The organism is Okeania sp. KiyG1 (assembly GCF_014132355.1).
In the GTDB taxonomy this organism is placed as follows: domain Bacteria; phylum Cyanobacteriota; class Cyanobacteriia; order Cyanobacteriales; family Microcoleaceae; genus Okeania.
On the sequence record NZ_BLZO01000104.1, the window covers coordinates 1 to 42,687 of the forward strand.

The following is a 42,687-nucleotide window of genomic DNA, read 5'->3' on the forward strand; positions in this document are numbered from 1 at the left end:
TTAATGGTATGTATAAATTGTAAGTATTAAACATGAAAATGTTGAGAGATATAATACCAATTCCCAAAAATAATGCTATACTTCCAATCAGTAAATCAATTAACGATGCTGGATGGGGTAAATTTCTAACTATTTTGACTATCAAAGCTGTTAGCGCAGCTCCGACCCAGGAGGCAAATGCTGGACAAAAGACTACAACAGTAAACCCCAAAAATACTAGCCAAGATTGCTCAAACTGCGGGGAAAAAGTCCCTAAAAAATTATCACAAAGAACTCATTCTTGCCCACATTGCGGAATTGTAATAGAGCGCGACTTGAATGCAGCGATAAATATCAAAAACAGGGCGGCATGGCATTCCGTCCTTAAAGCTCGTGGAGCCAGACGGAATACCGGGGCTGCGAAACGAGAAGCCCACACTATAGCGCCAGCTTAGTGTGGGAGTATGTCACAAATCCTGACATCGGCAGAGATAATGTCGCGACTTTTGTCAGTCTTTCTGCTGATTACTATTAATGCCTTTTTTGTAGTAGCAGAATTTTCTATAGTTTCTGTGCGTAGATCCCGCATTAATCAATTAGTAGATGCAGGTGATGTTCAAGCCAAAATTGTTCAAAAACTTCAAAAAAATATAGACAGACTACTCTCAACAACTCAGTTAGGCATTACTTTGTCTAGTTTAGCTTTGGGTTGGATAGGTGAAGGAACTATAGCCATGATTGTTAAAGCTGCAATAGTTGAACTACCGCTTTCTATTCATGTTAGTCAAGCGATCGCTCACTCCCTAGCTATCCCAATTGTCACCTTTTTTATTTTGGCTTACCTGCAAATTGTACTAGGAGAATTATGCCCAAAGTCAGTAGCAATATTGTATTCAGAAAAGTTATCTAGATTATTCGGTCCTTTGAGTCTAGCTATATCTCGCTTCTTTAATCCATTTATTTGGGTCTTAAATCAATCTACTCGTTGGTTATTACGACTGATAGGAATTAAATACACTGATAATGTCTGGAAAACACCAGTTACCCCTGAAGAATTACAGTTAATTATCTCTACTTCTACTGAATCAACTGGTTTAGAAGCGGAAGAACGACAGTTACTTAGTAATGTCTTTGAATTTGGGGAGGTATCAGCTTTAGAAGTCATGGTTCCACGCACTAATATAGATGCTATTTCTAGTACGGCTACTTTTAAAAATTTGTTGGATGAAATTAAGGTATCTGGTCATTCTCGTTACCCTGTAGTTGGTGAGTCCATAGATGATATTCAGGGTATTATAGATTTTAAAGAATTGGCCCAACCTTTAGCCAAAGGTTTATTATCCCCACAAACCTTAATTAGTTCTTGGGTTCGCCCTGTAAGGTTTGTATCTGAACAAATGTATTTGAGCGAGTTATTATCATTGATGCAAAGAATGCGTCAAATCCCAAATAGTCGTCAGCACCCAGAAATGGTAATAGTAGTAGATGAATTTGGTGGTACTGCTGGATTAATTACGCGAGAGGATTTGATTGCTGAAATTATCGGTGGTAATAGTTATGAAGTAACTGGTACTGAAGAGTTTACTCTGCAAATGTTGGACGATCAAACTTTCATTGTGCAGGCCCAGTTAAGTGTAGAAGAAGTTAATGAATTATTGAATTTGGATTTACCTCTAACTGAGGATTATCAAACTTTGGGAGGATTTTTGATTTATCAGTTACAAAAAATACCTACTACTGGAGAAAAGTTATGGTATGACCATCTTGAATTTACTGTTATTTCTGCTGAAGGCCCACGTCTAGATCAAATTAAGATTACTCAATTGGAAGAGTTAGAAAATGAGCAAATTGTTAATGCATTTTTAGAGTATGAAGAAGAAGAAAAAGTTAATCAAACTGCATCAGATGAACTAATTGATAGTTCAGTTACTCAGGCGGAAATTGACCCTCAAGATATTAACTAAAAGCGCTATTAAAGTAACTTTTATTGTTCTAAAAGTAAGCATTTCCTGCGGAATGCTGCGCAAACAGCCATCAGCTATTGCTTTTAGTTTTAGATAAAAGCTTTACTAATTGAGTCAGAATTTATACTTAGGGCTTGCTGAATAAAGCTAAAAGTATTGACATATAAAGGCTTTAGCGTTTTAGAATTGAAAAAAGTACCAGCTTTTCGGTGGCAAGAGCTGCAAAAAGCTAGTATATTGGGACGATTATGGCAGAAAAATTGAGAGACAATTCTTACTCCTACCTCCTCGCCCATTCCCCGTTCCTCCTGTCTTCCCCTCCCCTCCACGGTCGGGGCGAGGGGTGGGTTGTCTCCTGTCTCCTACAAAGAGCAAAAAGACTTTCCATAAGCAAACCCTACTTACGCCTAAAAGCTGATTTTAAAGTCTATATTCATTAAAGCCCCGTCATTATTATGGGTGAAAAATGTAGTATAAGTTATATCATGTCCGTTGGGGCGCGTTTGTGTATAGGGGCAAGGCAACAGCTCCGGAAAACAATAGGCAACAGGGAAATACATTTGGGTTTGCTGCTTCTATTCATGTCAAACACCTTAATGCCTAGGGCTATAAAAGCTAGGGAAATATCTACGATATTTAAGGTTTTTCCTTCTTATTTCTTCCTTATTCCTTCTTCCTTAATTTAGTTATACAATACCGATACTACCTGACATGATATTAAACAAATTTTTACTTCATTCATTAAAAAGCTGTTTGCGCAGCATGACCTAGGAATAGCTCACCGCTAATAGCTGAATGCTTAATAATATGATTACTTCTCTAAATTTTCTTTATGATGTTCCACTTCAATAGTAGTATGAACATTTCCTCGTGGATAAAAATTAGCTTTTATTTTTACTTCTAAAGGGTCACAAGCTGCTACAAAATCATCTAAGATTTTATTCGCTGATTCTTCATGAGAAATATAGCGATCGCGATAACTGTTAATATACAATTTCAGCGCTTTTAATTCTACTACTCGTTCATTTGGAACATATTTTACGTCAATTGTGGCAAAATCTGGATAACCAGAAAAGGGGCATTTACAAGTAAATTCTGGTAAAGTAATATTAATCTCATAACGTCGTCCAATACGAGGATTAGGAAAAGTAATTAACTCTCCTTCTAATATATTTCGTTCTCCATATTTAGGTTCTTTTGTACTAAAATCTTGAGAAAGTTCATGGTTAGTTTCAGAATAATTCATAGATATTAATTAAATAATCAATAATATAAAGATGTCTATTTGTATAAGTAAATATTTTTCTTTGATAGTGACTTGACGAATTATTATATTATAGGTCTAATTTCACTAATTATCCGCCATAATGATTGAAAAATATCATAATAGTAAAATAATGCAAAATATTAGCGCATCTAATCAGATGGGACATAAACCCGAAAATAACTACTCTCCATCTGTACCTATTTCTGTATATAGAGAAGCTACTGCGGAGCTACAAGCAACTCAAATCAAGTTAGAATCACTCAAAGTTCATAATGAGCAGTTAATCCAGCAAAATCAAAAACTCAGAAGAGAATTTGAAAAAGTTATTCAGTCTGCGACACAGTTACAAGAAACTCTGAATTCTTCCATGCTAGTAACTCAAGTAACTCAACCTCAAGTGTCTTCTTTTCCCCACTCTGAACTTAAGGTAGATACTTTTAGGGATAACTCCTTTAATTCTGATTTTGAGGTAGATTCTCCTGAAACATCATCTGCCTCACCTTCTCTACCATTTACCGAGTCTAAAAAAATAGACGATCCAGATTCTCCAGAGTATCTATTTACAGAAGAACCAGATAGAAGTCGCTACAGTAGAACTTTTAATTCCAGGCAAGTATCTGAACTGAATGGAATTTGGTTAATAGTTGCTATTTGTTTGATTGTAATTGCTGCATTTGGTGCTGGATACTGGGTTGTACGCCCTATTTTAAATCAACGATAACGCTTCGCTGTGCCACTGCAATAATAAATTCTCATATCTAAGAATTTACAAAAAAAACGTGCAGTTGAAAGCCAAGTGGCTTTAGCCCTTGGATGAAAACAAGTTGTGGCAATTTATTCCCAAGTATCCCACATTTTGGGATATAGCGCTACGCGCTAGGCAATAGGCAACAGGCAACAGGCAACAGTAAACTGTGAGTGGGTTTGGTGGGTTTAGGAATGTCCTAACCTAAACTTGTAGCGCTATAATACTAATGAATACGAGTAGGAACAAGGTTTGTCCCATAGACTCAATGCTTGTAGGGGTGAAACTCCCGCCAGTAAGAAACTAGTAGCACTGTTCTATCAAGACAGTTGGCACAGGCAAATAGGAAGCAGACATAGGGATTTATGGCTCTGACTTGAGTAAAACCACTCTGAAAATAAAATTAAAAAAGTAAAGGCAATGTATGTGGCATTTTTGTCAGCAGATCTGAGTCTGTAGGTGGTTTTTGACTACCACCACTGGGATTAAGTCCAGTGACAGCTAGTAGGTGTGACGAATCGTGTTTTTAAACCGATTTGGAACAACTCCTTAGAATCACCCGTACTTCAGTCGGGTGAGAAGTCAAAGACTCAAAATACATTATGATAATTTATAACCCCACGGCTTGGGTCGTGGGATTATTAACTCAAACCAAACATATTATGTACTTTAATTGCAATTAATTTAGATTGGTTGTTAATCCTCTAGCTAAACTTGTTTGCGCCAAATTGTTAACATTACAATCTTTTGTAGAAGTATCTTGGACTCCCATCCCAGGGTCAAAACCGCGCTCGATCTCAGTCAATTTTATTTGTTTAGCTTGGAGAGCGGTTTCTATAATCTCTACAGCTTTATGGGGATTTCCACGACCACAAAAGAATAAGTCAGCAGCAAAATAACCTAACTCAGGCCATGTATGGATGGCAATATGAGACTCTGCCAGTGTTGCTGTCGCAGTTACTCCATGAGGACTAAACTGATGAACACATAAGTCTATGAGAGTTGCTCCCCCTGCTGTAATTGCATCAATTAAACAGCGACGGATACGTTCAGGGTCGTTGAGCAGCTCCGCAGGGGACTGCCAGGCATCAACGACTAGATGGGTTCCCAATTGTTTCATTCTGCGCGGTTATACCTCCACCCGATTAAGGTCTCCAATTTTTTAGTTTATCACAAAATTTTGGAATTTTTGAATTATGAGTGATTAATGTAACCATTTTTGGAGAATTTAGCTCTTTAGCCAGACTTACTCCATATATCTATTTTAACTATATTTTAACTCTATCTGTGAGTTGAACCATTCGGCATAATTGCTTCTTTTAAGCAAACATCCTGAAGAGCAGAAATATTTAAACTAGACCCAATCAAGTTAGCACGACACAAACAAGCTTCTTTCAAGTCAGCACCTTTAAGAGATACTAGCAATAAACCAGCACCACAAAGATTAGCTTTCTGTAAGTTAGCACCTCGCAGATCGGCTTCTAATAAATTTGCTCCTGAGAGATTAGCAGCTTTCAAGTTAGCACCTCTTAAGTTAGCTTTACTCAAGTCAACGGCTCGCAGGTCTGCTTGTTGAAGATTAACACTATTGAGATTAGTATTGCTAAGATTTGCTCCTTGTAAATTAACTCCACTCAAATTTGCTCCACTTAGATTAGCATTGCTGAGGTTTGCCCCTTGTAAGTCTGCCTCAGTTAAGTCAACAGCACAAAGGTTTGCCTCTGTCAAGGTTGCTTCTGTTAAATCTGCCTTAATTAATTTTGCACCACTGAGATTTCCTCGTTGTAGATAAGCTCGAATTAGACTTGCCTCATTTAATAAAGTGCCACTTAGGTCTACCTCACTCATAATTGCCCGATTTAAAGTGGCCTTAGTTAAGTCTGCGCCACTGAGAATAGCACGGCTGAGGGTAGCTCCTGTTAGGTTAGCTTGAGTCAGTTTTGAGCCATTCAGCAAACAAGTTCCGACCATGCTAGTGCCAATCAGAATAGCTTCTGTTAAATCTGCTTCTGAAAAAATAGCCCCACTCAAAATTACTCCAGTTAAGTCGGCTTCAATAAGAGTAGTTTTAGTAAAGCTCGTAGCGCTCAAATTAGCTTCAATTAATTTAGCTTCAGAGAGATTAGCATTACTAAAATCTGCACCAACTAGATTCGCTCCAATTAGTTTAGTTTTAGATAGGTAAGAATCTTTGAAACTAGCATTACTTAAATTACTGCGATTAAGGTTAGCTGCACCTAAATTCACTGCAACTAGGTTAGCTCCTTGAAAATTTCTTTCTCCTTTGGAGTGTCTAATTAATAGTTCATTTGCGCTTAAAAGCTCGCTGACATTCATAAAATAAATCTGTTAATTTATCTAGATTTGTGTTGATTTGCTGAATTTCATCTGAATTGCTAATTAATTGCCAAATACTAAGTTTAAAGGATTCTATATTTGGTTAAAATTTCAACAGAAGTTATTTTTTGTTAATGCTAAACAAAGTTAGTCGGCGCAGCCCTCATCTGGGATGTCCTAGTTTAAATAGATTCATAAGTGTTGGAGAATAGAACTTTACTCCATTACTAATTACTATTTGTTGTATCGATCTAATTACAGGAGTTAATTACTGACATCCTTAGCAGTCTAGAGACCCTTGTGTGGCTGCGGGCCTGTTCAGCTAGTGTCACCCCCCTGATAGTTCGTGGGACAACTAGATTGCAGGTTGTGATTAAGCTGCACAATAATTAAGCTACCAGGTTCGTCTGAAGCTGAACCTTGAGTATCTGATGTTCTTACACTGCATTTATTGCTTATATCTATTTGATCCATCAGTGCCTAATTTTTGGGAAATTGGCTGCGTAAAAATGATAGCTGACAGTTAATTATTAGACAAATTTTTGTTAAATAAGCCTGAATCTTTAACTTCAATTATTTTAATCGATCAAAATACTTTTTTATGATGTGCGCCATACTTTTTCATACTTGCTTGAAAGTGTAGCTCATATAATAGAGTTGTTGGGAAATCAAAATAGACGAGGAAGTTTGTTAAAAAGCAACAAAAAGTGTTATTATAAAGGTTTTTCAGAAGAACGTAGACGTAACTGCAAAAGTTGAGTTAGGGTTTTAATTAACTATGACAACACAAGTATTGCCGAAAGTAAATAGTCTTGGAGACTGGGCATCCTTAGCTTTTGAAAAGCATTTTCAGAAAACCCTCAGACATGAACCAGAGGTACTCAAAGATCGAGACCCAGAGGAACTACATCAAATGCGTGTGGGTATGCGACGCTTGCGCTCTGCTGCTCAAGGTTTCAGGCCAGTTGTCACTTTGCCGAAAGCAGCTCAAGATCGAAAGATTGGTAAAATTGCTCGTTGTTTAGGGGGTTTAAGAGATTTAGATGTTCTTTTAGAGGCGCTTCAAAATCGCTATCAACCAAATTTACCTCCTCAAGAACAAGCAGAGTTAGAAAAGGTTATGCAGCGGTTACGAAAACAACGTCGTCAAGCTTTTAAAAAAGTACGAGGAATACTTGGAAATAAGAGTTATTTAATGTTGAAGCAGAAATTGCAGGAATGGTTGGATAACCCAATTTATACAAGTATTTCTCGCCTGCCCATTCAAGAGGTATTACCAGATTTATTATTACCTGAAGTTAGTCAATTACTGCTTCATCCTGGTTGGTTGGTTGGTGTTGAAGCAGAGGATTTAGAAACAAGTGATAATCATGATTTTTTACTACAAAAACTAATTCCAAGCATCAAGTTGTCAAAATAAATAATGATGTTTCTTTTATAAGTATTAGCGATCTAGATGAGGAAAATCTACATAGTCTGCGTAAGGAAGTAAAACGGGTTCGTTACCAGATGAGTTTATTTACAGAATTTTATGGTCCGACTTATGAAGCTTATTTAAAAGATATGAAAGAAATTCAGGAATATCTCGGCGATATTCAAGATGGTGTTGTTTTAAGAGGATTTTTGGAAAATGTTTTGCAATCTAAAATTGACAAAGTTCTTCCTACTTTAGAGAAGCAACTACAACAAAGTTGGCATCAAGCATGGCGAAAATGGCAGGTGTTGCAAAGGCGATATCTTAATATTCAAGTTAGACAAAATTTCCGTTCTGAATTATTACGACCTACGGTCTGAATCTTGGTATATTATACTTCTTTGTAGAGGTCATTTCAGTTATCAGTTATCAGTTATCAGTTATCAGTTATCAGTACCTCTCTCTGCCTGTTTGCGTAGCATTCCGCAGGAAAGTCAGAGGCTTGAAATATTGAACTTGATTTTCTCTTGGTCGATTAGATATGGCGAGGTTTCCTCGCCATCTCTCGACCGCTTTTTTATCCCCTTGTAGAGCGGTAGCTCGCGGCGCAGCCAAGGGGAGGCTTCAGACCTTATTTTTTGGTAACAGAAAAAACAAAAAAATAAGTGAATATTTAATTTTTACTTTTGCAAGAGGTTTATTTCTCCAGAATTTGGTAGTAGGCAAAAATTTAGTAAAAAACAGAAAATATATATAGCAGTTGAAGCAAAGTTTAGGACGTATATAAATATTAAAGCTCAGACGATGTAAGATTTTTCGGTTGTGCAGAGCGTAAAGTGTGGGATAAGTAAGTAGGGCAGACCTATATAATCTAAAAGAACTGAGATTATATTGCCTTAGCGCATTTTTGTCGCGAAGGGGGTGCAAATTTTTCAGCCTTTAAGACTAAAAAGTTAGGACGGGTCAGAGACACTTCCCAAAAAGATACAGGTACAATTATTCCTCCTACTTTCGAGCGTCTTCTCACAGGAACCAACTTCCCACCCTCCCCACACTTCCTTGACGCACTACCAATTATTCCTCCTACTTTCTCAGCTCTCCCCACCCTCCCCACACGAACCACCCTCCCCACACGAACCACACTTTCTTGACGCACAACCGATTTTTCTCTGCTTAGGTCCTTCCTGCTTCCTTCTGGGATAAAATTTATCTCATCTAAAAAAATTATGCTTGTGTCTACTGTCTTCCTGAGTGGCGTAGAATAATGATTAAAAAGCGTTTCCGTTCCGGAATGCTACGCAAACAGATACCATTATCTATCTTTATTAGGCTGATAGCTGAAGCGCTAGTTAAAAAAGTTTAACCTATTACTAATCTTTTAATTACCTAATCTTTACTTTATGAGGATATTCTGAATACTATGTATTTAAAACCAGTATAGTAAGCTGGAATGTATAAATATGGCTCAAACTTCTAGAGCAACTATAGAAACTAATAATTATAATAAGAGTTCTGAACGTCATCTACACTTTTTTAATAAAGGAGAAACAATACCTTTAATGTCGCAAGGTATTTGGCAAATTTGTCAGGGTTTAGTGCGACTAAGTACTCTTTATCCAGTAGGCGAAGAAGGTCTACTCGGATGGTGTGGACCTTCTATGTGCTTTGGTAGTTGTTTTTCCCACTTGCAGACTTATCGGGCAAATGCTTTGTCAGATGTTTGTCTCATGTGGTACACAATGATCGAGATAGAGGCTTCTCCAAAATTAGCTCAAGAATTGTTACCTCAATTAGGAAGACGGTTTCGGCAAACAGAGGCTTTATTAGCGATCGCCGGACAACGACGAGTAGAGGACCGTCTCCATCAACTGTTACTATTATTGAAGCAAGAATTTGGCCAGCCTGTGAATGATGGTACTCGGTTAAATATTCGCTTGACTCATCAAGATATTGCTGGTGCAATTTGTACAACGCGAGTGACTGTCACGAGAATTCTGGGGAAATTACAACAGCAAGGATGGATCGATAGAGATAAAGACCGTCATCTGATATTAAAAAATGAAGCTTTTGCATACTCATCAGATTTGTTTGGATTTGTCAGTAACAATAATCACTAAACTTACTCAAATAAATTTTTGGTATGAATTTGAAGAAGGCAGAAGGAAAAATTGCTTATGGATAGTCAACGACCTGCCACTTCGTGTCTACAAACTCCAAACAATTTTAAGCACCCCCGTTGACGGTGGGGTATTAAACCTGCAAAAGAAAAGATAAGAAAAATTATTAAACATCTCCACAAACCAAAAAATTCAATCTATTCCTATCCATACATTATCAATTATTTTTCTATTTCTCCTTGTTTCCTAAATCTGGTTTTCCCTCTCTTCTGGAGATGTCTATTAGAAATCACCAATAATAAAAAATAAAATCAATTATCCCACTCTTATTTATCAATTTTTTCCCACTACTCTCTACTCCCTACTCCCTACTCCCTCTTTTCCGGAGATGTCTATTGCACATAGCGTTGCCTTCTCAAGCGACGTTCTTTAAAGATTAAAACATCTGCCTGATTTTCTTCTCTGGCTACTCTAACTAACAACCCAGCTAGCAACAAACTACCAATCATTGAACTACCGCCATAACTAAACATTGGTAATGGTAAACCTGTAGTTGGCAGTATCCCAGTCGCAACACCTATATTCAAGAAAGACTGACCGACTAAAGCTATCATTACTCCAATAGCTACAAGTTGATTTTCCATTCTAGTAGCTTTTAAAGCCACTCTCAAAGCAATAATACTGTATGTAGCTAATAAAAGTAACAGTAATAAGGCTCCCACAAAACCAAACTCTTCAGCATAAACAGAAAATATAAAGTCACTATATGGAATAGGAAGAAAATGTAGCTTTTGCTGAGATAACCCGAAACCACTACCCCAAATATCTCCAGAAGCGACTGCTAGTAAACTTTGAATTAACTGATAACCGTCCCCCATTGAATCTGCCCAAGGATTTGTAAAAGAAAGAACTCGCCTCCTCTGATAATCATTAATGCTGACGCTAATGGTAGCTAAAAGAAATCCAGCTAAAGCAATACCTCCCAGATAAAAGTAAGGTAGTCCTGCAGCAAAGGCAATAAACCATAGAATCATGCCACATAAGGCGGTGGTACTTAAGTTTGGTTGTAGTAAGATGGATGCTAGGATTAGAGAAAAAGTACATAACCAAATTATTCTCACTAACCAAGTCAAGCGACTCCATCTGCTATACAAATGAGCTGCTTGTAGCACCAAAAAAGGTTTCATTAGTTCAGATGGTTGAATAACTACTGGACCTAATGATATCCAGCGAGTTGCACCATTAATTGTGGTTCCTATTCCTGGTATCAGGGTGAGAAGTAGTAGAGTGAGTATCAGAATTAAACCTATTTTGGCAGTTTGCAGCATAGTGGATAAGCGGGTATAAACAATTATATTAAATCCCACCATTCCTGCTAAGGCCCATATTAATTGTCGTTTAAAAAAGTATAGACCGTCTCCATATTCTGTTGCACCACTGGGATAGGAGGCGGAAAATAATACTACTAAACCAATAAATAACCAGAGGAATGTTAACCATCGCAATAGTCTAGCTTCTATAGCCCATGTTTGGACTTTGGGGTCGAAAAAGGGAATGAGATAACGTAAATCCATATTATTAGGTAGTAGGTTATAGGTGTTAGGTGTTATAGCTGATTTATAAAGTAAATATTAAGAGGCTGAATTTCTCGCTATACTTAGGCTTGGCGAGTTATCATCCTGTATACCCCAAATTCCTGAAAGCTAGGTGATGTAATACTTTTAACTAAGTTTATAAATCAGCTCTTAGGTGGTAGGTGGTAGGTGTTAGGTGGTAGGTAAACTTTTCTCAACTACGACTACTAGCGTGTCTAGCTTTAGAATGTGGGTAAAGCAATTGCGGCAGAAGGCAGTAAATTCAATATTATCAGCCTGTATTTACCCACAATTTTAGTCTGGACGAGCTACTACAACCTTCTTCAATATTAACAGGAGTTACCCAGGGACTCTACATATAGCAAGGGCGAATGCCATTTGCGCTCCGCAAAGCTCCGAATGGCGCCCCTACAGATGGTGCTTCAAAGGTCAATTTGTCTAAGTCCCGATTAATTTACTGTTTCTTTTGTGTCTAGAATTTTTTGATAAATGCGATCGCAACGCTTGGTTTCTACACCAGTTGTTAATTGATAACCGTTATTTTCATATAATTTAACAGCTTCTTGTAATACTGTTGCTGTTTCTATCCAAATTTCTTGAAATTTACATTCTATAATTCTGTTTTCTAATTCTTTTAATAAAAATTTTCCTAAACCTTGGTTTCTGACTTCTGGCAATAAGTACATTTTTCTAATTTCGACTGCTTTATTACCTCGTGAAATTGGATAATATGCGGCAGTGCCTAATATTTTTTCTTGTTTTTCTACTACCCAAAATTCTCCTCCTACATTTTGATAAAATTTTTCTACTTGCAAGACATCTCGATCTGCATCTTCGGGTTCCCAGTTTAAATTATATTCTGCCAGAACAGAACCGATAATATTTGCTACTATTTGACGGTCATCTGGTTGCCAGTTTCTAATTACAAAATCACGATAATATTTTTCATAATTTAAGCAGGTTTTAGGTAGTAGATTAAAGCTTTTATCTTTATCAGAAAAAGGTTATGTAGCAATCTTATTTGAGTTGTGAGATATTGTAGATTTTAAGGAAAAGGGAACACCGAAGCAAATTATCACAAATGATTTAGAATTGCTATATATAAATCCCAAATAATTTGTAAAAAATCAAAGGATATATATAGACTCTGAAACTTTTACCTCCTCAACAATTTTGTTTACCGAAAAATTCTGGGTATGCGCCTCCCCTTTTAAGGGGATAAAAAGCGGTCGAGAGATGGCGTTTGCTACCGCAAAGCTTTCCGTTCCGGAATGCTACCGCAAACGCTAACAGCGGAGCGGCTCTGATAAGAGCGGGTTTCCTCGCCATATCTAATTGACCAAAAGAAAAGAGCATATTCCTTATGTCAAGCCTCCTTATTGCAGAGGTACTGTTAGCGTAGCTCCTCCGGAGGAGGCTAACTGATAACTGATAACTGAAATGACCCAGAGCTATAAAATCTGATAACTTATAGCTGATATAGAATCCGGTTATATATATGTTCATAATTCTATACTAGACTTCAAGCCTCAAATCTCCCCATCTCCCTATCTTCCCATCCTCCTCAAATATACAATTAAGTGTTTAGCCTGATTTTATATGAGGGTTTGGAGACCAAATGAAGGGTCAGACCCTAAACTGCAACGTTGTAGTTATTATCAGGGGTCAGACCCTGAACTGCAACGTTATAGTTCTGGAAATTTTTGGATGATATAGAATCTGGCGATCGGGACTAAATGAGGGGTCAGACCCTGAACTGCAACGTTGTAGTTATTATCAGGGGTCAGACCCTGAACTGCAACGTTATAGTTCTGGAAATTTTTGGATGATATAGAATCTGGTGATAGAGACTAAATGAGGGGTCAGACCCTAAACTGCAACGTTGTAGTTATTATCAGGGGTCAGACCCTGAACTGCAACGTTATAGTTCTGGAAATTTTTGGATGATATAGAATCTGGCGATCGGGACTAAATGAGGGGTCAGACCCTGAACTGCAACGTTGTAGTTATTATCAGGGGTCAGACCCTGAACTGCAACGTTATAGTTCTGGAAATTTTTGGATGATATAGAATCTGGTGATAGAGACTAAATGAGGGGTCAGACCCTAAACTGCAACGTTGTAGTTATTATCAGGGGTCAGACCCTGAACTGCAACGTTATAGTTCTGGAAATTTTTGGATGATATAGAATCTGGTGATAGAGACCAAATGAGGGGTCAGACCCTGAACTGCAACGTTGTAGTTATTATCAGGGTCAGACCCTGAACTGCAACGTTATAGTTCTGGAAATTTTTGGATGATATAGAATCTGGCGATCGGGACTAAATGAGGGGTCAGACCCTAAACTGCAACGTTGTAGTTATTATCAGGGGTCAGACCCTGAACTGCAACGTTATAGTTATGGAAATTTTTGGATGATATAGAATCTGGTGATAGAGACCAAATGAGGGGTCAGACCCTGAACTGCAACGTTGTAGTTATTATCAGGGGTCAGACCCTGAACTGCAACGTTATAGTTCTGGAAATTTTTGGATGATATAGAATCTGGCGATCGGGACTAAATGAGGGGTCAGACCCTGAACTGCAACGTTGTAGTTATTATCAGGGGTCAGACCCTGAACTGCAACGTTATAGTTCTGGAAATTTTTGGATGATATAGAATCTGGCGATCGGGACTAAATGAGGGGTCAGACCCTAAACTGCAACGTTGTAGTTATTATCAGGGGTCAGACCCTGAACTGCAACGTTATAGTTATGGAAATTTTTGGATGATATAGAATCTGGTGATAGAGACCAAATGAGGGGTCAGACCCTAAACTGCAACGTTGTAGTTATTATCAGGGGTTAGACCTTGAACTGCAACGTTATAGTTATGGAAATTTTTGGATGATATAGAATCTGGTGATCGGGACTAAATGAGGGGTCAGACCCTAAACTGCAACGTTGTAGTTATTATCATATCAAATCCGGTGGGGTTGCACATAGAATCCGGTTATATAATATCTATTTATAATTTCTTACAGCAGTTTTCATATGAATAAACCAGAATGTTCAAACCAACCCATGGCATCATCTTCAGTAATTTGAGCGATACGGCTGACGCCACGCTCCGCGAACGCGCTTACTAATAACTCGATCCAATTGTTCTGAAGTTCGAGGCTGATAAGAACGGAGGAAATTTTTAAATTTTGACTCTTCAAATTCGGGCTTGTGACAAATCTGGAGAGTAGGCTGGTAAGAATATTAATTCGGCTCCTGCCCTTGTTAATTAATTCTTCAATTATTAGCCCTCCCGTGAATACTTAAATTATCCATCAATACAATTGCTTAAGCGCCATAATTGAGGTACTAAAATTTGCTCTACATATGTTTCAAATACATTTTTATTTGTACTACCAATTACCGTCATTGATGCTATTAAACCATCCAAGCTTAAGGCTCCTAAGACACTTGTGTTTCTACCTTTATTTCTAGGAGCATTGCTGACTACTCTCTCTCCTACTTTTCAAAAGGCCATAAAGACGAGTCATTCCTAAATTTACTCCTGATTCATCCACAAAAACCAAATTATTTATGTCTACGCGCATCCAGCCATTTTCGATACTCATAACGTTTTTGCTTAATATCTTCTCTCTCTTGTTCGGAAGCGCAAATACTTTTTTTTCTACTTATATTGATTTTTTTAAAATTCTATACATTGTTGATAGACTGACTTTGACTCCTGTTCTAATTTCGCTCATATTCCCATAGCTCACAAAGCATGCATATCTGGTTGTTGTTGAATTTTCTGCGCTCATTAAAGAATCAAAATTAGCCTCACATTTAGGTAATGGTCCTCCTCCACGTTGCTTTGGATTCACAGTTCCTGTGGTTCGATAATGCCGCTCTGAAATTACGGACAAAAGTTAAACGTTCCTTGAAACCTTTGTGCTATTTGACGTTGAGAACCTTCTTGGTTTTGATAGGCCCTAAGCACAGGTCGGCCTAAATTTTGTGAATATGGTCTGGCCATTTTTGTGGTTTGGCGTTCGCGGAGCGTGGCGTCAGCCGTATCGCTCTAGATCACTATTTTGGTCTTTAGTCACATTTTACACTTTTGTGGTTCATTCATATGAAAAGCGCTGTAAATTACTTCAATATTAGACATCTCCTTCATGCATAGTAGGGACGCCCTTATGCAACGTCCCTACAGGGAAATAATTGATAATTTCTGTACGATAATACGATCATAGATTTTTTATTATTGAAGATGTCTATTTTATCTCCCCTACTCCCCCACTCCCCTGCTCTCAACTATATAATAAGTATTCAGTTACAGTCGATGGGGGTATCGCTACCCCTCACCTCTGTTTCAAAACCGTGCATGAGAGTTTCCAGCTCACACGGCTCCTAACATTGCAGGATTCTTCAAGGTTGGTTACACCTATTCTCGCACCTATATTTCAAGGTTTGTCAACCCTTGGAGCGCTTCGGTTTTCGCTACTCTTCGGCTTGGATACCTGGAGATTTTTCACGGGCATGAGTCTCCTACTCTCGATTTGAGCCTACTTACCCCGGCAGCGTGCGTTTTGGCTTAATACAATTTCGGTTTCACGCCTAAGAGCAATGCCTCCCCACGTCTGCTCATCCTAGAAATTACTCCAGGCTTGCTTCTTGGGGAATCCTTATCCCTAATAGCCATTGGTTAAGTTTTTCCTACTCTTTGAGAGAGGCTAAAAGGGGTTACTTCGTTTCCTAGTTACATTTGATGTTCCACAAAGAATTCCAGGTTTTAGTCCGACTCCTGTTAGGTTCAGCATTGAGAATCCGGTCATCTCAAGCAACATTGGAGTGTGCCTTTTGGCCAAGGTGTATCAGCCTAATTTCACCTTTCTATCATAACGAACCGATAACCTGATTCACTGTAGGTTAATCATATGGAACTTCTCTAGCATGAGAACGGATTTTTGGCTATCTGTCCTCATTACATTAGACCCATGCACCGGGAGACATATTTGTTAAATATGAAACCTGAGTCTTGAAGTCAGCCCGAACCCTGGACGAGAGGAATTTAACCTCTATGTTAACTAGAATTATCTCGATCTGAGACTAACCTGCCTTAATAACCATTAAGATTATTTCAGAGGTTAAACGAATCGCACACCGGATTTGATATCAGGGGTCAGACCCTGAACTGCAACGTTATAGTTATGGAAATTTTTGGATGATATAGAATCTGGTGATGTAATATCTGTTCATAATTCTATCTAGACTTCAAGCCTTCAATCTACCCTACTCTCCCACTTCCCTACTGCCCAAACTATATAATAAGTAGTATTCAACCGGATTTAATATGATAGCTAGTTATTGCTCTACCGATCTAATCTCAAAGCATTGACTGATATTAGCCAAAGCCTTTTTTTGGTTGAAAAAAGTGCTAGATTTTCAGCCCAAAATCCTCAAAAAGTTAGCATCAAAGGCAGAATAATTGCAGAAAAATCACTCTGACAAATATATCCGACTAGCTCCTAATTAAATTCTATTCTCTCTTCCTCCTAACTACTCTCCACTCCCCCACTCCCCTACTCGTTAAAAAAGACTTTTTCAGCAAACCCTAGTTAACTATGGATGCGTGGTTCTGGATGTAAATTGCTCAGAATTTCACTTTCAAATATTGCTAATTCCTCTAATCTTTCTTCTACTTTTTCTTGTTCAAAATAAGTTGTAGCTAAAACCCAATATATTCCATAATGTCTGGCTTCAGACGCCATTAAACTACGATAAAATTTTGCTAGCTCTGGTTCTGGGCAGTAATCTGCAAGTAAGCCTAAACGTTCGTGACTTCGAGCTTCAATTAAACAGTAAACTAATAATAAATCTAACATTCTTTCCGGTTCATTCCGCCGCACTTTACTATTTAAAGCTGCTCCATAAGGAGGAGAATTTAGAGGAGCTAATGGAATATTACGGCGTTCTAACCATTGGTTTACTTGGTCAAAATGTTCTAATTCTTCCCTAGCAATAGCTGTTAATTTTTTGATAAGTTTCGTGCTTGAAGGATAGCGAAACATTAAATTTAAAGCTACTCCTGCTGCTTTTCGTTCACAGTGGGAATGGTCTAATAATATCGTGTCTAGATTAGCGATCGCTTGTTCTATCCAAGCTTGGGAAGTTGGTTGTTTAATATATTTAATAGTTGGTGTTTTTGATAGTTGCATATTTATTTTTTGTGTTCATTTTCATAACGTTCTTTTGCTGTTTTTTTAACATTAGCTGCAAAGTCTGGATAATTTTCTAACACTTTTTAAAGTCATCTTTTTCTAAAATAAATAATTCACAGTAAGTCAATGTGATGATTGATGCAGTACGTCGTTGTTCATATATTAGAGCAATTTCTCCAAAAAATGTACCTGCACCCATATTCCTGTATATATTACCAGTTTTTTCTGAGAAGGCTTGTACTAAACCACGTTTAATAAAGTACATTTCATGACCCCAATGTCCTTCTCGAATTATATATTCATTAGGTGGTAATATTTCAGGCTTTAAAGCCATTACTATTTCTTCAAAAAAATGTGTAGTTGCTCCTTGAAGAATAGGGACTTTTTCAATTACTTCTTTGTGCAGTTCTAATGCTAATTTCATTCTTAAAGGCTCTGGCAATTCATCTAGTATGTGGTAATCTCTAATATCCTGATTTTCAATCCATCTATATTGATAGTAATCTCTAATTTTTTGTTGTAACTCAGGGGAAATTTTGTTGTCCCGCATATATGTTTGAATTTCTCCTAACTTTCCTCTATATCTGGCTTTTGTAGCATCTAGGTTAGAAATTAATGAAGATGCATTGGCAATAATATAGGCATACATAGATATTCCTAAGAACATGACTACCAAAGTAAACATTATTTCAATTTCAGTAGTGGGAGTAATATCTCCATATCCGACAGTAGTAAGAGTTGTAATTGCCCAATAAAGGGAATTAATATATTGAGTTGTTATAGTTGCTGATTGTAGGGAATTGCTAATCAACCAAGAATTTTCAGCATTAGATTCCCAACTGCCGATCATAAACCAGATACAAGCTACCCAATGAGTAATTAAAATAATTACTATGACTAATTTACCCATTCTAATTAAGGTAGGGTTAAAATTTATGTTAGTTTCCCACCTGTTAAAAATTCGATAAAATTGAGGTAGTCTGAATAAACGAGGGAATCTTAATAAGGCAATAGTAAATAGTGAGTTTGGTGTAATTATTCTGACAATTATATCTCCAGGAAAACTAGCTAATAAATGCCTTAAAAATAGTCGATTTCGATAATGTTGAGCGATCTTTTTTTTGTCTTGAATATATTCTCCGTACTCAAAGTAGCCAAGATGAAATCGAATAAATATGTCAATAATTAAAATTACATCTCCTATAATATCTAATACAATCCAGATACCATCAAATTTATTTTTAAAAGCAATTCTAAAGGGGATTATGAAAGCATTATAAATAGTAATGGATACAATTAATACTTGCCATAATCTAATAGGTTTACTATCGGGATGAAGTGTGGGAATTTTCACTTTATTCTTATTGAGTAATTATAGGAGGGAACAAGGAACAGGAAACAGGCAACAGGCAACAGTGGGAAAAATATTTCCCTGTCTAAGGTTTATTATCCACATAAGTTCTAGTACCGTTTCACTTAAAGTCAGAAGTAATATTTTAGGTAGTTAAAATTTCTACTATACAGTAATTTCAGCGTAAGTATTTCAGTTTATAGTAGTTTAACTGAAAAATGAGACGTTTTTTCGTCTGAAATTCCCTCATAGCAAGAACGCTTTGTCTCAATCTCAAGTTAAATGACTATATTATTTGACTTGATCAGTTACCAACTATTTGTGACACTTTTTAAGTTAATTGGTATAACTAACCCATTATTTTATACAGTAAAATTAATTAGTGAATAAGGCAATAGACAGAAGAGAGTAATATCTTAGAGGCATTAAATTTTCTACCAATTGCCAGCTAGCAAATTTTCATGTTGCTGGGGATTTTAATTAGCTAGAATAAAATAATTTTTTATCTTTTTATTTTGGGTTTAATACCCCAACGTCTACAGGGTGTTGACAATTGGTTGAGGTGAGTCCCCATCCACTTCTTCCTTCTTCAACTATTTTCATTGACTTTTTTTATATCCAACAAATGAAATAAGTATCATAATTTTCCGATGGTATTATACATATCTTGAGCAAATTTTTTCGGGTTCCATAATGGCGCTAAATTTTCTGGCTCCTTAGATGTAACTAATTGATCGATAAATTCCTGACGTAAATGAGGATTTTGACCTAATTTTACACCCCAATCAATATATTCATTCCATGACCATGCCACACCTAATTTAATATCTAAACTTTGTAAAAAAGAATAACCCATTCTAGATAAAAATTGTTCTCCGGCAAGGGTAACAACTGGTAAATTAAACCATAAAGCTTCTAAGGTATGAGTACCACCATTATATGGATAAGAATCAAGCATAATATCTGCTAAAGAATAGATGCTTCTATGTTCTTCTTCTGTGGGAAATCTTTCTATAAATTTAATCCGATGAATACTTACACCCTCAGCTTTACAAGCTTGATGATAAGCAGCTTGAAATACTTCTATATCTCCTAATGCTTTATGAATTAATATACTATTAGGAACTTGCTTCAAGATAGCAATTTGTGCTTTGACTAAATCTCGATTAAATTTTCTCCCTGGTGCTAAACAAAGATAAACAATTTGGTCTAAACCTATCCTATGAGACTTTCTTAAATTAGCTCTATTTGTTTCTATTCTTTGAAAACCAGAAGTTGCTACAAAGGAATTTGGCATCCTCACTAATTTTTCCATATAGTATTTGTCTCTGTCTTGAGGGTGGGTATGTAAATCGCATAGAAAATAATTATTCTCAGATATGTAAGGAGCATCAAATCCTAACCAAGACATACAAACAGGTGCAGGTTTATTACTTAAAATTTGTGTATTAATTGGTAAGCTCAAAGAATCTAAATCTATCAATACATCTATTTTATCTTGCTGAATTTCGGTAATAATTTCTCTGATATCAACGCTTCCTTGAGGATATTTTTTCGGTACATATAATTTAGTAACAGCTTGGCTAAATTTCTGAGTTTGGTCATCTGCTTTGAGACGTTCTGTTGAATATAAATATATTTCTGTATTTAATTTTCCTAACTCTCGAATAATATCAAGGCTACACCAACCGACGGAATGTCGATTAAAATGACTAGATATGAAGCCAATTTTTAATAGATTTTTATTGTCAAAATTAGCAGGATTAGAAAAATTATTATTTTGAGGTTTGAGGACAAATTGTCTATAAACTTTCGAGACCGATTTGTAGAGATTCGAGTTAGCTTGAATATCATCTCTTAAGTAAGGAACGCTGAAAAGAAAATTTCCGTATAAAGCTTTCATATCGACTACTTTTTTGACAATAGTCATATCTTCTTTCAGTTTAGCTTCAAGGTCAAAAAATCTATCCTTAGCAATTTCATTTAAGCCAGATATTTGATAAGTGCTAATCAAATATATCCCAGTCATAATCGGATCTATTTCCCCACATTCCTGATAATAATTAGACACTGCTTGCCTGGCAACTGCATAATTATTACCATCCCGAAGAATGCCACATAAATGTTGATGTGCTGTAGCATAATTAGGCCGAACTTCAATCGCTTTTTTCAGATACTTAATAGCCTCATAAAACTTACCTTGACTTCTCAAAATTATGCCAATTTGACTATAAGCTTCCGCTAAATTTGGGTTAACTGTAATTGCCCTTTGCCAACTATCAATAGCTTCATCTAATTTTCCCTCTTCAGCTAACTTATATCCCTGGTTTAAATTAACCTCAACCCCACCCAAATTAGGATTTAATTTTAATGCCTTTTCTTGTGAAGCGATCGCTTCATCTAACTTACCCACTTGCTGCCAAACTTTGGCCAAATTCCAATAAGCGGGGGCCATATCTGGTCGTAGTTGAATCGCCTTCCTGTAACAAGCGATCGCCTCATCCAGCTTTCCCTGACGATAAAACATACTGCCCAAGTTAACATGAGCCTGGGATAACTCAGGATTAAGTTCTATGGCTCGATAGTATAAATTAATTGCTTCCGAAATTTTACCTTGGGCTTGGATAATATTTGCTAGGGTGACATAAGTAGAGGCCCAATTTGGTTGTATATTTAAAGACTGGCGACAACAAGCGATCGCCTCTGATAACTGCCCCTGAGCATAATAAATTTCAGCTTGTGCTGTTAATGCCTGAAAATTTGGGGTTTGTGAATGGGGAAGACTCGAAGAAATATTCATTGGAACAAAAGTTTATGCTATCTAATTAAAGGTTAAAATTTATCATATTTTGTACCTGAGTAGGACAAGAGAATATAGGTCTTTCCTCTAAGGTGCAATATTTGAGTTATCCTATGTTTAGTTTTGGGTAAAAATATTTGATATAGCTATAAGTATTTCCTACGAAATGCTCCACAAACAGCTATTAGCTAGCCTCCTATCGGAGGAACTGCGTTATCAGATAGAATCAAAATTTTTAACTGTAATGTTTTGAAGTTTCTTAGCTTTCCTAATCTTAATGCGTAGTGCTATAACTAATATGAAATAGGTTAATTTTGCTACAGATAATTTATCAAGAGATAGATAGATAGGAAGATAGGGAAAGTCATAAATAGCATAATTACTTGTATTTTATATAAACTTGCTATTTTACTATTTCGCTCAAATTTCAGCCCCAAAGCTGATAATAAATGTAGTATTTTTTTGGTATTTAATATTAAACAAGAAAGATTTCAATGATTGGAAAAAAATTGCATCAACTTCAACCAAAAATTAAATTTAAATCTCAAATAATTCTGGGAATTGTTTCATTAATTTTGATATAGCTATCAGCATTCAGCATTCAGCATTCAGCTATGCTCAAAACTTTTAACTGTAATTTTTTGAAGTTTCTTAGCTTTCCTAATTTTAATGCGTAGTACTATAACTAATATGAAATAGCTTAATCTTTACTACAGATAATGTAAGCATTTCCTGCGGAATGCTTACCAGATAATTCATCAAGAGATAGAGAGATGGAGATATCTGGAAAGTCTTAAATAGCAGAATTACTTGTATTTCATATCAACTTGCTCTGTTACTATTTCCCTCAACTTTCAGCCCTAAAGCTGATAATAAATGTAGTATTATTTTTTGTATTTAATATTAAACAAGGAAGATTTCAATGATTGGAAAAAAATGTGTCAACTTCAAGCAAAAATTAAATTTAAACCTCAAATAATTCCCAGAATTATTTCATTAATTTTGATATGGCTATCAGCATTCAGCATTCAGCTAGGTTCAAAACTTTTAACTGTCAGGACTCTTTACAATGATAGAAAAAAATTGCACCAACTTCAAGCAAAAATTAAATTTAAACCTCAAATAATTCCCAGAATTATTTCATTAATTTTGATATGGCTATCAGCATTCAGCATTCAGCATTCAGCATTCAGCATTCAGCTATAGTTAAAACTTTTAACTGTAATGTTTTGAAATTTCTTAGGTTTCCTAATCTGAATGGGTAGTGCTATAACTAATATGAAATAGATAATCGATCAAGAGATAGAGAGATGGGGATATCTGGAAAGTCTTAAATAGCAGAATTACTTGTATTTCATATCAACTTGCTCTGTTACTATTTTCCTCAACTTTCAGCACCAAAGCTGATAATAAATGTAGTATTATTTTTGTATTTAATATTAAACAAGGAAGATTTCAATGATTGGAAAAAAATGTGTCAACTTCAAGCAAAAATTAAATTTAAACCTCAAATAATTCCCAGAATTATTTCATTAATTTTGATATAGCATTCAGCATTCAGCATTCAGCTATAGACAAAACTTTTAACTGTAATGTTTTGAAATTTCTTAGGTTTCCTAATCTGAATGGGTAGTGCTATAACTAATATGAAATAGATAATCGATCAAGAGATAGAGAGATGGGGATATCTGGAAAGTCTTAAATAGCAGAATTACTTGTATTTCATATCAACTTGCTCTGTTACTATTTTCCTCAACTTTCAGCCCTAAAGCTGATAATAAATGTAGTATTATTTTTTGTATTTAATATTAAACAAGGAAGATTTCAATGATTGGAAAAAAAATGTGTCAACTTCGAGCAAAAATTAAATTTAAACCTCAAATAATTCCCAGAATTATTTCATTAATTTTGATATAGCATTCAGCATTCAGCATTCAGCTAGGTTCAAAACTTTTAACTGTCAGGACTCTTTACAATGATAGAAAAAAATTGCACCAACTTCAAGCAAAAATTAAATTTAAACCTCAAATAATTCCCAGAATTATTTCATTAATTTTGATATAGCATTCAGCATTCAGCATTCAGCTATAGACAAAACTTTTAACTGTAATGTTTTGAAATTTCTTAGGTTTCCTAATCTGAATGGGTAGTGCTATAACTAATATGAAATAGATAATCGATCAAGAGATAGAGAGATGGGGATATCTGGAAAGTCTTAAATAGCAGAATTACTTGTATTTCATATCAACTTGCTCTGTTACTATTTCCCTCAACTTTCAGCCCTAAAGCTGATAATAAATGTAGTATTATTTTTTGTATTTAATATTAAACAAGGAAGATTTCAATGATTGGAAAAAAATGTGTCAACTTCAAGCAAAAATTAAATTTAAACCTCAAATAATTCCCAGAATTATTTCATTAATTTTGATCTAGCTATCAGCATTCAGCATTCAGCATTCAGCATTCAGCTATAGACAAAACTTTTAACTGTAATGTTTTGAAATTTCTTAGGTTTCCTAATCTGAATGGGTAGTGCTATAACTAATATAAAATAGATAATCGATCAAGAGATAGAGAGATGGGGATATCTGGAAAGTCTTAAATAGCAGAATTACTTGTATTTCATATCAACTTTTTCTGTTACTATTTTCCTCAACTTTCAGCACCAAAGCTGATAATAAATGTAGTATTATTTTTTGTATTTAATATTAAACAAGGAAGATTTCAATGATTGGAAAAAAATGTGTCAACTTCAAGCAAAAATTAAATTTAAACCTCAAATAATTCCCAGAATTATTTCATTAATTTTGATCTAGCTATCAGCATTCAGCATTCAGCATTCAGCATTCAGCTATAGACAAAACTTTTAACTGTAATGTTTTGAAATTTCTTAGGTTTCCTAATCTGAATGGGTAGTGCTATAACTAATATAAAATAGATAATCGATCAAGAGATAGAGAGATGGGGATATCTGGAAAGTCTTAAATAGCAGAATTACTTGTATTTCATATCAACTTGCTCTGTTACTATTTCCCTCAACTTTCAGCCCTAAAGCTGATAATAAATGTAGTATTATTTTTTGTATTTAATATTAAACAAGGAAGATTTCAATGATTGGAAAAAATTGCGTCAACTTCAAGCAAAAATTAAATTTAAACCTCAAATAATTTTGGGAATTATTTCATTAATTTTGACAGTAGGAATCCCGATTTTTATCGATAATAAAATTCCTGCTCAAGCACAAACAGAACAAAAATACGAAGAAAAATTATTTGAAACAGCTCTAGCTTTTACTCTATATTTTGAAGGTGGATTTAGTAATCATCCAGCAGATAAAGGTGGTCGAACTTATAAAGGAATTTTGCAAACTGAGTATAATGCTTATAGACGAAGACGTGGTTTACCAACCTTAGATGTTACACAAATGTCTGATACTGAACTAATGGAAATTTATCAAGGTTATTGGGATAATAGTAAGTCAGCTACAATGCATCCTGCTCTAGCTGTAGTTATGTTTGATACTGCAGTTAATTTTGGTATTAATAACTCAGTAACTTTTCTTCAGCAAGCTTTAGGATTACCACAAACAGGTATATTTGATGCTGTTACTAAATCAGCATTAGCAGAAGGTAATAATCGAAATACAGCTCTTCAAATGATTAATGAAAGAATTATTTATCGTTATAAAAGAGTGCAGGAAGATGCAAGTCAAATGGCTTTTTTTCATGGTTGGTTAGCTCGTGATTATAGTTTGTGGGGCTATGTAGAAAAGCTCAAAGATCGTTGAAGAAGGAAGTTAATTAATGGATAATGGATAATGGATAATGGATAATTAGGGTTTGCTGAAAAAGTCTTTTAACCCACCCCTAGCGCCTCCCAGGAGGGGAAGGTAGGAGACAACCCAACCCTAGCCCCTCCCCCTCCCAGGAGGGGAAAACAGGAGACAGGAAGAACGGGGAATGAGCGAGGAGGTAGGAGTAACAATTGTCAGAATGATTTTTCTGCCCAACTATGAGTATAAAATACTAACTTTTTGAGCGTTTTAGACTGAAATAGGCGCACTTTTTAAAGGCCCCAAAAAGACACTTGTCTTTGTATGTCAATACTTTTAGATTTAATCAGCAAACCCCAAGTATTTAACCAGACATGATATAGCAATCAGGAATCAGATGTGAGAATTGAGGTTTTCCTTTAAAGCATAGAATATAGCAGTTTTCTTATTCTTATATATTCGTTTTTTCCCTATTAGACATCTGGTAAAAATCAAAAATAAAATCAATTATCACACATAAATTATCAATTATTTCCCCTCCCAGGAGGGGTTAGGGGTGGGTTCCCTACTGCCTACTGCCTACTGCCTACTCCCTCTTTTCTGGAGATGTTTATTCCCTATTCCCTCCATACCTATTCCCTATTCCCTCCATACCTAAAACAAAAGTCTCCAATATCTCACAACTAAAATCTAATTCCATCAGTAAAAAGAATTAAAATCATCAAATTTATCTGTATTTTTTACCTGAAAACTAAAATTATGAATTTAAGGACACAGGAACATTATGATGAGTAGTATTATTACCATTACCACTATTACTATTATTTAATTTGACATAATGACTAATAAGCTGAGTGAGATGAATGAAAGTCTGAATATCAATTTGACGTGATAATAACATTTCTCGATATTTCTCTTCTAAATTTTCCAGCTTACCCTTAACTTCTTCTGGGCATACTTCCGACATAGATTGCCATTCATCAATTAATGCTATGGTATTTTGAATATCTTTCTGATTTTGTTTTTCTTGCAAATTTCGGCATTCTTCTACAAGCACCTTTGTCATTTCTTCTAACTTTTCATAAGCTTCTTTAGGTAAGTCTCCCTCAATCAACATTGACCTATGTTGCTGCCTTAATTCTTCTACTTCTTTAAGAGCTTGAATTGGATTTTCTTCTAAATTTAAACTAATGTCACTGAGAGCTAAACGGCTATTTTTAATCATATTGAGACACTGTTTATGACGCCACATTCGCAACAAAAATCCGAGAATACCTGTAGATATAACAATAATTATACCTGCCTGTAAATCTTGGTTTTCCTCCAAGTAGCGCATCCAAATTTGTCTGGGATCGCCTTTCTCAAATGCTTTTTGGGAACCAGGATGAAGATATACCAATCCACTCTGTAATAAAGAGCGAGCATTTCCGTTAGCAAGTTCTGGGTAAAATAATGAGTATTGCCGAGAAGATGAGATAATTGACCAAGTTAAAAGAGCAATTTTATCTTTACTGACATCAGGACGAGTTACTAAAGCAGCAGCAGTAGAAATAGTAGGCAAATCTTCTTTAGGTATTGGTGGTAGAGGAATATAACTACCTTTCGGCATGGTTGCACTTTGATATGATTCTGGAAATTGAATAGTTAAGTAGTTAATAAAGGCAGTTGATATCGGAACTAACCTGAGCAAGGGAGGTGTTGCTAGTTCTGCTTGAACTTTTTTACTGCTTCCCACCGGACCAACATAGACGAAAGCATCTATTTCTTTCTGTTTCAGTTTATCCAATCCTTCTCTGATATCAATATCCGCTTCAATAATGTTTAGATTTGTGGCACTAAATAGTCGTCTAGCAGTGAAGTAAATACCGCTTTGCGGAGCGCCAAAAACGACTCGCTTTCCGTCAAGGTCGGTAAAAGTCTCGATCTCTGAGTCAGATTGTGTAATTAGGTGTAGATATTCATGGGCAAGAACAGCTATTGCTTGGACCTTGCCCATTTTCATTGCTTCACTGGCGACATCTAGTTGAACTAGGGCAAGGTCCGCTTCTCCATCTAGTAGGCGTTTGAGGTTTTGTTGCGAACCGTAGGAATCATAATTATCGCGGACTTTTATTTTTCCTACTTCACGAGCTGAAGTTACTATTTGTCTACCTATCTTTTCATAAGCACCTCCATTAGCACCACTAGACAGAGTGAGACTGTAGCGTTGAGTAGTGCAACTCGTTAATGCGATCGCCCATAAAAATATACCTCCTATTCCGATTAATTTACTAGGTAGCTTGTGATGAGGATATATAGCAGTTGATAATTTAGTAAATATATGCAATTTATTATCTCCTTAAAAGGAAAAATGTTATGCCTAGTGCCGCTACGCGGAAGTCAAAAGTCAAAAGTCAAAAGTTAAAATTTAAAAGTTAAAATTTGTAATTGTTTTAGGATTTTTAACTGGTCAGTTATTTCCGCCATTCTGTACTAGGATAATGCAATGATTTGTAGCATAAATGAAGAAGGAAGGACTGAAAAATATTAAATTGTCTCTTACATTGTCTGAGTTTACAGCTTTTGATATATTCGCGCCCTTTCCTTGGACTGGTATAATATTTTCTTTATGGCTTTCCTCTACCTCCTGACTCCTAACTCTTGGCAAAAAAACTGAATCGCCGACAAAGATACTGTAATGGTCCTATAAAAAAAAAGTAGAACTTTACATCCTACTTTACAGTACTGTTGGCGATTTCTGACCTCACGTCACAACAAAAATCTTGTAGGGGCGGCATTCGGCAGCTTTGCGTTAGCATAAGGCCATTTGCCCCTACTGTTGTCTACCGAAATGAAAACTGTTTAAGCCTCAGCAACTGCGACATTAGCTTCTTGAGTTACTGGATAAACGCTCACTTTTTTCCGACTTTTACCTTTTCTTTCAAAAGTCACAACACCCTCAACTAAAGCAAATAAAGTATAGTCAGTACCGACACCAACATTATTACCTGGATGGAATTTGGTACCACGTTGCCTAACAAGAATATTACCTGCTTTAACAACTTGACCACCAAAACGTTTCACACCTAATCTCTGGGAATTAGAGTCGCGACCGTTACGAGTACTACCAGTACCTTTCTTATGAGCCATAATTTCCTCCAAATTTTATTATTTGACATCTTCTCCGGCCTAAAAGCACAGAGATTTCTACCGAGCCGTAGCTCCTCAGTGAATTGACATCTCACAGGCTGCTGCACCCACCCCTCTTGCTCCCCTCCCGGGAGGGGATGGGGGTGGGTTACACTTGCCTCCACGTCCGTTTAGAGTCTCAGAATGCTGTTCTTAGAAACCTACGATTATCTCTAAAAATCTATTATTTTCTATAAATAATCTGTTCTATTCCTGCTTCAACCTGGCAACGTCGGCGTTATCCAGTCCACAGACTGTCACGGTCGTTCGCGGAACGCGGAGCGTAGCTCTCACTGACCGCCATAGCTAAATTTAATGCTGCATTTAAGTCTCGTTCGCAGCTAAACTTGTTCTGCTCTCAACTGAAGGAATTTCGACCTAATCTTCTCTTCTACAGTATTTATGAGACAAGGTGGGTATATAACCAATTTCATTATAGCATAGTATAGAAAGTCGCCCTAGAAGGGCGAGGCTTTAAACCCAATTTTTCGGTAAATAACTTCTGTAATTATTCTGCCTGATTTTCTGGTTTTTCTTCAGATACATTTTCAACTTCTGCTGTAGTTTCTGAAGCTTGATCGCTCATAGTTTCTACTGACTCTTGAATTTCTGTAGCTTCAATTGCCGTTTCTGTGCCAGTTTCACTTGCTTCTGGAGTTACTTCTGTAACCGAAGTCTGAGATTCTTCTGCTGCTAATACTTTGCCATTAATACTTATGGAGTCAATCATTAGACGAGTAAGTTCTTGGCGATGTCCCCTTTTCTTACGAGTTTTCTTTTTAGGCCGCATTTTGTAGACAATAATTTTTTTGCCCCGCAAGTGTCTCATCACCGTGCCTTCGACAAGAGCACCTTCTACAAGAGGTTGACCAATATGAACATCTCCCTCATGTTGAACTAGAAGCACATTATCCAGAGAAACTTGATCTCCCTCTGCTGCTTGTAGAAGGTCAATATCGTAAAAGCGACCTGCTTCTACCCTCAGTTGTTTTCCACCTGTTTCAATAATTGCGTAAGTCATTAGTTTGTGTTTATAGGTTTGCCGTACAGGTAGCTGGTTCTAACACTAATACCTTAAATTGGTATTTTAGTTAGTTAAAATGGGCAAATGCCTTGATTTATTTACCAGCTTTTATTATGTCTGAACCTGGTCCGAGCAGGATTTAGACACACAATCTCTAATTATCTCTGACCAACATAGTTTTTGTCAAGTAGGGAAATAGGCAACAGGTAACAGGCAACAGGCAACAGGCAACAGGGAAGAAAAAATTATCTATCTATCTGTGTAATTTCCGGAGATGTCTAATTTAGAAAAAGGTAGAAAAATGCTCCTCCACTCCCCTACTCCCCTACTCCCCCACTCCCCCACTCCCTCACTCCCTACTCCCTACTCCCTACTCCCTAAGAAGAGATGTCTAATCAATGACCACCACCGCTAAATACTTCTCCAACAGCTTTACCTTCTAGTATATTAACCGCCCCTTCTAATAGCTTCTCCTCAATATATGGCTTGGTAAAGTACCCCTTTGCCCCCAACTCAAATGCCATTTCCATGTGTTTTTTTGCACCACGAGATGTCAACATCGCCACAGGTAAAGTATTCAAATGAGCATCTTTTTGCATCCGAGATAATAACTCAAAGCCATCCATCCGAGGCATTTCAATGTCACAGAATACCAAATCACACGGTAAACCTGCACGCATTTTTTCCCAGGCATCCTTACCATCCCTTGCCTGTTCAACTCGGTAACCAGCTTTACTAAATGTCATTGATAACAATTCACGGACTGTAATTGAGTCATCAACAATTAATACTGTTAACTCACTCTTTTGATGCATAGGCAAAGATGCATCATCTTCTTCGGTAGATGACCAAATATTACCCTCATCTCGCCGTAGTCTTCCTGTTGCTAAGTTAATTAATTCAATGACATCTGCGATCGCCACAATATTACCATCCCCTAAAACTGTTGCTCCAGCAATACCTACAGGTTTAGGTATAGGCCCCTCTAGTTGTTTAATTACAATTTCCTTCTGTTGTTCTAAAACTTGATCGACTTGCACCGCCAAAAATATACCAGCAGAAGCAGAGCGCAAAACAACAATTGAAATCATATCTTCTTCGGCATTAATACCATACACATTACCGCGACGGAGATGACGATTATAAACAAGCAGCTCTCGTAAGTGACGGAAAGGCAACTTTGAGCCACGCCATTCTATATAATTTTCCTGATTTTCTCCTATTTTCACATCCTCCTTAGACACTTTAATCATATCTTCTACCCCATCCATAGGAAAAGCAATCCAGGAGCGATCGCTAATACAACATAATGCTTTTGAAATACTCAAAGTCAGAGGTAAGCGAATTGTAAACATCGTACCCTTACCAATAGCAGAGTCAATAGAAATAGTACCTCGAATTTCAGTTAAATTAGTCTTCACCACATCTAACCCAACTCCACGACCTGAAAAATTATCAGCCTTATCTTTTGTACTAAAACCCGGATGAAAGAGCAGATCATAAACATCAATGTTAGTCATCCCTTGAGCTTGTTGTGGAGTAATTACACCTTTTTCTATCGCTTTCTGCTTGACTTTTTCGGGATTAATTCCCGCTCCATTATCTGCCACCGAAATCACTGTTTGATTACCTTGGTGAAAAGCACGAATTGTGATTTGACCCTTAGAAGACTTACCTGCTGCTAAACGTTGTTGAGGTGTTTCAACTCCATGAGTTATTGCATTATTAATTAGATGTTTCATTGGGTCAGAAAGCTTATCCTGAATCATTTTATCAATTAAGGTTTCTTTGCCTTCTACCTGTAGATCCACCTCTTTACCACATTCCATCGAAATGTCTCGCACAGCACGAGGTAATAGTTGTACTGTCTGAGAAAAGGGTATCATTCTCGACCTAGTTAACCCTTCTTGCAGTTGAGTTGTCACTTGTCGTAGCTGACGGGTTACTTGTTCTGCGTCATCAACCAGAAATTCAATGTCAGAAGAAGACTCTCGTACTCGGACAATATATTCTATGGTTTCCTGAGCCAATAAATGGAAAGGAGTGAAATTTTCTACCCGGTCAAGATCGAGAGAGTCATCAAATTTTCTTTTTCCACTTGTATTTTCGGTGGCTGTATCACCTAAATTAGGGGTCTGAGTATGATGTCCTTGACGACTGTCCCAAATTGCTCTTTCTAAAAGGGTTTTTTCGTACAAGTCGTGCATTCGTTGTCCAGCATCACTAAGTAGCATTACCTGATGGAGCAGGTTATCTAGAAACTGGCGCATTCGTTCTTGACCTTGTTCTAAACTATTACGATTGACTACTAGCTCGCCTACTAAGTTACTGAGATTATCTAGTTGTTTTGCAGGTACTTTAACTGTTTGTTCTGGAGCGCGTCTATTTCGGCGAGGACTATTAGTGGTAGAAGCTCCACTAGATTTATAAGTATCTATGTTAGGAGTTTCTAATAATTTATCTAAGTCACTAAATGGATCTTCTTCTGGTGGTTGTTTTGTTATATTGGCAGCTTCATTGGTAGGGGTAGTCTTTTCTACAACTGCTGTATTTGATTTGAGTTTTGAATTAATTTCTGTACCATTTAATAGTTTTTCTAGTTGTACAAAAATATTATAATTTTCTAATTTTTCTCCTTTTAGTATTGCTTCTAATTCAATAAATTCATAGTCTTCTGATTCTATTTGATTTTTAGCTGTTAATTGTTGATTTTTTTCTGATTCTACAGAAGTTGTTTTGTTGACTACATCAAATTCTAACAGCTCATTTAAGTCTACAGTTTCATCTACAGTTTCAGGGTTTTCTACGGTAGGCCACAAATCTTCTATGTTGACTAAAAGTTCTGAATTTTCTTGAGGTTCATTACCGTTCTCAATTAAATCATCTAATGATTCATTAGAGTCTATGTTAATAAAATCTAGATTTGGATCGTCGAATAAACTATTTAGATCGCTGGGATTATCTTCCCAATTTTCCTGCTCCACATTGATTGATTTTTGTGAGTCTGATAATCCTAAATCTTCTTGATCGAATATTTGGGAAAAACTAGATGTCAATTCCTCTGATTCTATTTGATTTTCTTGTTTTTCATTTACTGTTTCTGAGTCTTCAAATAGTGCTTCTAAGTCTGCTACTTTTGAGTTTAAATCATTTTTAGTTTGATTTTGATTTTGATTTTTTCTATTTTGACATCATTTTTAATTTCTTTTTCTTCATCTTGAATTGCCAATAAATCACTAAAATCTTCATCTATCATGTCTTTTTGTTTGTATTTTTGGGGATTGATTTTATATTTTCTTGCGGATTTTTTTTGGGCAAATCTACTTGTAAATTCCAGTGATTATCGGAGTTTTCTACTTCTTCTAATGCTGCTAAATCTCCCTCATTTATAGCATTGAATAAATCCTCCAAATCTTCGGTCTGTTTTGCTTTACTATTATCTAGTTGTAAATCAGTATTTTGCTTGTTAGTATTACTCTGATTTTGTACTGTATTTTCTGTATTTTTATCAAACAAATCTGACAAATCTTCGTCTACTGGATTTAAAATTTTCAATTCATTGTAATTTTTGATTTTGGAAGATTGTACAACTTCATTAATATCAAATAATAAGTCAGACAAATCACCAGAATCATCGCTCTCAATTTCAGATATTTTTAACTCTTTTGTTTCGCCATTACCTCGATCTAGTATTTCTTCTTCTTCCCAACTATAATCTAGCTCTGGTGCTTCTCCTTCAAATAAATCTGCTAAACTATTTAGTTCTGTTAATCCAACTTCTGGTCCTTGTCTTATTTCTTGTTTATCTCCTATTAAGTCATAGTTATTATTATCTGTATCCGTAGCTTCTAAGCTATTAAACCAGTCATCTATAGAATCTCCTGTTTGAATTATTGTCTCATTTTTGTTGTCGAACGCCTCATTAATTTTAGTTTGATTTTGTTGATTATTTCTTTCATTTAACATATCTATTTCACCTATATTATTATTAATTTTTTCTGCATTATTTGTTAAAGATTTTAAATTTTCATCTACTACTATTTCTTGCTCTTTATTATCTATGATTAATTCTTGAGCTTGTTTCAAATTTTTAATTATGTTATGAGCAAGAGTATAATACGTATTTTCGGTATTAGCTATCGCTTTTTTGAACGCTTCTACTAATTCTAACCAATTTAATGACAGATGATTTTGCCTGCCTTCATCTGCCAAAAAATCGCATATATTTTTCAATTCACTCCTTGTTTTAGCATCATCATTTTGCTTGAATAAAAACAACATTTCTCGCATTTTTTCTGATACTTCTGCGATAAAAAAACTTTGTTTTTCACCACTTAATTCTGGTATTTTTCCTATAGTTATTCCGTGAGTTTCTCCTGTCAAATCATCTAGATGTACTTCTAGCTCTTGAAATACTGGTTCTAATTTTTCTATTTGAATTTTTTCTTCTTTTTCTGTTAGACCAGAGTTGGAAAGTTGTTCTAATAAGTATTGTAAAACATCTAAAACATTTAAAAATAAGGACTCTAATTTATTATCCACCTCAATGGAAGTTTCTCTCAAGATTTTGAAGCTATCTTCTAATCTATGAGAAATATTTCGCAGACTATTAATTCCTAACATAGCAGCCCCACCTTTAACAGAATGAGCAGCTCTAAATAATTCACTTAATAGTTCTCGATCTGCTATAGTATTTGGTAAGTTTAATATTCCATGTTCTATAGTATTGAAGTGGTCTTTTGCCTCCTCAATAAAATAGCGCATAATTTTTTCTGTTTGTTCTGTTTGTTCTGTTTGTTCTGTTTGCATATTTTTTATAGTTCTGGGTTTAACAGTATATCTTTTCAACTACTAACTTTTGTTTTGCATCCATTGAAAAATATGCCGATCGCTTATTCGTTCAAATATCATCCATTAAATTTTAACTTTATTATATAGAATCCGGTTATATAGTATATGTTGATAATTCGGTTGTGCGTCAAGAAAGTGTGGGAAGTGTGGGGAGGGTGGGAAGTGTGGGAAGTGTGGGGAGGGTGGGGAGACGTCCGAAAGTAGGAGGAATAATTCTACCTGTATCTTTTCCTAAATTTTTGGTCCAAGAAGCTTAAATATTTGCACCCCCTTCGCGACCAAAATGCGCTCAACCTTTATATCTCAGTGCTTTTAGATTAGATTCGCCAGCTATACTTACTTATCCCACACATTACGCGCTCTGCACAACCGATAATTCTATAATCACTTCAATCTCCCCTACTCCCTGCTCCCCTACTCCCTACTCTCTCTTTTGGTGGAGATGTCTAATGCCATTTCTCACGCAAGAATGCTGTGTATGATTGGGTGGGGACCCACCCTCGCCCCTCCCCCGACCGTGGAGGGGAAGTTGGTTCGTGTGGGAGGTGGGGGGAGGTGTTAAAAGTAGGAAAAATAATTACTAACCGACTAAATAATTGTCAAAAAAAGACTTTGAATCTTGGTGAATATTTGACTGTTGAAGTATAACTGAAGTATAGCATTACTTTTGGGAACTGGTATAATACCAAGCGTGAAAAAAGAATGTTACAAATAATAAGCAGTATTAAAATAATTGGTTGTGCGTCAAGAAAGTGTGGTTCGTGTGGTTCGTGTGGTTCGTGTGGGGAGAGCTGAGAAAGTAGGAGGAATAATTCTACCTGTATCTTTTCCTAACTTTTTGGTCCAAGAAGCTTAAATATTTGCACCCCCTTCGCGACCAAAATGCGCTCAACCTTTATATCTCAGTGCTTTTAGATTAGATTCGCCAGTCATACTTACTTATCCCACACTTTACGCTCTGCACAACAAAATAATTTGTAGGAAATATCTATTGGACGAAAAAGATAAATTACTACATAATAAACGGTATCCTATTAATTATGACTCGGTCCTCCTGTCTTCCCCTCCTGGGAGGGGTTAGGGGTGGGTTGACTCCTAAGCAGTAACCTAAATATTTGTAGCAAAGATTTATCAAACTGGTATAATTAATATTTTGACTTTATCAAACAGGATTGGGTCGCGCAACCCCGCCTTTTAAGGTGTCAAATCCCCGTTACAAAAATAACTTCTGTACGGGCGATTTCCGTTCCGGAATGCTCCTAATTACGCGTTTGCGGAGCATTCCGTAGGAAATCGCACCTACTGACTTCTGACTTCTAACTTCTGACTTCTGACTTCATTATTGTTCTGCTGGGTCTACCCGGAAACGCTCTACTGAAGTTAATAGATCGCGAGCAACACCCACTAAATTTTGTAGCGAACTATAAACTCGTTGAGATTCTTGAGAAGTTTCTTGAGCAGTCAACTCTACTGCCTGCATCACCTTTGAAACTGATTGAGCCACCTCATTTTGTTCTACCGTATCTGCAGCAATAGAACGTACTAACACATCAATTCTGGTTGTAACTTGAACAATATCTTCCAGAGATTGCTTTGCTTCTTCTGCCAACTCCGTTCCTTTAATAACGTGCTGAGTTGCTTCTTCCATTCCAGTCATCACCCCTCCTGTTTCAGTTTGAATTTGCATCACTGTATGTTCGATGTTCTTAGATTCCTTAGCTGATTTATCTGCCAACTGTCGGACTTCATCAGCCACAACTGCAAATCCCTTGCCCGCTTCTCCTGCCCTAGCTGCTTCAATACTAGCATTCAAAGCCAACAAGTTTGTGCGAGAGGCAATACTAGAAATCGAACCTACAATCTTAGAAATTTCCTGAGTAAACTCTGATAAGCGCTTAACTCTTCGAGTTGCATCTGCCACACCCTCTCTGATTTGGAGAATACCAGCTACAGTACGGTCTACTGTCTCCCCTCCTTTCAAAGCTAAAGCTGCTGCCGACCTTGCTACATCTTCAGTTTCGCGAGCATTTTCAGCCACCCTTTGAATAGCATCAGTCATTACTTGCACAGACTGTAGAGTTGCTGCCAACTCTTCTGCTTGTCGCAAAGCATCTGTAGATAAACCTTGAGCAAAACTCGCACTATCCATAGAACCCCTACTCACCTTCTGAGCTGCCTCTTTTACCTGATGTACAATTTCCCGTAAATTTTGAATTGTTAAATTAAAGGAATCTGCTACCGCTCCCAAAACATCAGCGGTAACTTCTGCACTAACAGTTAAATCTCCACGAGCGGCCCCTTCTACATCATCCAGTAAACGAATTACTTGCCTTTGTAAATCTTCTTTAGCTTGTTCATTTTCTTCTGCCTTCCTTTGAGCATCGGTGTAAGTTGCTTGAATCACCTTAGCCATGTGGTTAAACTTAGCAGCCAGTTTACCAAATTCATCCTCTGAATAAACCGTTGCTCTAGCTTTTAAGTTCCCGTCAGAAATAATATCGAATTGAGTATGTAAATCTTTGTTAGCTCTTTCTATTTGTTTAGTTGTCAGACTGCCAAGACCATAAGCAGTTAAAAAGCTACTAACTCCTGCAATACCAGTCATAATCCAACCAGTGCCACGCAAATAAGAAATTACTTCTGTTTTTTGGTCTTGATACGCTCTGTAGGAAACAACATTACTGACAAGAGCTACCGCAATTAATGATACTAATCCTGTTCCTATAGCTGTGTACAGTTGTTTTGTAGATAGAGAAGCATTTTCCCAGAATGCCAACCCACCTTGTTCAACCATTACAGTTGTATCTACGGCCTCTCCTTTAATTTTACTAAAAGTTGGGAGTTGATTATCTATGGGGATAGTTTCTTCATTATCAATCGCACTAGCATCGGTTCTGTTGTCAAACAAGGCTCCTGTTGTAGCACCTACCACCATTCCTGTGTCCATTGCTTCTATATTTGATGCTGGAGTATTCATATCGGGAGCAGTCATATCGGTCGGCATTTCCATCTCATCAGTTAGGGAGCCATACTCTTCAAAATCACCAAATTCATCATCTTCTAGGAAACCATTTGGTTTTCTACCTTCTATATTTCCTTCTTCATCTATCTCAAAAGCTTCACTGAATGCTGATTCATCAAATTCATCGATCTCAAAACTCTCCAACTTTTCTGTTGCTCCTGTACCTACATCTTCTATATCTTCTATATTATTCCATTGATTGTATAATCCGTCCTCTAATTCATCTATTCCATCACTTAATTCATCAATGTCTTCTGTTTCTTCCCATCCAAAGCCATTATTATTTCCCGTCAACACAGTTTTATCTAAATCTGAAAAATTACGGTTATGGTTTTTCTCTTCCGTTTCTGGAGTCATTTGTAAATGAGAATTACTGCTTTTTATACTATTTGTTTGTTCAGTAATTATCCCTTCTGAACTATCTAAAATTTCATCTATTACGTTCTCAAAATCATCATTAAGTTCATCTAAGTCTAACTCTTCTATTGGATGGTCTTTTGCCAAATTTGAACTGACTGTATTATTTTTATATCTTCATACTCTGTTTTGTCATTTTCTGCTATTTCTTCTTCTTTAAATAATTCTTCTTGTTGCTTTTTCCAGATTTCATCTAAATCCTCATTCAAACTAAAATCTGAGATTTTCCCAGATATACTGTCCAGGCCATTACTACCATTTAAAACAGCATCGTCTAGCAATTCTTCTGTGTATTTATTATTTTTTATTGGTAACTTATATTCTGATTCTTGTTCATCTTCACCAAAAGGTTCTTCGTATTTTGTGAAATCAGATAACTCTCCTAAATCTTCATATTCTTGATGACCAGGATTACCATTTGTGCTAAAAGGGTTATTCTCTCCATCTACTCCATCTGTCAGTTCTAAATCATCTAAATCTTCTAAATCTAATTTATCCAATCGATCAAACTCAAAATTTTCTGTTATTAATTCATCGTTATTTTCTTCCTGAAATAGTTCTTTATCCGTAATATTTTCCAAATCTTTTGTATCTAGTTCCAGGCTATTTTCATCCAGAAATAATTCTTTGTCTGCTATAGATTCTTGAGAGCTATAAATCTCTTCTTCCATACCCACTCCATCCAGAGCTTCATCAAAGTTAATATCTTCTAGAAATTCTTCTGACTCACTAGCAGCAGGATTATTTGTAATAAATTGTTCGCTATCACTTATACCTTGTTGAGCATAATTAATCAAATCTGGGTCATCAGTTAGGTCCAATACCGAATTATATTGTTCTGTTGCCACGTCATATTGATGGAGTCCATAACAATATATATGACCACAAAGAAGACGAGCACTAGGGTCTTCTGGATAATCCTGAATTAAGTTATAAACTAAAGCTGCTGCTTCTTCATAATTACCCTGACTGTAGGCATCTTCTACTTTTTGATAATCTTGTAAAAAGTCTGTGCTGGATGATGTCATGCTGTCCCTCTCTCAATATAATTTTATTATTTTTTAGTTTTTTAATTTTATTGTTTACGGAATTGGGAATCAGCCTCAGTCAGAAATTTGAATATATAAATAACTCAATCAAACAATTATGTTGACTTACCAATTTTGACTTTTATTTAGGCTGCCCATCGAGCAGAACGAATAATTGCTTCTTGATCCAGTAATCTGAGAACCTGTTCTCCCTTTTCATCAAAAATCCACTCTCCTTTTAAAAAGGGAGCCATACCATCTGCAATATTTGTGGACATTTTTAGCTTCTTTTCGTCAAGCCACTCCATTTCCACGATTCGTTCAACTGCTAATCCTAATATAGTGTCTTGGTCTTCTACTGCAATTACGGGAATCTCAGATTTATCTGCATTGATTGGGACTTGATCTCCGAGGAATTGACCTAAATCGGCTACCCAAATTACTCGTCCCCTTAAATTTATCGTACCTAATAGTAAAGGAGAAACATTTGGAATTGCTGTAATACCTTCTGGAGATTGAGAAATCACCTCTCGAATATCCATTGCTGGTAAAGCAAACTCATTGCCTGAAGGTAAATAAAACCGCAGATGAAGTTCACCTTCAGGATTTTCTAGTTCCTGAATCCCTGTACCTTGGCCTGGTAAAAAGTCTTGATTTCCTACCATAGTCTTGAACAATTTCCTATCTTCTTAACAATTGTTTAACTGTTCCCACCAGTTCTGTCGGCTGAAATGGTTTAGCAATGTAAGCATCTGCACCTTGCTTTAAGCCCCAGTAACGGTCAAACTCTTCTCCCTTAGAAGAACACATAACCACTGGAATATTCTTGGTTTTAGGATCGGATTTTATCCTCCTACAAACTTCATAGCCATTCATTCTTGGCATCACGATATCTAGTACCACTATATCTGGTTTAGTATTCTTAAGTCGTCCCAAAGCTTCTACTCCATCATTAGCTACAGTAACTGCTAATCCACTATTTTTGAGAAGCTGGGAAATCATTTCTCTTTGGGTAACGCTATCTTCTACAACTAGAACTTTACTCATTTTTTTCTACCTGATAGCTTGGGTTTGGATTTATTGATAATTAAAAATATATATTTATTAACTATTTTTCTAGATTGGCTTTTTGCCCTAGCTCAATTAATTTAGATTGAGAACCAGCAATAAATATCTATTTAGTTCAAAATTTAACTTTCTGGTAAATCTGCTTTATGATAGCAGTATTAGTCTTTATTAAGTGGTTTTATCTACTTAACAGGTGATTTTTTTACTATAGTAATCATCAAGATAGGTGTATATTTAGCCATGATAGTTATATATAAAATTCAACATATACTAGATCGCATACTATCTATTTGTTGCTTTAATTTGACAACTGAATAGTGGACAATTCATCATTATCCTCTTGAGCTTAATATATAGTTTACCCAGAAATTTTGTCTGCATTCAATTCAAATATCCTGGATTTTGGCCCACTTACTAAAAATCAGATGTTAGCTAATAGTCTTTAAAAATAATATTATATTTTCTCTTGACCGAAAAATGGGTCTCAAGCCTCGCCCTAGAAGGGCGACTTTTTAGTTGATTTTTTCAATAAATATGTTATAGTCTTGTTAGTTTGAAAGTCAAGTTATGAAAGCTAGATTTAAGTACCGTATATATCCAACGCCGGGACAAAATACCGATTAGCCAAGCTATTTGGCTGTGTCCGTGTGGCGAGTGAATGATAGTCTAGCTTGCTCCCAACAGAAGTATAAATCAGCAGAAAAGAAACCTGACTTATCAGAACTACAAAAGCTTTTTATTACATCTGCTAAAAAGACTGAAGAAAGAGAATGGTTGTCAGAGGTTTCTAACATACCATTGCAGCAATCATTGAATGATTTAAACCAGGCGTTGCTCTAACTTTTTTAAATCAACTCAAGGCCAGAGAAAAGGTAGACCTGTTAGACCTCCTAAATTTAAAAGTAGAAAGTCAAAGCAAACTGCTAGGTTTACAAAGGGAGGGTTTAAACTTGGTCAACATAAAGTATATTTAGCCAAGATAGGAAAGCTGAAAATAGTTTCGCCTGTGAGAGTTACCTGCTGCTCCATCATCAGTAACAGTAATTAAAGATTGCGATTTCGCGGAATGCTGCGCAAACGTAATCGCCCCTAGATATTTCTTGAGTTTTGTAGTAGAAATACAACCAGAAATCTTACCTCAAACTGATAATTCAGTAGATATAGATTTAGGTATCAAAACCTTTGCTACATTTAGCGATGGTACAAAAGTTGATGCTCCTAAACCACTCAAAAAACGAATTAAGAAGTTAAGAAAGTTAAGTAAGTCATTATCTCATAAAACCAAAGGCTCTAAAAGGTATGAAAAAGCACGGGTTAGAGTAGCTAAATTCCATGCCAAGCTGAAAGATACGCTTAACAGATTTTCTGCATAAATTATCTACTAAAATAATTCGTGAAAACCAAACAGTTGTTTTAGAAGATTTAAACGTTTCTGGTATGATTAAGAACCGTAAATTATCTAGAGCAATATCTGATTTAGGTTGGCGACAATTCAGAACCTTCTTAGAAGGGAAAGCTGAGAAATACGGTCGTGATTTTAGAGTTATTGATAGATGGGAGCCAACTACAAGTAAATGCTCTTGTTGTGGTTTCAAAGGTGCTAAGTTAGACCTTCAGGTGCAAGAGTGGAAGTGTCTAAACTGTGGCAGCAAACACGTTCTTAGACGAAAACGCAGCGATAAATATATTAGTCGCGGGCCCTCCGGAGGAACTACGCTAACGGAGACGAAAAACGGACGTAGAGGCAAGCGTCAGACTAGCGTCAAGGTAGCAGCAGCCAATGTTAGCGGAGCTTTGCGCCAGCAAAACGTCAACCCGCTGAGGAGTTACAGCTCGGTAGGAATCCCCGCGCCTTTAGGCCGGGGAGGATGTCAAAATCTTCTTTCTATATAACAGAAGGAAAACCGAAGGAGCCAAAAATCTTGCTTTATCTGAGTTTTAAGCTTTTAACCTGCCCGTGCCCTTTATTTAGACTTGTATAAAATATAGCAATGTGCGCTGGCTTATATACAAATTACAAGAACTGTCCAATAACTAGGGCTTGCTGAAAAAATCTGAAAACGGTTGATTTGTTATTCAAAGAAAAGGTGATTATAATTTTTTATTATCATCATTAACTAAATCATAAGTTTAAATCATTAAATAGACCGCAAAAACAGTTTTTTCTCCAAAAAGGTATAAAAAAGAGAAAAAGCCTCTTCCGGTGAGGGTAGAAAGGTTGATTACTAAAAAGTAATTGCGATCGCGCAGCGGAACGGAGTTCTATGGCAGTTGTGGAAGTTTCAGAAAGTTTAGCCATTACTTTTCCCAAACTAAATCCTCTTTTTGCTTGCCCGAATTTGCCCTCAATATGGTTCCGTAATCTTTCATCTAATTGAGTTTGTTTTTTCTGCTCTTTATCAATATTTTTTGATGGTCTTCCCAAAGGAGGACCACTCATTCTAATACCTTTCTCTTTACAGATTTTTCGGTTTTCTCTAGTTCTATAAATCTGGTCTGCATGAACTGACTCTGGGTAATGACCTGTGTAATTTTTAAAATCTTCAACTTGAGCTTTTAAATCTACTG

At 36.2% G+C, this 42,687-nt stretch carries 32 protein-coding genes and 3 pseudogenes; 15 read left to right on the forward strand and 20 right to left on the reverse strand.

From position 1 onward, the window contains the following. Positions 1-38: 38 nt before the first annotated feature. Together SAGCYANO_RS24580 and SAGCYANO_RS24585 are read left to right on the forward strand one after the other, a co-directional pair. Positions 39-434, forward strand: coding sequence for a zinc ribbon domain-containing protein (locus tag SAGCYANO_RS24580; RefSeq protein ID WP_202222486.1), 396 nt, complete (start codon positions 39-41; stop codon positions 432-434). 9 nt (positions 435-443) lie between these two features. Then, positions 444-1,943: a hemolysin family protein gene (locus SAGCYANO_RS24585; RefSeq protein ID WP_202222487.1), complete on the forward strand. Its 1,500-nt coding sequence runs from the start codon at positions 444-446 to the stop codon at positions 1,941-1,943. Between the two features lie 811 nt (positions 1,944-2,754). Here SAGCYANO_RS24585 and queF read toward each other — a convergent pair. Then, positions 2,755-3,189, reverse strand: coding sequence for a preQ(1) synthase (gene queF / locus SAGCYANO_RS24590; RefSeq protein ID WP_202222488.1), 435 nt, complete (start codon positions 3,187-3,189; stop codon positions 2,755-2,757). A gap of 151 nt (positions 3,190-3,340) precedes the next feature. Here queF and SAGCYANO_RS24595 point away from each other — a divergent pair, with 151 nt between their 5' ends. Beyond that, on the forward strand, positions 3,341-3,931 hold the full coding sequence (locus SAGCYANO_RS24595; protein ID WP_202222489.1) for a hypothetical protein: 591 nt from the start codon (positions 3,341-3,343) through the stop codon (positions 3,929-3,931). A gap of 703 nt (positions 3,932-4,634) precedes the next feature. Here the strand turns inward: SAGCYANO_RS24595 and speD are convergent. Beyond that, on the reverse strand, positions 4,635-5,075 hold the full coding sequence (gene speD, locus SAGCYANO_RS24600; RefSeq protein WP_202222490.1) for an adenosylmethionine decarboxylase: 441 nt from the start codon (positions 5,073-5,075) through the stop codon (positions 4,635-4,637). 161 nt (positions 5,076-5,236) lie between these two features. Beyond that, positions 5,237-6,292 carry a pentapeptide repeat-containing protein gene (locus SAGCYANO_RS24605; RefSeq protein ID WP_202222491.1) on the reverse strand — a complete coding sequence of 352 codons (1,056 nt, stop codon included), beginning with the start codon at positions 6,290-6,292 and terminating at the stop codon, positions 5,237-5,239. A 778-nt stretch (positions 6,293-7,070) separates the two neighbouring features. Here SAGCYANO_RS24605 and SAGCYANO_RS49410 point away from each other — a divergent pair. Together SAGCYANO_RS49410 and SAGCYANO_RS49415 are read left to right on the forward strand one after the other, a co-directional pair. Next, positions 7,071-7,712, forward strand: coding sequence for a CHAD domain-containing protein (locus tag SAGCYANO_RS49410; RefSeq protein WP_202222493.1), 642 nt, complete (start codon positions 7,071-7,073; stop codon positions 7,710-7,712). 89 nt (positions 7,713-7,801) lie between these two features. Beyond that, positions 7,802-8,086 (forward strand): CHAD domain-containing protein, encoded by a 285-nt coding sequence (locus tag SAGCYANO_RS49415; protein ID WP_375339984.1) that lies wholly within the window; start codon positions 7,802-7,804, stop codon positions 8,084-8,086. Between the two features lie 506 nt (positions 8,087-8,592). Here the strand turns inward: SAGCYANO_RS49415 and SAGCYANO_RS24625 are convergent. Next, complete coding sequence (locus tag SAGCYANO_RS24625; RefSeq protein WP_202222494.1) at positions 8,593-8,862, reverse strand: hypothetical protein; 270 nt, start codon at positions 8,860-8,862, stop codon at positions 8,593-8,595. Positions 8,863-9,166: 304 nt separating this feature from the next. Here SAGCYANO_RS24625 and SAGCYANO_RS24630 point away from each other — a divergent pair, with 304 nt between their 5' ends. Both SAGCYANO_RS24630 and SAGCYANO_RS24635 read left to right on the forward strand, forming a co-directional pair. Then, positions 9,167-9,823 carry a Crp/Fnr family transcriptional regulator gene (locus SAGCYANO_RS24630; RefSeq protein WP_202222495.1) on the forward strand — a complete coding sequence of 219 codons (657 nt, stop codon included), beginning with the start codon at positions 9,167-9,169 and terminating at the stop codon, positions 9,821-9,823. Further along, positions 9,801-9,980 carry a hypothetical protein gene (locus SAGCYANO_RS24635; RefSeq protein ID WP_202222496.1) on the forward strand — a complete coding sequence of 60 codons (180 nt, stop codon included), beginning with the start codon at positions 9,801-9,803 and terminating at the stop codon, positions 9,978-9,980. Before SAGCYANO_RS24630 ends, SAGCYANO_RS24635 begins: the two co-directional genes overlap by 23 nt. Positions 9,981-10,215: 235 nt before the next feature. Here SAGCYANO_RS24635 and SAGCYANO_RS24640 read toward each other — a convergent pair whose 3' ends face one another. The 6 genes from SAGCYANO_RS24640 to SAGCYANO_RS24665 form a co-directional block, all read right to left on the reverse strand. Next, complete coding sequence (locus tag SAGCYANO_RS24640) at positions 10,216-11,397, reverse strand: FtsW/RodA/SpoVE family cell cycle protein (RefSeq protein WP_202222497.1); 1,182 nt, start codon at positions 11,395-11,397, stop codon at positions 10,216-10,218. Positions 11,398-11,867: 470 nt separating this feature from the next. Further along, positions 11,868-12,341: a GNAT family N-acetyltransferase gene (locus tag SAGCYANO_RS24645; protein ID WP_202222511.1), complete on the reverse strand. Its 474-nt coding sequence runs from the start codon at positions 12,339-12,341 to the stop codon at positions 11,868-11,870. 2,547 nt (positions 12,342-14,888) lie between these two features. Further along, positions 14,889-15,026, reverse strand: coding sequence for a hypothetical protein (locus SAGCYANO_RS24650; RefSeq protein ID WP_202222498.1), 138 nt, complete (start codon positions 15,024-15,026; stop codon positions 14,889-14,891). Between the two features lie 1,989 nt (positions 15,027-17,015). Continuing rightward, a complete protein-coding gene (locus SAGCYANO_RS24655; RefSeq protein ID WP_202222499.1) occupies positions 17,016-17,615 on the reverse strand; it encodes a tRNA-(ms[2]io[6]A)-hydroxylase in 600 nt (199 codons plus the stop codon). Between the two features lie 76 nt (positions 17,616-17,691). Further along, positions 17,692-18,972: an ion transporter gene (locus tag SAGCYANO_RS24660; protein ID WP_237396646.1), complete on the reverse strand. Its 1,281-nt coding sequence runs from the start codon at positions 18,970-18,972 to the stop codon at positions 17,692-17,694. 634 nt (positions 18,973-19,606) lie between these two features. Next, the gene (locus SAGCYANO_RS24665) at positions 19,607-21,769 is read right to left on the reverse strand and encodes a tetratricopeptide repeat protein (RefSeq protein WP_202222500.1); all 2,163 of its coding nucleotides are present in this window, start codon (positions 21,767-21,769) and stop codon (positions 19,607-19,609) included. Between the two features lie 936 nt (positions 21,770-22,705). Between SAGCYANO_RS24665 and SAGCYANO_RS24670 the strand changes: the two genes are divergently transcribed. Both SAGCYANO_RS24670 and SAGCYANO_RS24675 read left to right on the forward strand, forming a co-directional pair. Then, the gene (locus tag SAGCYANO_RS24670; protein WP_202222501.1) at positions 22,706-22,975 is read left to right on the forward strand and encodes a hypothetical protein; all 270 of its coding nucleotides are present in this window, start codon (positions 22,706-22,708) and stop codon (positions 22,973-22,975) included. Between the two features lie 1,873 nt (positions 22,976-24,848). After that, positions 24,849-25,556 (forward strand): glycoside hydrolase family 108 protein, encoded by a 708-nt coding sequence (locus tag SAGCYANO_RS24675; protein WP_375339985.1) that lies wholly within the window; start codon positions 24,849-24,851, stop codon positions 25,554-25,556. Between the two features lie 742 nt (positions 25,557-26,298). Here the strand turns inward: SAGCYANO_RS24675 and SAGCYANO_RS24680 are convergent. From SAGCYANO_RS24680 to SAGCYANO_RS24700, 5 genes and pseudogenes are all read right to left on the reverse strand, one after another. Beyond that, a complete protein-coding gene (locus tag SAGCYANO_RS24680; RefSeq protein WP_202222502.1) occupies positions 26,299-27,867 on the reverse strand; it encodes a TAXI family TRAP transporter solute-binding subunit in 1,569 nt (522 codons plus the stop codon). 515 nt (positions 27,868-28,382) lie between these two features. Then, entirely contained in the window at positions 28,383-28,670 is a 288-nt protein-coding gene (gene rpmA, locus SAGCYANO_RS24685) for a 50S ribosomal protein L27 (RefSeq protein ID WP_202222503.1), read from the reverse strand. Between the two features lie 667 nt (positions 28,671-29,337). Continuing rightward, positions 29,338-29,730 (reverse strand): annotated as a pseudogene (gene rplU, locus SAGCYANO_RS24690) (50S ribosomal protein L21); the annotation flags it as partial. Between the two features lie 398 nt (positions 29,731-30,128). Continuing rightward, complete coding sequence (locus tag SAGCYANO_RS24695; RefSeq protein ID WP_237396648.1) at positions 30,129-32,789, reverse strand: hybrid sensor histidine kinase/response regulator; 2,661 nt, start codon at positions 32,787-32,789, stop codon at positions 30,129-30,131. A 196-nt stretch (positions 32,790-32,985) separates the two neighbouring features. Beyond that, positions 32,986-34,542, reverse strand: coding sequence for an Hpt domain-containing protein (locus SAGCYANO_RS24700; RefSeq protein WP_202222505.1), 1,557 nt, complete (start codon positions 34,540-34,542; stop codon positions 32,986-32,988). Positions 34,543-34,706: 164 nt separating this feature from the next. Between SAGCYANO_RS24700 and SAGCYANO_RS47995 the strand changes: the two genes are divergently transcribed. Both SAGCYANO_RS47995 and SAGCYANO_RS48000 read left to right on the forward strand, forming a co-directional pair. Then, positions 34,707-34,841 (forward strand): hypothetical protein, encoded by a 135-nt coding sequence (locus tag SAGCYANO_RS47995; RefSeq protein WP_255502688.1) that lies wholly within the window; start codon positions 34,707-34,709, stop codon positions 34,839-34,841. Between the two features lie 476 nt (positions 34,842-35,317). Next, a complete protein-coding gene (locus SAGCYANO_RS48000; RefSeq protein WP_255502689.1) occupies positions 35,318-35,440 on the forward strand; it encodes a hypothetical protein in 123 nt (40 codons plus the stop codon). Positions 35,441-35,923: 483 nt separating this feature from the next. Here the strand turns inward: SAGCYANO_RS48000 and SAGCYANO_RS50615 are convergent. The 4 genes and pseudogenes from SAGCYANO_RS50615 to SAGCYANO_RS24725 form a co-directional block, all read right to left on the reverse strand. Continuing rightward, a pseudogene (locus SAGCYANO_RS50615) lies at positions 35,924-37,384 on the reverse strand (methyl-accepting chemotaxis protein); the annotation flags it as partial. Between the two features lie 704 nt (positions 37,385-38,088). After that, positions 38,089-39,051: a hypothetical protein gene (locus SAGCYANO_RS50620; RefSeq protein WP_202222507.1), complete on the reverse strand. Its 963-nt coding sequence runs from the start codon at positions 39,049-39,051 to the stop codon at positions 38,089-38,091. 146 nt (positions 39,052-39,197) lie between these two features. Then, positions 39,198-39,716, reverse strand: a complete 519-nt coding sequence (locus SAGCYANO_RS24720) for a chemotaxis protein CheW (protein ID WP_202222508.1) — start codon at positions 39,714-39,716, stop codon at positions 39,198-39,200. 16 nt (positions 39,717-39,732) lie between these two features. Continuing rightward, a complete protein-coding gene (locus tag SAGCYANO_RS24725) occupies positions 39,733-40,098 on the reverse strand; it encodes a response regulator transcription factor (RefSeq protein WP_124143464.1) in 366 nt (121 codons plus the stop codon). A gap of 588 nt (positions 40,099-40,686) precedes the next feature. Here SAGCYANO_RS24725 and SAGCYANO_RS45560 point away from each other — a divergent pair. From SAGCYANO_RS45560 to SAGCYANO_RS45575, 4 genes are all read left to right on the forward strand, one after another. Further along, positions 40,687-40,743 carry a helix-turn-helix domain-containing protein gene (locus tag SAGCYANO_RS45560; RefSeq protein WP_237396651.1) on the forward strand — a complete coding sequence of 19 codons (57 nt, stop codon included), beginning with the start codon at positions 40,687-40,689 and terminating at the stop codon, positions 40,741-40,743. Between the two features lie 30 nt (positions 40,744-40,773). Then, positions 40,774-40,959 (forward strand): hypothetical protein, encoded by a 186-nt coding sequence (locus tag SAGCYANO_RS45565; protein WP_237396649.1) that lies wholly within the window; start codon positions 40,774-40,776, stop codon positions 40,957-40,959. Positions 40,960-41,219: 260 nt separating this feature from the next. Continuing rightward, on the forward strand, positions 41,220-41,492 hold the full coding sequence (locus SAGCYANO_RS45570; protein ID WP_237396650.1) for a transposase: 273 nt from the start codon (positions 41,220-41,222) through the stop codon (positions 41,490-41,492). 16 nt (positions 41,493-41,508) lie between these two features. Next, positions 41,509-42,012, forward strand: coding sequence for a zinc ribbon domain-containing protein (locus SAGCYANO_RS45575; RefSeq protein ID WP_237396652.1), 504 nt, complete (start codon positions 41,509-41,511; stop codon positions 42,010-42,012). A 237-nt stretch (positions 42,013-42,249) separates the two neighbouring features. On the opposite strand, the pseudogene SAGCYANO_RS24735 reads toward SAGCYANO_RS45575, so the two are convergent. Continuing rightward, positions 42,250-42,687 (reverse strand): annotated as a pseudogene (locus tag SAGCYANO_RS24735) (transposase); the annotation flags it as partial.

What these genes read in the sequence shown, in the direction of transcription:
- rpmA (WP_202222503.1), bottom strand. Translation starts at nt 28,670, where the DNA reads ATGGCTCATAAGAAAGGTACTGGTAGTACTCGTAACGGTCGCGACTCT.
- SAGCYANO_RS24605 (WP_202222491.1), bottom strand. Translation starts at nt 6,292, where the DNA reads ATGAATGTCAGCGAGCTTTTAAGCGCAAATGAACTATTAATTAGACAC.
- SAGCYANO_RS24640 (WP_202222497.1), bottom strand. Translation starts at nt 11,397, where the DNA reads ATGGATTTACGTTATCTCATTCCCTTTTTCGACCCCAAAGTCCAAACA.
- SAGCYANO_RS24670 (WP_202222501.1), top strand. Translation starts at nt 22,706, where the DNA reads ATGTGTCAACTTCAAGCAAAAATTAAATTTAAACCTCAAATAATTCCC.
- SAGCYANO_RS24630 (WP_202222495.1), top strand. Translation starts at nt 9,167, where the DNA reads ATGGCTCAAACTTCTAGAGCAACTATAGAAACTAATAATTATAATAAG.
- SAGCYANO_RS50620 (WP_202222507.1), bottom strand. Translation starts at nt 39,051, where the DNA reads ATGACATCATCCAGCACAGACTTTTTACAAGATTATCAAAAAGTAGAA.
- SAGCYANO_RS24595 (WP_202222489.1), top strand. Translation starts at nt 3,341, where the DNA reads ATGCAAAATATTAGCGCATCTAATCAGATGGGACATAAACCCGAAAAT.
- queF (WP_202222488.1), bottom strand. Translation starts at nt 3,189, where the DNA reads ATGAATTATTCTGAAACTAACCATGAACTTTCTCAAGATTTTAGTACA.
- SAGCYANO_RS24700 (WP_202222505.1), bottom strand. Translation starts at nt 34,542, where the DNA reads ATGCAAACAGAACAAACAGAACAAACAGAACAAACAGAAAAAATTATG.
- SAGCYANO_RS24585 (WP_202222487.1), top strand. Translation starts at nt 444, where the DNA reads ATGTCACAAATCCTGACATCGGCAGAGATAATGTCGCGACTTTTGTCA.
- SAGCYANO_RS49415 (WP_375339984.1), top strand. Translation starts at nt 7,802, where the DNA reads ATGAGTTTATTTACAGAATTTTATGGTCCGACTTATGAAGCTTATTTA.
- SAGCYANO_RS49410 (WP_202222493.1), top strand. Translation starts at nt 7,071, where the DNA reads ATGACAACACAAGTATTGCCGAAAGTAAATAGTCTTGGAGACTGGGCA.
- SAGCYANO_RS24725 (WP_124143464.1), bottom strand. Translation starts at nt 40,098, where the DNA reads ATGAGTAAAGTTCTAGTTGTAGAAGATAGCGTTACCCAAAGAGAAATG.
- SAGCYANO_RS24720 (WP_202222508.1), bottom strand. Translation starts at nt 39,716, where the DNA reads ATGGTAGGAAATCAAGACTTTTTACCAGGCCAAGGTACAGGGATTCAG.
- SAGCYANO_RS24650 (WP_202222498.1), bottom strand. Translation starts at nt 15,026, where the DNA reads ATGAGTATCGAAAATGGCTGGATGCGCGTAGACATAAATAATTTGGTT.
- SAGCYANO_RS24655 (WP_202222499.1), bottom strand. Translation starts at nt 17,615, where the DNA reads ATGCAACTATCAAAAACACCAACTATTAAATATATTAAACAACCAACT.
- SAGCYANO_RS24665 (WP_202222500.1), bottom strand. Translation starts at nt 21,769, where the DNA reads ATGAATATTTCTTCGAGTCTTCCCCATTCACAAACCCCAAATTTTCAG.
- SAGCYANO_RS24580 (WP_202222486.1), top strand. Translation starts at nt 39, where the DNA reads ATGTTGAGAGATATAATACCAATTCCCAAAAATAATGCTATACTTCCA.
- speD (WP_202222490.1), bottom strand. Translation starts at nt 5,075, where the DNA reads ATGAAACAATTGGGAACCCATCTAGTCGTTGATGCCTGGCAGTCCCCT.